This is a genomic window from Cronobacter sp. JZ38, from assembly GCF_008932145.1.
GTDB lineage: Bacteria > Pseudomonadota > Gammaproteobacteria > Enterobacterales > Enterobacteriaceae > Cronobacter > Cronobacter muytjensii.
In genome coordinates this window covers 3897275-3954945 of the sequence record NZ_CP017662.1, presented here as the reverse complement: position 1 = coordinate 3954945, position 57671 = coordinate 3897275, and the positions used below count along the sequence as shown (strand labels likewise).

Here is a 57671-nt window from a genome sequence, read left to right as displayed (position 1 = left end):
CGAATGTCGAGAACCATCGCGGCAAAGGCATTTTCTACTGGGAACCGGCCTGGATTGCCGTGCCCGGCAACACCTGGGCGACGCCGGCGGGCATGAAGTATATCCACGACGAATGGAAAACCGGCAACGCCCGCGAAAACCAGGCGTTTTTCGACTGCCACGGGCAGGTTCTGCCCTCGGTGAACGTCTTTAACTAATCCTTATTATTCCCTTTATACCCCGATGCATTGACCCGGCAGGCCATGACGCCTGCCGGGGGAAACCGGACGGGTATGCGGTATCAGGAAGCTTAACATGAACAAATTTGCGCCTTTAAGTCCGAAGGTCAGCGCCCTTTTGCACGGCGCGGACTACAACCCGGAGCAGTGGGAACACTATCCCGGCACCGTTGAGAGCGATATCGCCATGATGCAGCAGGCGAAATGCAACGTCATGTCGGTCGGCATTTTCAGCTGGGCGAAGCTTGAGCCGGAAGAGGGCGTGTTCCGCTTCGAGTGGCTCGATGAGATTATCGACAAGCTCTATCAGGGCGGCATTCACGTCTTCCTCGCCACGCCGAGCGGCGCGCGTCCTGCATGGATGTCGCAGAAATACCCGCAGGTGCTGCGCGTCGGGCGCGACCGCGTACCGGCGCTGCACGGCGGTCGCCATAACCACTGCATGAGCTCGCCGGTCTATCGGGAAAAAACCGCGACCATCAACCGACTGCTGGCGGAGCGTTACGCGCACCATCCCGCGGTGCTCGGCTGGCATATCTCTAACGAATATGGCGGCGAATGCCACTGCGGGTTGTGCCAGGAGAATTTCCGCGGCTGGCTGAAGGCGCGCTACGGCACGCTCGACAAACTCAACGAGGCCTGGTGGAGCACCTTCTGGAGCCACACCTTTACCGACTGGTCGCAGATTGAATCCCCGGCGCCGCAGGGCGAAAACTCCATTCACGGCCTGAATCTGGACTGGCGGCGCTTTAACACCGCGCAGGTGACCGATTTCTGCCGTCACGAACTGGCCCCGCTGAAGGCGGTGAACCCGGCGTTACCGGCGACCACTAACTTCATGGAGTATTTCTACGATTACGACTACTGGCAGCTTGCCGAACCGCTCGATTTTATCTCCTGGGACAGCTACCCAATGTGGCACCGCGATAAAGACGAAACCGAGCTCGCCTGCTACACGGCCATGTATCACGACCTGATGCGCACCTTAAAACACGGCAAACCGTTTGTGCTGATGGAGTCGACGCCGGGCACCACCAACTGGCAGCCCACCAGCAAGCTGAAAAAGCCGGGGATGCATATTCTCTCTTCACTCCAGGCGGTGGCGCACGGCGCGGATTCTGTGCAGTACTTCCAGTGGCGTAAAAGCCGCGGCTCGGTAGAGAAATTCCATGGCGCGGTGGTGGATCATGTCGGCCATATCGACACCCGCATCGGGCGCGAAGTGGCGCAGCTTGGCGATATCTTAAGCCAGCTCGACCCGGTGGTCGGCGCGCGGGTGGACGCGCAGGTGGCGGTGATTTTCGACTGGGAAAGCCGCTGGGCGATGGACGACGCGCAGGGCCCGCGCAACCTGGGGCTGGAGTATGAAAAGACGGTCGCAGAACACTACCGGCCTTTCTGGGAGCAGGGGATCGCGGTCGATATCATCAACGCCGACGCCGATCTCAGCCGCTATAAACTCGTTATCGCCCCGATGCTCTATATGGTGCGCGACGGGTTCGCGCAGCGCGTCGAGGCATTTGTCGAACAGGGCGGCCACTTTGTGACGACCTACTGGAGCGGCATCGTTAACGACACCGATCTCTGCCATCTGGGCGGGTTCCCCGGCCCGCTGCGTAAGCTGCTGGGCATCTGGGCCGAAGAGATAGACTGCCTTGCCGACGGCGAACGCAATCTGATTCAGGGGCTGGCGGGCAATGAAGCGGGGCTACAGGGGCCGTATCAGGTGCGCCATCTGTGCGATCTGATCCACACTGAAGGCGCGACGGCGCTCGCGACGTATCGCGATGATTTCTACGCCGGACGCGCGGCGGTGACCGTTAACGCGTTTGGCGCGGGCAAGGCCTGGTATGTGGCCTCGCGTAACGACCTCGCCTTCCAGCGCGATTTCTTCGCCAACATTATTAACGAGCTGTCGCTACCACGCGCGCTGGAGGCGGACTTCCCGCCAGGCGTCACCGCGCATGCCCGTCAGGATGGCGAATCGGCGTTTATTTTCGTTGAAAACTACACCGGCGCGCCGCAGTCGGTGACGCTGCCGGAGGGCTGCGCCGATATGCTGACCGGCGACGCCGTGAGCGGCAAGCTGCCGCTCGCCCCGTGGGGGTGCCGCATTCTGCGCCGCCGCCTCGCCTGACCCTCTCCCTGCGCGCCCGTTCACCCGAACGGGCGCTTTTTTATTTCTGCCTAACAAGGAGCCGCTATGGTTAGCCTGAAATCGTTTCTTCACCACGTTACCCGCCCGCAGCCCGCCAGCACGATTGCCTTAAGCGACGAGGAGCGAAAGCAAATCGCGCGCCTGGTGGCGGATTTCGGCGGACAGGACAATATCGACAGCGTTGACGCCTGTATGACGCGCCTGCGCGTAAAGGTAAAGGATTTAACCCGCGTCGATTCGCAGGCCTTACAGGACGAAGGGGCGCTGGGCGTGATTATTCTCGGTCAGGAGGTGCACGCGATTTTCGGCAAGCAGTCTGACGCGCTGCGAAAACTGCTGGATGAGCGCTTTACGGGCAGGTAAAAAAAGCGGGATAACCCTGCATAAAAGGTTATCCCGCAAAAGGCAACGAGGGTGCATCAGCGGCTTACGCCTTGATGGATGTGCCAGACTTCTCAGAGATACAACGCTTGTCCTGCATTACCGCAGTAAACAGCGCCTGGCGACGGCGGTTTCGGGCCGCTGCCGCCTGCGCTACCTGACGCGCGGTTAGCGTCAGGAGACAACGTCTTACCACCAGGCCTCCACCTGAACGCCGAAGTTCCAGGTATCGTCAGCTGTGCCGTCCTGCAACGATTTGCCGTTCTGCGAATCGTTCAGATAAGAGGCGAATACGCGCAGTTCCGGGCGCGACATGAAATCCGGGCCGTCGGCGAGACCCAGCGCGACCGTGTATTTTTCGCCGCTCTGTTTGAAATCCGTGCCGTTGTTGTAGGTCTCTTTCTGCCAGAATCCGCCCACTTCCCCGATCAGGCGCACGTACTGGGTAAACTGATACTGGCCGCGGCCCACCAGCGAGAAGAGACGGGATTTATCGGTCGTGGCGGTGGTGTCGTCCGCCGAGCCCCAGGTCAGAACATGGTTAAAGGAGAATTTGTCGGTGATCGGGATAAGGCCCGTGTTGATCACGCGATAGCCGCTGGCGTCGTTGACGTAGTTCCACATGTCATACCAGCCGCCGCCCTGAGACACCATATTCTGCGCAAGCCCTTTGTTGGCGTACTGCAACACCAGTTTGTTATAGCCGCCGAGAATGTCCTGGCTGATTTCGCCGGTCAGCATCACGCCGTTATCGGCTTCATAGAGACCGCCGTACTCTTTCTGTTTGTCGGTCGGGTTGGGCATCGCGTAATCAATACCGAACTCTGTCCAGGCGCCCGCCCATGGCTTCCAGCCCGCATAACGCAGATCGAGGTAGTTGATGTTGACGTCGTTATCGCCGTCCACGCGGTAGTCGAGATCGTTAGCGTCACCGCGGATCCAGGCGAATGAGACGGCACCCGGCCCGACGGTGTAGTTTTCAATCCCCGCGCCGGAGCCGGAGATGTTCCAGTATTTGGTATCGATGATGTGCAGATCGTGGCGCTGGTAGTAGCGTTTACCGCCCCAGATCACGGCGTTCGGATCGCCCGGGACAAGCCCTTTGATTTGCAGGTTTAACTGACGCAGGCCAAACTCGGCATCGTCATTCAGCGTGCTTTCATTATCGTTGGAGCCGTCAGACACCATGCTGACCATACTGTCGACATAGAAACTGACTTCGTCTTTTTTATACACTTCGGAGCCCAGCTCCACTTCGCCGTAGGTGTCGGTTTCGTTACCGAGACGCCCCAGCTTATTTTTCTGCCACTCTTCCTGGCCGCCGTCTTGCGAGACGCCCACGCCGCCACGCAAATAGCCATGAAAATCAATAGGTAGAGAGGATGAGGCTGCCATCAGGCAGGGTGAAGTCAGCGCGGCGGCTAACGCAACGGCCACTGTGCGTAGCGTAGTGTTCATAGTAACCTCTTTTATTGTTTTGTATTACGTTCACATAACCGCAGCCATAAAACGCCTTTACGAAATATCAGGCAAATTTGATCTTAATTAATTGTGACTCAGTGCAAAGAAATCAGGCTATTTTGTAACGAACGGTGATGTTTCTCACGAGTTTTATGTATTGTGAACGTAGTACTTATTACGGCGTAAGGATAACGAGGATTTGTGCAGAAAAGGTTTTTCCGGCTGGCCCCTGTTACAATCAGCCCAGCCCACGAAAAAGGAACCGGAAGATGAAGTCTAAAAGCGCCACACTGGAAGACGTCGCCCGCCATGCGGGGGTTTCCTACCAGACGGTGTCCCGTGTACTGAATAAGTCGGCGAATGTCTCTGAAGCCACGCGCCGCAAGGTCGAAGAGGCGATCGCTCATTTGCGTTACGTGCCAAACCGGCTGGCGCAGCAACTGGTCGGCAAGCAGAGTATGACGCTCGGGCTGGTAACCACGTCGCTGGCGCTGCATGCGCCTTCGCAGGTGGCTGCGGCGGTGAAACGTTACGCAAATCTGGATGGCTACCAGGTGTTGATCTCAATGATTGATGAGAACGTCAGCCAGGGAATTCAGGATTCCATAAACGAGCTCAAGTCACAGCTGGTGGATAAGGTTATCATTAACGTGCCGCTGGAGACCGAGGAAGCCGAGAAAATCGCCGCTGAGAACGACGACATTTTGTGCCTGTTCCTGGATGTGGACCCGTACAGCTCCGTGTTTAACGTCTCTTTTAATCCGGCTGATGGCACGCGCGCGAGCGTGAAGTATTTATACGAACTCGGGCATCGCGATATCGCGCTGCTGGCTGGCCCGGAGCGCTCGGTCTCCGCGCGCCTGCGTCTGAAAAGCTGGCTTGAAACGCTGGAAAGCTACGGCTTAAAACCGGTCACGGTGCTGCACGGCAACTGGGATGCCCGGAGTGGTTACGCGGGCGCGCTGCAAATGCTGCGCGAGGCGCCGCATTTTACCGCCGTGCTGGTGGCGAACGATCAGATGGCGCTCGGCGTGCTGAGCGCCTTTCACCAGCAGCAGCTCTCTATTCCAGGCCAGAAATCGGTGATTGGCTACGATGACACTTATGAAAGCTCGTTTTTCTACCCGGCGCTGACGACCGTATCGCTCGATCTCGATATGCAGGGCAAAGAGGCGGTGCGCCGTCTGCTGGAGGCGAGCGAAAGCGACGTCTCAAGGCTCTCATCGATCCTGCCCGCGCGGCTGGTTATCCGCCACTCGACGGGCCCGCGTGCGGACGACACGCCGGATATGCGTAAAATCGCCGATGAACTGCGGCTTATCGCAAGCCGTCTTAGCCAGTAACCCTGCCGGTTTTTCGGGCCGCCTGCCCCGCACGGCGGCCCGCGCGTTTCGCAATCCATGCCTTTTCCCCGCCCGTTTCTTGATACTTACCCTGATAAGTATTAATTTGCCCTCCCGCTGACTGAAGGGAGCCTCCGATGACTGAAGATGAACGCTTCGCCCGCCGTCCGATGGGCATGCGCATGGCGATGATTGTCCGCCAGTGGCGCGCGATTATCGACAATGCCATTACCGACACCGGCCTGACGCAATCGGGCTGGACGGTGCTGATGCAGCTTGATCAACAGGGGGATAACATTTCGGTCAGCGAACTGGCGCAGGTGCAGGGCATTGAGCTGCCGCCGTTGATGCGCACGCTGGCATGCCTTGAAAGTAAAGGCTATCTGGCGCGTAGCACGTCGCCGTACGACAAACGCATTCGCCTGTTGTCGCTCACCGAAGAAGGCAGGGCGGTGCTCGCCACGCTAAACGCGGTGATTGCGCGTTACCAGGCGCGCGTGTCGCAAAATATTCCCGCGCAGGATATGGACATCTTCAGCGAAACGTTAAATCACATCGCGCGTAATCTGCGAACGATCCGCGAAGAAGACCTCGATAACACACAATAATTATGATGACTCCGGAACAAAAATTTGCCCGCTGGGTAAGGGTAAGTATTGCCACTTTCCTGGCGATGTTTGTGTACTTTATCCTCGCCGATATCTGGATCCCGCTGACGCCGGATTCCACCGTGATGCGCGTCGTGACGCCGGTCTCCTCGCGTGTCTCGGGCTATGTGGCGGCAGTGCATGTCGCCAATAACAGCCACGTGAAGAAAGGCGATCTGCTGTTTGAACTCGACGCCTCGCCGTTCGCCAACCGCGTCGAGGCGGCGGAAATCGCTCTGCGTCAGGCGAAACTCGCCAACAGTCAGCTTGATGCGCAAATCGTCGCCGCCAGGGCGAACCTCAATACCGCCCGTCTGACGGCCCGCAACGATAAAGTCACCTTTGACCGCTATCAGCGCCTGAGCGCGCTGCAAAACGTCTCGCAGCAGGATCTCGACAAGGTGCGCACCACCTGGCAGACCAGCGAACAGGCGGTGGCGCAGCTTGAGGCGAAAATCAGCGAGCTGACCATCGAGCGCGGCGAGCGCGATGATGAGCGCAACGTCACGCTGCAAAAATACCGTAACGCGCTGCAGGACGCGCAGCTGAATCTCGGCTGGACGCAGATCCGCGCCGAGGCCGACGGCACCGTCAGTAACCTGCAGTTAAGCCCCGGCTGGTACGCCGCCGCCGGTACGCCCGCGCTGGCGCTGGTGAGCGAACAGGCTGACATCGTCGCTGACTTTCGTGAAAAAAGCCTGCGCCATACCCATGCCGGGACGGATGCCGCCGTGGTGTTCGACGCGCTGCCGGGGCAGGTGTTTCACGCTCATGTGACCAGCCATGACGCCGGGATACTGGCAGGGCAGGAGGCAGTCAATGGTCAACTGTCTCAGCCGGAGGAGTCGAACCGCTGGGTGCGTGACGCACGCCGTATGCGCATTCACGTGGCGCTCGACGAGCCGTTGCCGCAGCCGCTGCCGACCGGCGCACGCGCCACGGTACAGCTCTACAACAGCGAAGGCCCGTTCGCCCGTTTCTTCTCCGGGCTGCAAATTCACCTGATAAGCCTGCTGCATTATGTCTATTAATACGCTGGCGCGGGTTTTTACGCCGCACGGCAACATCGTCTACACGGCGAATGATTTTCGCCAGACGCTGCGCATCATGGCGGCGGGCGTCACGGCGCTCAGTATTTCAAGCTTTTACAACACCAGTTACGGCGTTTTTTTCGTTATCTACCCAATCATGCTGCTGTCGCTGGTGCCCGTTTTCAACCGCCACGTCGCGAAACAGTTTATCTTCAGCGCGGCCCTGAACTGCGTCGAAATGGTGATTATCGTCGGTTATCTTTCGCAATGGCCGGTGATTATGACGGCCGTGGTTTTTTTGCTTTACGTGATGCGTTTTCGCTTTATGAGCAAAGGGCCGCTGTTTCTTTTCGGCTCAATGGGCGTGGTCTGTCAGAGCGTAATGCTCAACTTTATGAGCTACCCGACCAGCGACTGGCACACGCTGCTGTTTTCCAACATGGAAGCGAGCGTGATGGCCGTGGGCTTAAGCGCGCTGATGCATTATCTGCTGCCGGACGTGGAGCCGCGTAAGCCGCCGCCGCTGATTGAAAAAGACGCCGCGCGGGTGCGCCATGAATATCTGCTCTCCGGCACGGTGGCGACGCTGAATTTTGTCGTGTTTCAGATGGCGGACCTGAGCGATTCGCTCTCGGCGCTGATGGCGGGCATTCTGATCCTGTTCCCCATGCACTATCGCGGCGCGGTGTTAAGCTCGCTGTGGCGCGTGGTGGGCGTGGTGATTGGCTGTCTTTACGTGCTGCTGGTCCAGCTGGTGCTTTACGATCACAGCAGCCATATGGTGCTGATGATGCCGCTTATCGCGCTCGGTTTTGCGTTCAGCGCCCGACTGCACGTGATGGAAAAGGTCGGCGCGGGCGTCGGCTTCGCCAGCATCACCACGCTCGGCATTATGTTCGGTCAGAATCTCCATCCCGATACCGATCTGGTCTTCAGCGATCTCTATCGCATCAGCTCCGTCACCGTGTCGCTGCTGATAACCCTCACGATGGTGTTTTTAGTCCACCTCATCTTAAACCGCTTCGCCGCCACCCGTTACGTGGTGAAAAGCGAGCCGTAAGGCGACCAGGTATTCCGCCGCGCGGGCGGCGGGTGCGGGTGCCGGTTATTTGTGGTCAGAGTAAGGCCCGTTGCCTACGGAATCGCGCAGGATAAGCTCAGAAACAAACAGGTTGTCGCGCGAGAGGTAGCCACCGTCGAGCATAGAAATCAGGCGATTTATCGTTTCGTGAACCATATCGGTTACCGGATCTTTCACGCTTGCGAGCGCCGGGCTTAAAAACGGCGCGGTCGGGCTGTTGTCGAAACCTATCAGCGACACCTGTCGCGGCACGTTAAGGCCCGCGTCGGTCAGCGCTTTCAGCGCGCCAACGGCCATATCGTCATTGCTGGCGACAACCGCGCTGAAGGCCACGCCCCGCTCCAGCAGGTTTTTTATTGCCGCAGCGCCGCTCGCGGGCGTCCATTTCCCTTCTGACACCAGCGACGGCGCAGGCGTGATGCCGTGCTGGCGCAGCGCCTCTTTGTAACCCGCCAGACGTTCCAGCGCAGTGGGGGAATCCGGTGAGCCAGTAATAAACGCGATATCGCGATGTCCGCGCGCAATCAGCGCGCTGGTGGCGTTAAGGCTGGCGCCTTTGTGGTCGCAGCAGACGCAGTGACTCTGGTGTTTACGCAGTTTGCGGTTCACCACCATCACCGGCTGGCGGGTCTGGCTGATGATGTCATCAATCTCATCGACGCCGAGAAAACGCGGGTAGAGGATAATGGCGTCGCAGCGCAGATCGAGCAGAAACTCAATGGCGTCGCGCTCTTCGCGGGCGCTGTGCTTACCATCCACCAGAATCAGCTGACGGCCATTTTCTTCGAGCTTTTTCGCCGCGCGGGAGAGGATTTCGCTAAAGTAGCTGCCGCTGTACAGCGTGTTGGTAACGACCATCCCGATGCACTGGGATTTGTTGGTGGCAAGGTTGCGCGCCAGCAGGTTTGGGCGGTAGCCGGTCGCTTCAATGGCGTCGAACACCTGTTTGCGCGTCTCTTCGCTCACATACCCTTTGCCAGACAGCACGCGAGAAACGGTGGCCTTTGACACGCCCGCTTTTTTAGCCACTTCCTGCATTGTCGACATCTTCTCCCTCCGGCTCGGCTTAAGTGCCGCACATTCTACACATTTCCCGCCAACGCGGCAGGACATGGCGCACGCTTGCGCCGGTTTCATGGCGATCTGCATCACAGATTTTAAAGCTCAATAAAATTTCAGTTGATCTGTTTTATTCATGCAACCACTCTAATGTGGAACCGGTTACCTATTACATCATCCTGCCAGCGCAACGCGGCGTTTAACGCCATATTGGCTGGCAAGTACCTGAATTTAAAATAATAAACGCGCAGGGGCGGGTGTTGCGCCACGGCGTGTGATAACAAGAGATTTCACCATCATGTCAAAGAATTATGTGGCGCTGGCGCGCTCGATAGTCGATGCGATTGGCGGTGGCGGTAACGTGGCGGCTGTCACGCACTGCATGACGCGCCTGCGTTTTGTGCTTAATGATGACAACGCGGTCGATACCGCGCGCCTGAAAACGATCCCCGGCGTGCTGGGCGTGGTACGTAACGATAACCAGTGTCAGGTCATCGTCGGCAATACCGTTTCCCAGGCGTATGCAGAAGTCCTGAAGCTGCTGCCGGAAGGCGCGCGGGTCGAGCGCGCGCTGCCGCGCAACGACAAAATCACGCTGCGGCGCATCGGCGCGGGCATTCTTGACGCGCTGATAGGCACCATGTCGCCGTTGATCCCGGCTATCATCGGCGGCTCAATGGTGAAACTGCTGGCGATGGTGCTGGAGATGTCGGGCGTGGTGGAGAAGGGCGCTCCGACGCTGACCATTCTTAACGTCATCGGCGACGGCGCGTTTTTCTTCCTGCCGATTATGGTGGCCGCCTCCGCCGCCGTGAAGTTCAAAACCAATATGTCGCTCGCTATCGCCATCGCGGGCGTGCTGGTGCATCCAAACTTCGTCGACCTGATGGCCAAAGCCGCGCAAGGCCAACCCGTCGATTTCATTGGCATTCCGGTCACGGCGGTAAAATATACCTATACCGTGATCCCGGCGCTCTGCATGACCTGGATACTCTCTTATATTGAACGTTGGGTGGACAAAATCACGCCAGCGGTGACCAAGAACTTCCTGAAGCCGATGCTGATCGTGCTTATCGCCTCGCCCATCGCCATTATGTTGATAGGCCCCATTGGGATCTGGATTGGCAGCGGCATTTCGTCGGTGGTGTACACCATCCATGACTATCTGGGCTGGCTGTCGGTGGCGATCATGGGCGCGCTCTGGCCGCTTCTGGTGATGACCGGCATGCACCGCGTGTTTACGCCGACCATCATCCAGACCATCGCGGAAACCGGCAAAGAGGGCATGGTAATGCCGTCGGAAATCGGGGCCAATCTGTCGCTCGGCGGCTCATCGCTGGCGGTGGCGTGGCGCACCCGCAACCCGGAACTGCGCCAGACGGCGCTTGCCGCGGCGGCCTCCGCGATTGTGGCGGGCATCTCCGAGCCTGCGCTTTATGGCGTGGCGGTGCGGCTGAAGCGTCCGCTGGTAGCGAGCCTTATCAGCGGCTTTATCTGTGGCGCGGTCGCCGGTCTTGCGGGGCTCGCCAGCCATTCAATGGCGGCGCCGGGGCTTTTTACCAGCGTGCAGTTCTTTGATCCGGCGAATCCGATGACGATTGTCTGGGTCTTCGGCGTGATGGCGCTGGCGGTGGTGCTGTCGTTCATCCTGACGCTGATGCTGGGCTTTGAGGATATTCCTGTCGAAGAGGCGCAGCCCGCCCGCGACAACGCGCAGCCTGCCGCATTCACCCCGCAGGCGCCCGCAGTAAAAACGAATTAAACAGAGGATGCGTATGGACAACAACACTTTTCCCGATGGATTTTTATGGGGCGGCGCCATTGCGGCAAACCAGGCCGAAGGCGCCTGGCGCGAAGGCGGCAAAGGGCCGACGACGGTAGATATGCTGCCGCATGGCCCGAATCGTCTGGCGGTGAAACTCGGGCAGGATAAGCGCTTTGAGTGGCGCGACGAGGAGTTTTATCCAGGCCACGAGGCGATCGATTTTTACCATCGCTATAAAGAAGATATCGCGCTGATGGCCGAGATGGGCTTCACGGTATTCCGTACTTCCATCGCCTGGAGCCGCCTCTACCCGAACGGCGACGAACAGACGCCGAACGAAGAGGGCATCGCCTTCTACCGCGCGCTGTTCAGCGAGTGCAAAAAGTACAACATTGAGCCGCTGGTGACGCTCTGCCACTTCGACGTGCCGATGCATCTGGTAAAAGAGTATGGCTCCTGGCGCAGCCGCAAGATGGTGGAGTTTTTCACCCGCTACGCGCGCACCTGCTTTGAAGCCTTTGACGGGCTGGTAAAGTACTGGCTCACCTTTAACGAGATTAACATCCTGCTGCACAGCCCGTTCTCAGGCGCGGGTCTGGTGTTTGAACCGGGCGAAAACCAGGAGCAGGTAAAATATCAGGCGGCGCACCATGAGCTTATCGCCAGCGCCATCGCTACCCGCATCGCCCATGAGGTGAACCCGCAAAACCAGGTCGGCTGCATGCTGGCGGGCGGTAATTTCTACCCTTACTCCTGCAAGCCGGAAGATGTCTGGGCGGCGCTGGAGAAAGACAGGGAAAACCTGTTTTTCATCGACGTGCAGGCGCGCGGGGCATACCCGGCGTACACGCAACGTCTGTTCCGCGAAAAAGGCATCGTGATTGAAAAAGCGCCGGAAGATGACGAGATCCTCAAAGATACCGTTGATTTCGTCTCTTTTAGCTATTACGCCTCACGCTGCGCCTCGGCGGATATGAACAGCCAGGTCACCAGCGCGGCGAATATCGTCAAGTCGCTGAAAAACCCTTATATCGAAGCCAGCGAATGGGGCTGGGGCATCGATCCGCTGGGGCTGCGCATCACCATGAACATGATGTACGACCGCTACCAGAAGCCGCTTTTCCTGGTGGAAAACGGCCTCGGCGCGAAAGACGCCTTTAACGAACACGGCGAAATCGAAGACGACTATCGCATCAGCTACCTGCGCGAGCATATCCTGGCGATGCGCGAAGCCATCGAAGACGGCATTCCGGTGATGGGCTACACCACCTGGGGCTGCATCGATCTGGTTTCTGCCTCCACGGGCGAGATGAGCAAGCGCTACGGTTTTGTCTGGGTGGATCGCGACGACCAGGGCCGCGGCACGCTGGAGCGCAAACGCAAGAAATCGTTCTGGTGGTACAAGAAAGTGATCGCCAGCAACGGCGCCGATCTCGACTGATCTTAAGCATCATCGCCACGCGCGGCGTCTTTCGGGGCGGCGCGCGTTTTTTTATCTCCCGCCCGTGGTGCAGGGCGCGACACTCTGCACAATTACGGGGCGTATGGCTCCCGTTTCCCGCCGCAATATGTGCATGCTGCACACCGTTTTGTAGCCGTTCTGCCCGACAATTTCTGGCACATAACTTGCTCAATCCCTGCGCAATCGCGTTTTTACTTTTTCGCAGAGGACACGTTATGTCAGCGAACACCGAATTCCCGTTAAGCGAGGCGCCCGCCGCCGGGCGCAAGGGCCTGCTTTCCATCTCAATGGTGCTGTTCAGCTTTACCTTTTTCACCGGCACGATGTTCGCAGGCGGCAAGCTGGGCGTCGCCTTTCCTGTCGTCGAGATGCTTTGGATAGCCGTTATCGGCAACCTCCTGCTGGCGCTCTACGCGGCAGCGCTCGGCTGTATAGCCGCCCGCAGCGGGCTTAACACCGTGCTGATGGGCCGCTTCTGCTTTGGCGAAATGGGCAGCAAACTCTCTGATTTCCTGCTCGGCTTCGCGGAGCTGGGGTGGTATGCCTGGGGCACCGCCACGGTCGCTATCACGCTGGTGAAACTGCTCGCGCTGCCGGAGTGGATCACGACGCCGCTGATGGTGTTTTTCGGCCTGGCTTTCTGCGTAACCGCGCTGGTGGGCTACCGCGGGCTGGATCTGCTTTCGCGCGTCTCGGTGCCGCTGATGTTTATTCTGCTGGTGGTCTCAATGTGGATGGCGACCCGCCACGCAGGCGGCTGGCAGGGGATGCAGAGCATCGCGCCGACCCAGACGCTGGGCTGGTCGGCGGCGATCACGATGGTCTTCGGCACCTTCGCAAGCGGTGCGACCCAGGCCACCAACTGGACGCGCCTGGCGCGCAGCAGTGGCACCGCCATTACCGGCAGCCTGATAAGCTTTCTGCTCGGCAATGGGCTGATGGTGGTGGCAGGCGCGTGGTGCGCGGTGGTTTATCAGCAGGCGGATATCGTGGCGGTGATGATATTACAGGGGCTGTCGGTGGCGGCGGTGATTATGCTGTGCCTCAACCTGTGGACCATCCAGGGGCCGACGATTTATAACGTTTCCGCCGCCGCCTGCCATCTGCTGCGCAGCGAGCGCCGCCGCACGCTGACCGTCGCCAGCGCGGGCATTGGCATTCTGCTCGCCATCGGCGGCATGTATGAAATGCTCATCCCGTTTCTGGTGCTGCTTGGCAGTATTATTCCGCCGGTCGGCGGGGTGATTATCGCTGACTACTGGTTCCACCGCCGCGGGCGCTACCCGGCGCTGCGCGAGGCTCACCTGCCGCGTTTCAACTACGCCGGGCTTGCCGCCTATGCGCTTGGCGCGCTGACGGCGTACTTTTCGCCGTGGATAGCGCCGCTGGTGGGCATCGCCGTCTCGGCGGCGAGTTATCTGGTGCTGGCGCGTCTCACACGTAAGGCAAATGCAGGCCGTGCGATGGCGGAGCCGCAGCCGTGAGCCTGACGGTGCGCGAGATCCTGGCGCTGGAGGGGCTTAACGCGTTGCGCCTGCGGGCGGGCGACGCGGGGCTGCATCGCCCGGTGCGCTGGTATTACGTGGCGGAGAATGAGGGCATCGCCGAATGGGTGATGGGCGGCGAGCTGGTGTTTATCACCGGCATCAACCACCCGCGCGATGAAGCAAACCTTCTGCGGCTGCTTGAAGAGGGAAAACAGAGCGGCATCGCGGGCATGGTTATCCTTACCGGCGAGGCGTTTATTCATACCATTCCGCCTGCGGTTATCGCGCTGGCGCAAACGCTCGGCATTGCGCTTATCGAACAGCCCTACCACCTGAAAATGGTGATTGTCACCGAGCTTATCGGCACCGCGCTGGTGCGCCGTGAAACAGAGCTGCGATCGCGACGGGATATTCTCCAGCAGCTCCTGACTGGCGATTACCCGGATCTCGCGCTGCTCGGCCAGCGCGCGCAGCACCAGCAGCTCGATATCGCGGCCAGCGTGCGGGTGGTGGCGCTACGGCTGCATGGCGCGCCCGCGCTGTTTCAGAAACTGCCTGCAGGCCAGGCCGAAGGCGCGCTGCAACAGGCCAGACGGCAGGCGCGCCAGCAGCTTGAGGCGGCCTTAAGCCAGCGTCGCAATCCCTGGCCGCTGCTGGAGGTGGGCGAGCGGCTGATCCTGCTGCTGCCGGACGGCGACGATTTCAGCGCGCAGCAGGCGTGGCTGAAGGAGTGGCTCGACGCGCGCCGGTTCCCCGCGCCGCTGGCGCTGCTGGGCGGTATCTCCGGCCCGGTATCCGCGCCGCAACAGTACGCACGGGCGCTGTCTCAGGCGCGCAAGGCGCTGGATATCGCCGAAAGCCTGCAACCCCGCCAGCGTCTGTGCGACTATCAACAGCTCGGGTTTATCCGGCTACTGTCGGCCATTAACGATCCCGGGTTGCTTAATGACTTTTTCCAGCAGACGCTCGGCGCGCTGGTGGAGCCGGGGCGCAAATCGCCGTCGCTGCTGCTTGAAACGCTCGATGCGGTGCTTCAGGAAAACAGTAATCTTATTAAAGCCGCCCGACGGCTGAATATTCATCGCAATACGCTGCACCAGCGCCTGCAACGGATTGAGAAACAGACCGGCTACCCGGTCGATAACCCCCAGTTCCGGCTGAACGCCTCGGCCGCGCTGGTTATCTGGCGCATGTCGCAGTCTCATTTACAGGAGCCGTTATGAATATCGTTAATGCCCGTTTACGCCGCCGCGAAGGCTGGTTCACGCTCGTGCTGGAGGGCGGCCTCATCAACGCCATCACGCCGCAGACGGCAATGCAGGCGCCCCGTGGGGGCGACCTCGACGCGCAGGGCGGGCTTGTTATTCCGCCCCTGGTGGAACCGCATATTCATCTGGACGCCACCCTGACGGCGGGCGAGCCGGAATGGAACATGAGCGGCACGCTGTTTGAAGGCATCGAGCGCTGGGGCCAGCGTAAGGCCACCATCACCCATGAAGACACCAAACGCCGCGCGCATACGACCATCGGTATGCTGCGCGACCACGGGATCCAGCATGTACGCACCCATGTGGATGTGACTGACCCGACGCTTGCCGCGCTGAAGGCGATGCTGGAGGTAAAAGAAGAGGCGCGCGCGCTGATTGATCTGCAAATCGTCGCGTTCCCGCAGGAGGGCATCGAGTCGTTTCCGCTGGGCCGGGCGCTGATGGAACAGGCCGTGGAGATGGGCGCGGACGTAATAGGCGGCATTCCGCATTTTGAAAATACCCGCGAGCAGGGCGTCAGCTCGGTGAAATTTCTGATGGATCTCGCCGAGCGTACCGGTTGCCTGGTGGATGTGCATTGCGATGAAACCGACGATGCGCAGTCGCGCTTTCTCGAAGTGCTGGCCGAAGAAACACGGGTGCGCGGCATGGGCGCGCGCGTGACGGCGAGCCACACGGTGGCGATGGGTTCTTACGACAACGCGTATTGCTCAAAACTCTTTCGCCTGCTGAAGCGCGCAGGGTTGAGCTTTGTCTCCTGCCCGACCGAAAGCATTCATTTGCAGGGGCGTTTTGATACCTGGCCGAAACGGCGCGGCGTGACGCGCGTGGCGGAGCTGGATCGCGCCGGCATGAACGTCTGTTTCGGCCAGGATTCGATTAAAGATCCGTGGTATCCGCTCGGCAACGGCAACATTCTGCGCGTGCTCGACGCCGGGCTGCATATTTGCCACATGATGGGCTATGAGGATTTGCAGCGCAGCCTGGATTTTGTCACTGACAACAGCGCGAGGGCGCTTAACCTCGGCGACAACTATGGCATCGGCGAAGGCCGTCCGGCGAATCTGGTGGTGCTGGATGCCCCGGATGATTACGAAGTGGTGCGCCGCCAGGCCAAAGCGCGCTATTCGGTGCGTCACGGCGAGGTTATTCTGCGCCGCGAGCCGGAGACGCTGCGCTATTCGTGACTCGCCCTGCGTGACGACGGTTATTTCACCAGCGCCTGCGGGCGCTTTTTTTATAGCTGGCCGGTGATACTCCGGGAAATAAACACACGCTGGTTATTTTTCGTGCGTTTTTGAGAAACATCCTAAAAGCGAAAAAATGCGCCATAGGCTTTTTTAATTTTTATTTATACATAATTGAGAAATACGTCGGAAATATTATGTCAGGGACTTTCCGGTTTTTATGTTTGCCACCCTGTATTATTATATTGCTTATAGTTTACTAATGGTAATCGATTAATATATCACTGTTTTTATTCGTGACGCGGAAATAAGCGAAGCGGTAAATTCCCTTTTACGCGACAACGTTATTATCTGCGCGCTGTTTTAACGCCATGAATCGACAGAATCGATAGAAAAATAATATGACGCAGGTCACTTTTTTAAATTTTCTGCGCTTTTTACGGGGCTGGCGAAAATAAATAAATTCTGCTTAACCTTTATATCCGCGACGGCCCCGGTGGCCGCGCGTCATACCTATGACTATAAGGGCTGGCACGTCTGGCCCCTTGCAAACTAACAATGGACGGTCTCTGGGATGATCAACAGAAGCAGAGCAGTGGAACCTGTTCAGGCGGGATATTCGCCTGCACGGGGCGGGCGTCGTATTCGCATGAGCGCGGTGGCGATAGCCTTAGGCCTGGCCGGTATCGGGCAGGCGGCGGCCAGTAATTATATCGAGCAGGGTAAAGCGGGCGACGCCGCGAGCTGGCGCAGCAGCGAATATAATGCCGAATGGGGCCTCGGCGCGATCCACGCTGATGAAGCTTACGCGGCGGGATATACCGGCAAAGGGATTAAGCTCGGTATTTTCGATCAGCCGGTATACGCGCTACACCCCGAATTCTCCGGCGCCAATAAAGTCATTAACCTGGTGACGGAAGGTATTCGTGAATATACCGACCCCTATATCCCGGTGAAAAAGGGCGATGCCTTCCGCTATGACGGCACGCCGTCTGTGGATTCCGACGGCGAACTGGGCGCGCACGGCACCCACGTCGGCGGCATCGCGGCAGGCAGCCGCGACGGCGGAGCGATGCATGGCGTGGCGTTTAACGCCCAGATAATCAGCGCCGAGAACGGCGACCCCGGCCCGGAAGACGGCATTATTCTCGGCAATGACGGCGCGGTGTACGAGGCGGGCTGGCATGCGCTGATGGACAGCGGCGCGCGCATCATCAACAACAGCTGGGGCATCGGTATTACCGAGAAATTCGATCAGGGCGGGAAAGATCCGGCCTATCCGCACTTCACCGTCGCTGACGCGCAGGCGCAGTTCGATCAGATAAAACAGATCCTCGGCACCAAACCAGGCGGCGCGTATCAGGGCGCCATCGACGCGGCCCGCAGCGGCATCGTCACCATTTTCGCCGCCGGTAACGACTACAACCTCAACAACCCCGATGCGATAGCAGGCCTGGCGTACTTCGTGCCGGATATTGCGCCGAACTGGCTGACGGTGGCGAGCGTGATGAAAGATCCGGCTTCCGCCAACAGCATTCCTTACACCCTCAGCACGTTCTCTTCGCGCTGCGGCTACACCGCGAGTTTCTGCGTCTCGGCGCCGGGCAGCCGTATCTACAGCTCGGTGATTGAAGGCACCAGCCCTGAGACGCTGACTACCGACTACGCCAACTACAGCGGCACCTCGATGGCCGCGCCGCATGTGGCGGGCAGCGTGGCGGTGCTGATGGAGCGCTTCCCATACATGACCGGCGAGCAAATCGCCCAGGTGCTGAAAACCACCACGGTGGATATGGGCGATCCGGGCATTGACGCGCTGTACGGCTGGGGGATGATCGATCTCAGCAAGGCGATTCATGGGCCGGGCATGTTTTATACCGTGGAAGATATTCCTGAAGAATTCCGCGTGCCGGATCCGGACGGCGTCGCCTACGGCTCGTCGCAGTTTATCGCCGATATCCCCGGCATCGGCGAAGAAGTCGAAGCGGGCACCAACCTGGCGCGCACCTGTAACGATATTCAGTGCGCGATGGATCTGTGGTCGAACGATATCTCCGGCCACGGCGGCCTGACCAAGCAGGGCGCGGGCGCGCTGTGGCTGACCGGCGCGAGCACATACACCGGCCCGACGCTGGTGAACGATGGCCTGCTGGTGGTCAATGGCTCCCTGACCTCTGACGTGACCGTACAGCAGCAGGGCGTGCTGGCGGGTAACGGGACGGTCGGCTCGCTGACGGCGGCGCGCGGCGGGACTGTCGCGCCGGGCAATTCCATCGGCACGCTGAACGTCAATGGCGATGTAACCTTCCAGCCGGGCTCGCTCTACGCGGTGGAAGTCTCGCCGGACGGGCGCAGCGACGTGATTAACGCCACTGGCGCTATTGCGCTGAACGGCGGCGAAGTGGCGGTCTCGCTTGAGAACAGCAGCAATCTGCTAAGCCAGGCGGAAGTGCGCAGCCTGCTGGGCCAGCAGTATAACATTTTGTCGGCAACCAACGGCGTGACCGGTCAGTTCGACAGCGTGGCACCGGATTATCTGTTCCTCGGCACCTCGCTGGGCTACGCGGGCGGGCAGGTGACGCTGGATGTGGCGCGTAACGACACCGCGTTTGCCAGCGTGGCAGATACGGCCAACGGCCGCGCTGTCGCCGGCGCGCTGGAAACGCTCGGCGCAGGCAATCCGGTGTACGAGAGCCTTCTCGCCACCGGTTCGGTCGCGCAGGCGCGTCAGGCGTTCCGCCAGCTCGGCGGGCAGATCCATGCGGATATCGCCTCGGCGCAAATTAATGACAGCCGCTATCTGCGCGATACGCTTAACGAGCGTCTGCGTCAGGCGGAAGGGCTGACCAGCGTCTCGCCGGTGGCGGCGGATGACGGCGGTGCGTGGGCGAAGCTGCTGGGCGCGTGGGATCACGCCTCCGGCGATGAGAACGCCACCGGGTATCAGGCTTCCACGTACGGCGTGCTGCTGGGGCTGGATTCCGCTTACGCCGACGACTGGCGCATGGGCGTCGCGACCGGCTATACCCGCACGTCGCTTGACGGCGGCTACGGCGCGGGCGCTGACAGCGATAACTACCATCTGGCGGTCTATGGCGGCAAGCAGCTTGGCGAACTGGCCCTGCGCGCAGGTGCGGGCTACACCTGGCACCGCTTCGACACCAGCCGCTCGGTGCGCTACGGCGCGCAGTCGGATCACGCCGACGCGAAATATAACGCGCGTACCGAGCAGTTCTTCGCGGAAGCGGGTTATCAGCTGGCGGCGGGCATGGTTAATGTCGAGCCATTCGCCAACGTCTCGTATGTGAATTTTGAAAACAACCGCATCCGCGAGCAGGGCGGGGCGACGGCGCTACATGGCGACAAGCAGCACACCGACGCGACGTTCTCCACGCTCGGCCTGCGTTCGGGCCTGGAGTGGGACGCCACCGCCGAAACGACCGTGGCGCTGCGCGGCGAAGTGGGCTGGCAGCACCAGTATGGCGAGCTCGATCGCGCCACCGGCCTTAAATTCCGGGGCAGCAGCACGCCGTTTGTGACCAACAGCGTGTCGGCATCGCGCGACGGCACCGTGCTGAAAGCGAGCGCCGACGTGGCGCTGAACCGCAACGCGCATCTGTCGCTCGGCTACAGCGGGTTGATTTCAGAGAACTATCAGGACAACAGCGTCAACGCGGGCTTTAGCTGGAACTTCTGATAAACCGGCATCTTTGCGGTAATGAATAAAGGCGCCCTCCGTGGCGCCTTTATTATTAACGGCGGGCAGCACTGGCCGCCGTTATTATTTCCGGGAATGTTTTCCGGTATATTGGCCGCTAACGATACGGTTGTTAAAGGAACAAAGAGATGAGCACGGAGAGTGACAAGATAAAAGCGCTGGTGAAGCAAGTCAGTAAATATTTCGTCGCGTTATTACCTTATTCAACCCTGTTGTCTGGCGCGATTATCTGGAGTTATCTGGTCAGTATCGGACGTCTCGATCTTCTGATGGGCGCGTTTTCCTTTAATATCGGCCTGATCTCGCTGCTGGTCTCCGCCGCCGCGTTTTCACTGGCGACAGCGCTTACGCTGGTGCTGCCCAGCGCGATTTTACTGGCGCATCGCGAAGTGAACCCCGGCGACCCTGAGCAGCCGTTTAATAAAAAGCTGCCCTGGATCTGCTTTGCCGTCTCGTTTGTTTACCTGACGCTGGTTTTCCTGCCGCATACCACGCTTGTGAAAAAACTGACCGGCCAATATGACTTTAGCGTTCAGAAAGTGCTTATCCTTACAGTTATCACCGCGACCTTACTGGTGATTTATTTTAATACCGGGTTTCTTTTGCGCACGCTGAAACCCGGCAAATGGCAGAAAGTCTGGTTGGTATTAATGTGGCTGGGATTAATCATCGCCAATACGCTTTTTATCCTGTTACCGGCTCTGTCTGTATCCATACCTGCGGGTTTTCTTATTCACTCCAGCCGCGGCGAAGGCTCCTGGGCTATGGTTTTCGCCTGGGTATTTATCAGCCTGTTCGCCTTTCTGGCGTTTTTGCCGGCCATTGTGCATTACTCGCATAAAGGCGGCGAGCACAAGAGCGGCGGGGCCATTAAAAAATTTTTAGTGACGGCTTGTGCAGCGGTGGTCTTTATCGTCCTGCTGTTTCCTACCGTCTGGAGCACATTGGTTTATGGCTCGCTGGTCTCCATTGGGTTGGTGGACCCACAACCGCACTACTACCGGGTCGATGACGAGAGATTTTCAACGGCGATGTTTCCCGAAGCGGTCTGGCACACACAGGAGATGCCGGGCCGTGATGAGAAAGCCTTCTTTATCCACGGAGTGAACCTGTTTTCGACTGGCAGCGTAGAGCTTATCTGCCCTGTTTATATCGTGAAGCTGCGCGCGCGTGCGACGGCGCGCGATTACGCAAATTTTGTGCCCGGCAATAATGAAGCCTCGGTACGCTATTTTCGCCAGATGATGAAAGGCTGCCTCACCTTTGAAACCGGCGAGATCCGCCGGTGGGATACGCTGTTTGACGCGAACGGTTCGATAAAAAAATAAATAAATGCTTTGTGAAACAGGCGATTTGCCTGTTTCACTCTTTTCGCTCCACTTTCGAGCAAACGGCTGACGCTTTGCACTTAAGCGCTATTTCGTGATGCTGAAGTCGGAAATTAAGCTGTGCTTAATTTGTTTTCCTCAAAGTCACAATATGACCTGCGTCACACACTGCGTATTTATGGTGCTTTCCCCACCAAAATTAGTACAAAAATCGGCCTTTTAGGGCGCTTATCTATATAAAGTTTTTGGGGGTAATGCCGAAACTCTCTCCATCTGTCGTATCGGGAAGAGAAACCATGTTAAACCGCATAAAAGTTGTAACCAGTTTGCTGTTTGTTCTGGCCCTGTTTGGCCTGCTGCAAATGGCTTCGGGTGGCCTGTTCTTTAACGCCATTAAAAGTGACAAGGAAAATTTTACGGTTCTGCAAACCATTCGCCAGCAGCAGTCCACGCTGAACGGCAGCTGGGTTGCGCTGATTCAGACCCGTAATACCTTAAACCGCGCCGGCATCCGCTACATGATGGACGCCAGCAACATGGGCAGCGGCGCGACGGTGCAGGATCTGATGCAGATAGCCAGCACCTCGCTGAAGCAGGCGGAAACGCACTGGGCGGATTATCAGGCCCTGCCGCGCGACCCGCGCCAGAGCGAAGAGTACGCGCAGGAAATTAAGCGTAACTACGACATCTACCACGGCGCACTGGCGGAGCTTATCCAGCTGCTCGGCGCCGGGAAAATCAACGAATTTTTCGACCAGCCGACCCAGAAATACCAGGACGGTTTCGAGAAAGCCTATACCACCTACATGGCGCAGAATGACCGCCTGTATGAGCTGGCAGTGGAAGACAGCAACAGCTCCTACAGCATGGCTATCTGGATCCTGGTTGGCGTGCTGGCCGTAGTGCTGGGCGTGATTGTCTGCGTCTGGTTCGGGATTCAGAACACGCTTATCACGCCGCTTAACCGTCTGATTGACAGTATTCGCCATATCGCGAGCGGCGATCTGGCGCGCCAGATTGAAGTGGACGGCACCAACGAAATGGGCCAGCTGGCCGCCAGCATTAAACATATGCAGGGCGAACTGGTGCGCACCGTGGGTGAAGTGCGTAACGGCGCGGACGCGATTTACAGCGGCGCCAGCGAAATCTCCGCCGGTAACAACGATCTCTCTTCCCGTACCGAAGAGCAGGCGGCGTCTCTGGAAGAGACCGCCGCCAGCATGGAAGAGCTGACCGCGACCGTGAAACAGAACGCCGAAAACGCCCGTCAGGCGAGCCAGCTGGCGTTAAGCGCGTCGGAAACCGCCCAGAAAGGCGGCAAAGTGGTGGACAACGTGGTGCAGACGATGCGCGATATCGCCGGCAGCTCCCAGAAGATTGCCGATATCACGAGCGTGATTGACGGCATCGCCTTCCAGACCAACATCCTGGCGCTGAACGCGGCGGTAGAAGCGGCGCGTGCCGGTGAACAGGGCCGCGGCTTCGCCGTAGTGGCCGGTGAAGTACGCAACCTGGCGCAGCGCAGCGCGCAGGCGGCAAAAGAGATTAAAGGGCTTATCGAAGACTCCGTAAGCAAAGTGGACGTGGGCTCGACGCTGGTGGAAAGCGCAGGTGAGACCATGGGCGAGATCGTGAGCGCCGTTACCCGCGTGACCGACATCATGGGTGAAATCGCTTCTGCTTCTGACGAGCAGAGCCGCGGTATCGACCAGGTGGGCCTGGCCGTCGCCGAGATGGACCGTGTAACCCAGCAGAACGCCTCGCTGGTAGAGCAGTCGGCCGCCGCCGCCGCCGCACTGGAAGAGCAGGCGAGCCGCCTGACGCAGTCTGTCGCGGTGTTCCGCATCAGCCAGGACGCGCGCGAAAAGCCGCGTGAGGTCAGCCCGGTGCTGGCAAGCGTCGCGCCGGTCGCGCCGCGTAAGCCGGTGGTCGCGCAGGGCAGCGATAACTGGGAAACGTTCTAAGCGTTTTCGGGTAACAGGCCCCCGTCGCTCTCGCGGCGGGGGCTTTTTTTATGGCGTCGATTTTTATCGGCGTCAGGCGCGTAGCCCTTTCGATTCATTTATATAAAGAATCGATTAACAGTCTCTATAATTTATCTGTTCAGACCGAGGATAAAACCGACGCGATCCTGGCAGTGCCCGCCGCGCGGTAACGACTGACATGCTTTACAACCAACAGGATCTTTTGTGCGCATCGCAACGATTACCAACTTTGCCTATGGCGCGACGGTCGCGCTGACTCTCGCCTCCGGCGTGGTGCTGATGATGGCTTCCGGCGCTGATAAGGAGGAGCGGGCGGCTGTGCGGCAAAGCGCGGTATTCGACAGGCTGACGGAAGAGATTGAAAAGGAAGTCTACTCCCTGACTGAGATTGCCCGCCTCTACGCGGTGACCCGCCAGCCGGAAGATCTACAGGCATGGAAAGATAAGCTGGCGACGGCGACCCGCGATGAAAATCAGCTGGCGTCATTGCAGGATGTCGGGGCCACGCTTGAAGAGATTGAGCATTTACGCCAGGGCCTGGCTCAGGCGCGCGAGCTGGAAGATGAGCAGCAGGAGGCAATGCAGGCTATCGCCAGTGGCGACAGTCAGCGCGGCATTCATCTGCTTTTCAGCGCAGACTATGAACATCAGCTCAATCAGGTCGATTTTCAGTTCGCGCATTTTCGAAGCCTTCTTGACCAGCGCACCCGCGCCACAATCCAGGCAGCCACCGACGCCTCAATGCGGCTGCGAACGCTCTCCGAAATCATGGTGGCGCTGACCGCATTGCTGTTCCTGTTTGTGCTGGGGTTTGTGCTCAAGCGCCGCATTCTGCAACCGGTGGTGAAGCTGAGCGATGTCGTGAACCGGCTGGCGACGCAGGACTACGCGGTGGAAGCGCCGCTGTTGCAGCAGGTGGATGAAATCGGCGACATGGCGCAGGCGGTGCATATCTTTCGGGAAAACGGCCTTGCGCGTCAGCGACTTGAGCAGGAGCGCGACGCGGACTGGGCCATCCGGCGGCTGCTGTCGCGCATGACCCAGCGATTACAGGGCAGCGAAACGCGCAACGATATTATCGAGCTGACGCGGCTGTTCGCGCCGCAAATCGCGCCGGGGCTGGCGGGCCGGTTGTATGTGCTCGACGCGCACGAAAGCCTGATGACCTGCGTCGCCCGCTGGCTTGACGTGTCCGGCGACGACGCGGCTTTTACGCCCGACGAGTGCTGGGCGCTGCGCCGCGGACAGATGCACAGTCCTGGCCGTGACCTGGTGGATATTCCCTGTAAACATCTCTCGACATTCGCCGCACCGAAGGCGATCTGCGTGCCGCTGATCGCCCAGAATGAAACCATCGGGCTGCTGTCGTTTGAGAAAATCAATGAAGAGATTGAACCGCCGTATGTCTATCTGGAGCTGATGGCCGAGACGCTGGCGCTGGCGCTGGCGAACCAGAAGCTGCGCGATGAACTGATCGAAAAAGCGATGTACGACTCGCTGACGGGCATGCGCAACCGCTATCACCTGGAAGATGCGCTGCACGCCTGCATCAGCCAGGCGGAGGCGTCCGGCTCGCCAGTGAGCTGTCTGATGATTGATATCGACCACTTTAAAACGCTTAACGACCAGTATGGTCATGACGCGGGCGATACGGCGCTCAAAGAAGTTGCCCGTGTTATTCGGGCCACGCTTAGCGACACGGCGCAGGCGTTTCGCTATGGCGGCGAAGAGTTTCTGGTGCTGCTGCCCGGCATGGGAGAAGCGCAGGCGCACGCACTGGCGACGCGCATTCTGACGCAGGTCAGCGGGCTGTCGCTGCGTTATAACGGCGCGGAGATTGGCACGGTGTCGGTATCCATTGGTCTCGCCACCTGGCCCGATCACGCGCGCCGTGACAATCTGGTGAAAAACGCCGATATCGCGCTCTATCTCGCCAAAGAGATGGGCCGCTCTCGTATCGTGGTGGCGAACCGGCTGAAACCGAACGCCTGACGACGCAGCCGTTGCCGCACCCGGGGCTTTCCTTCGGGGCGGCGCGCAAACCAGAGTTTTCCGTTTCGTAAACCCGCTGGTTTTCCGCCTATACTCCGTGGTTTGGCAGCATATATTTTCTGGCACACTGGCTTTCCAACAACAGAAGGGCGCTGCCATTGAGCGGAGGTAAACGATGAAATTTCCTGGTATTCCGGAGAACGAAGAAGAGCGACTGAAATCGCTGTATATGATGGATCTGCTCGATACCAGGGATGACGAGCGTTTCGAGCGCCTGACGCGCGTGGCGAAAAAACTCTTTCATGTGCCGGTGGCGCTGATAAGCCTGCTGGATCGCGACCGTCAGTGGCTGCTGGCCTGCCAGGGGCTGAACACGCGCGAGACCACGCGTGACGTGTCATTTTGCGGGCATGCGATTTTGCAGGAGGGGCCGTTTATCGTGAACGACGCCCGCCTTGACGAGCGCTTTCACGACAACCCACTGGTGACCGGCGAGCCGTTTATCCGGTTTTACGCGGGCTACCCGGTGCGTCTGCCGGATGGCGCGGTGGTCGGCACGCTCTGTCTTATCGACGCCACGCCGCGCGATTTTAGCGATGACGATATCGCAAGCCTTAAAGATCTGGCGTTTATCGTAGAGGATGAGTTTCACGTGATCAGTATGGCGATGACAGACAGCCTGACCGGCATTCCCAATCGCCGCGGCTTTTACCGCAGTGGTGAAAAGCGCTTTACCCTGCTGAAAGATAATCCCGAGCCGTTCAGCATCCTCTATTTTGATCTCGATAAGTTTAAGCCTATTAACGATCTGTGGGGCCACGCCGAAGGCGATGAGGTACTGAAAGTGTTCTCAGCGCAGCTGCGCCAGCATCTGGGCCCGAAAGATATCGCCGGACGGTTGGGGGGCGATGAGTTCGCCGTGTTGCTAACCCGCAAGAGCGATGTCCAGCCGTTCCTTGAAAAGCTGCGCGCAAGCCTTGACGCGCATAACCAGCATGCCGGCAAGCCTTATAACATCAACTACTCCTATGGAATGCTCAACCGGGATGAAGGCAGGTTTGAGTCGCTGCTGGAGATGATCAAAGAGAGCGACAACGTGATGTATTCCGAGAAGCGCAGAAAGCGGCTCGGGTAACGAGCGGGATCACCCGCTCGCGTTAACCACCTTAATCGACACCATGCCGATGCCGAGACGGCGCGGCGAATGGCCGAGGATGTTCCCTTCGTTGGTGGACTGCGGATCCGGCGGCACAATGACCAGCGTATTGCTGCGCGTCGGATTGTCGAAATGCAGCGTGGTCGTCGATACTTCGTTGCCGAGCGTCAGCGTTTGCTGGCTGTCGCCCACTTTCACCGGCACCGGTTTTCCCGCGTTCGGGCCATAGGCTTTGGCGGTGATGACCAGAGCGAATTTCTCTGGCAGAGGCTTGCGATATTCGATTTTCACCTCCTCGCCAAGCTGCGCGTTGGACCAGCGCCCCCAGGACTCCGGGCGTGAAATGCCAGAGAACTGTTTGACCTCTTCCGGCGCGCCCGCCACGTTGAAGATAAAGCTGTCGGCCTGATAGCGGATGTCGTTATCCATCACTTTGAGCGTCTCCACGTTGCGCTGGTAGCGCGCAGTGTCGATGACCGTATCGCGAAACGCCGCTTTACCCTGCCATGTCGCTTTATCGACCCGCTGTACGCGCTGCTCGCCGCCAAGCTGGCCCTGCGAGACGCAGTAGTCGGTAGAGAGCGCCAGTTCCGGTGCCCACAGTCGCGCCATTTTGTAGCAGTTATCCACCCACAGGAAGTTATCGCGCGGGGCGAAGTCCGCCAGCTGAAAGCGCAATGGGGCGGAATATTCGCTCTCCGGTAGCGGCTCGATGCGCTTATCGGCCACACGCAGCAGCAGCGGCAGACGGAAATGGCTGCCGGAGAACGCGATAGTCTGTTTTTGCGTATCGACAGTGAAATCGTTTATCGCCGACGGGAATTTCCACAGGCTGATGATATCGGGCTTCCACGCGAGCACTTTCGATTTCATGTTCAGGAAGACCGTCGAGAGCGACTGGCCGGAAAGGCTGCTGCGCCCGAGTCCGAGATAGTTATCGCCGCCAAGAATATCCAGCACCGTGGCGCCGTTATCCATTGTGTTACGCTTCACCGCGACCAGATCCTGCTGCGGCTGGTCGCCACGCAGAATAAAGAACAGATTATTGCGGTCCTGCTTGCTGAGATATTTATACGCGGTGTTGTTCATCGCCAGATGATCGGACGAGACCACGATGACGGTATTTTTAAAATAAGGCGAGGCTTTGATTTTATTAATCAGCGCCGCGATGTGCTCCTGGCTGCAACTTACCGCGCTAAAGGACTGGTTCGGTTTACCGTCGAACGAATAGCTCTTGCGCTTGCAGGTGCGCGACACGAAACCGTCCGGGTGGTGCGTATCCACGGTGAGCGTAAAGAGCGAAAAGCGTTTGCCCGCTTTCGAGAGCGCTTCGTACTTTTTCCAGACCTCGTCCAGCACCGTATCGTCGTAAAAGCCCCAGTCGTTGCGGTAGGCCGGGTCCGCCACCACGCTTTTCAGCTCTTCAGCCCCGTAGAGATGATCGAAGCCGTGAGATTTCAGAAACACGTCTTTACCGGCGAAGCGCAGATTGGCGCCCTGAATAAAGTAGTTTTCATAGCCGGAGTTTTTCAGGATATCGCCCAGGCAGAGGTTCTGCGGGAAGAAGCTCGACATCGACGCGGAGGCGTTGCCCTCGAACGGCGCGAACAGCGGAATGCCGCACTGGGACGCGACCATGCCCGCGATGGTGTAGTCGGTGCCGGGAAGCTGTGCGGTATGGCTGAAATCAATACCTTCGTTTTTCAGCGCCCCAAGCTCCGGCGTCAGGTCCGCAAACGCCTGGTCGTCAAAATAGGTGCGCTCCAGGCTTTCGCCGTAGATATAGACCAGATTGAGCTGCGGATTATCGATACGCTTTTGCGGCTCTTTATAGTACGCCGCGAAATCCGGATCGCCCTCGGCGGTCTGGGATTTCACCAGCTCGGTTATCTGGCGAAACGCCGGACTGGCATCCACCGAGGCAAGCGCCAGCAGCAGCGCCGCAAAGCTATAGCCGAAGTGATACGGCAAGTGACGACGGCGGCGCAGGATCCAGGTGAGCAGCCCGAAGACCGCCAGCAGCGCCGCGACAAGCCCGAGGCCCGGCAGAATGTATTTACTGACGCCCGCGCCGGTGAGGCTGTTGGTCAGCGTATAAAGCACCGCGTCGTTGATGCCGTCGCCGGTAAAATAGTTACTGGCGAGCAGCGTCAGGTTCAGAATAACGAACAGGCCTAACACCACCAGCGTCGCGATGAACCACCAGGTGTTACGGCCAGCCTTGAAGGCGTATATCGCCACCGAGGCGATAAATAACAGTACGGAAAGCCACTCTGACAACACCACATCCTCGCAGCGAAGGCGCCAGGCCCGTTGGGGTTAAACCGGTTTTTTTACGGTGAAATATAACTTTGCTGTCACATTCCTACAATTTTAGCGTCATCTTTCTGTGGATCAGTTCAGATAAGGTTTAGAAACGCGGTTTTTTGAACCCGGTCTCATCCCCTGTGGCGGGTCATGGCGTAACGCGCAGCGTAAAAAGAGGTGTTTATTTATGGACCGCTAGCGGAAGGGGTGAAAAGCAGCTTCTTTTATGAAAATTTTATTACAGAGCAGATTCAACCAGAAAAAGGCGCAATAAAAGCGAGACGGGAGGAGGGAGACCGGGGCGCTGCGCATATGCCCCGGTTGACGCGTTTAGTATTCTTTACCGGTGACACGGCTGCGGTAGCTGTCCCAGTTGAAATTCACCCACAGGCTGTTGCCAAGCCGCATGCGATCCATAACGCGCTCGCCCAACAGCTTGGTCATTTCATCCATGTTCTGGTTGGTCAGCATTCCGGTCGGCCGTTTCGATGACGAGCGGCGATCCACCAGCTGGTTGATGATCACTTTTTCGTAGCGCGATTCGCTCTGCATGCCGATCTCATCGATCACCAGCAGATCGACGCTGCTGAGATCTTTTAGCAACTGCTCTTCACTGGTTTCCCGGCTGCTGAACGTGTCTTTCATGGCGGACATGATATCGGCCACGGTAATGATCATCACCGATTTTCCGCGCAGCAGCAGTTCATTGCAGATGGCGGCGGCAAGGTGGTTTTTACCGGTGCCAGGTTTGCCGGCGAAGACAAAACTCGCGATATTGCCGTCGAATGCCTCGACATACTGTCGCGCTTTGTTAACGGCGTTCATCTGCCCGTCGTTTTCCACGCGGTAGTTATCAAAAGAACAGTTCTGGTGCAGCGGGCGAATGCCGGAGCGGTTAAACGTGCGCTGCATTTTCATCGCCCGGTTCTCGCGCTCGATAGCCTCCGAGCGAAGACGCCCCTGCTCCTGTTGCCAGGCGAGAAGCTCTTCGCCGGTTTTAAAGGCGGGCTTTACATCAGGCGGCATCAGCCGCTTCAGGCGCATCATCAGGTCAGTGACGTTTTTCATCGTTACCCCCGGAATCCGTCAGGAATCTGGTCGTCCGGCTGCGGGATAGCGTTCACGTCGCGCCGCGCGGAAGACGTAAAAGTGGCGCGGTTCATCTGAATGCTGCGCGCCAGCTTTTGCTGCCACTGGATATGGTGAAAGACTTTGCCTTCCGCCTGCCAGTAGGCGACGAATGAGGCCAGCTCTTCGCTGGTGACCGGCTGCGACAGTGGAATGCCCCACAGCGCGGCCATTCGCTGGAACTCCGGATCGGGCTGCCAGTCCGGATACATGGCGAATTTACCCATCGGCACCGGTATGGGCTGGGCGACATCGTTCCCTTCGTCAAATAACTGCGCTTCCAGCGCGACATCGGAGCGGGGCGCGGCCAGCTGTTTTTCCAGGGCCAGCAGTTCCGCCATGCGCGCCGGCGTGACGGCATAAAATGCGGGCGCATTGTTATCAAACACCGCCACGGCCCCACGTTCGGCATGCGCCAGCGCGCCGCCGGGATTGCGCCGGAAGGCGTCAATATCAACGACATCAGGGGTCAGGATTCTGGAAGACATAAAACGTTCTCAATCAAAGCGTTATCAGACACTGGCGAATAAATGGCCAGCAGAGGCGATAATTCCTTCATAGTAGCATAACCCGGGGCGAGGTTTGAGCTTATTGGCGCGCGGACGGACGGGTAAAAAAAGAGCGCGCCATGACATCTGGCGCGCTCCGGGTCCCCTGGTGAGGGCAGTTTCGTTTTTTATTTTAAGCTTCCCCGTTGGCGGGGATAGCGTCAGGCAATAATGTTCAGCGTTACGTCGATGTTGCCGCGAGTCGCGTTAGAGTACGGGCAGACGATATGCGCCGCATCGACCAGTTTCTGCGCTTCTGCCGCGTCCATCCCCGGCAGGTGAATATTCAGTTTCGCTTCGATGCCAAAACCGGTCGGCAGCGGGCCGATCCCTACTTCGCCTTCGATAAATGCGTCTTTCGGCATGGTGATTTTGTCGCGAGCGGAGACAAATTTCATCGCGCCCAGGAAGCAGGCGGAGTAGCCTGCGGCAAAGAGCTGTTCCGGGTTAGTGACGTCGCCGCCCATGCCGCCCATCTCTTTCGGTACGCCCAGTTTCACGTCAAGCACGCCGTCAGAAGAGGTGGCGCGGCCGTCACGGCCTCCGGTGGCTTTTGCTTTGGCGCGGTAGATAACATTTTCTAAAGACATGCAATATTCCTTTTTGAGTTTTAGACGATTTAATCGTGCGCTACTTATATTTTGCATAAACACCGTTTAAGAGCGGCGCTTATGGCTGATGCAGGTTATCGCGTAAATTTTCCAGCTGCGCTTTAAGGCTCATCAGGGTTTCTCTGTCGCACGCGGTAGCGCAGAGCACTGACCCCGGAATGCCGTGGGCCTCGGCCTTTAACGCCCGGCCTGCGTCGGTGAGGGTGACGATCACTTGTCTCTCATCCTGACGCGAGCGCTGACGCATCAGCAGACCTGCGGTTTCCATCCGCTTTAACAGCGGCGTGAGCGTGGCGGAATCGAGATACAACCGCTCGCCGATTTCAGACACGGTTATGTCGTCTTGCTGCCACAGCACCATCATCACCAGATACTGCGGGTAAGTCAGGCCGAGCGGCGTCAGCAACTGGCGATAAATTTTATGCAGCGCCAGGTTTGCCGAGTAGAGCGCGAAGCAGAGCTGGTTATCTAAACTCAGCGAGAGGCCCGTGCTTTGTTGTTCTTTTGTTTTCATGTTTTCAATATAAATAGTGCACGATTTAATTGCAAGTGAACTTCTGGCTGTTGCTGCGATAGCTGTCCCCTTACACCCGGGGCCGTTTACGATAAAGCCACAGTCCCGGCAGCGACAGCCCAATCGACAGCGCGCCGACGGTAGACGCCGCCTTGAGAAAATGCGTCACCAGCGAGACCATTAACGGATCGCTGTAGCCGAAATGGCTGATTTTCACTGCCGAGATCATCGCCGAATAGGCGGAGATGCCGGGAAACATGGGGATCACCGCCGCGACGGTAAAGACTTTCGGGTGCGCGAGATACCAGCGCGACCACTGGATACCGATGCAGCCCACCAGCATCGCGGCGAGAAATGTTCCCCACTCGATATTCAACCCAAGCATTGTCATTACGGTACGCGAGCCGTGACCGACCGCGCCCAGCAGCGCGCACCAGAGCAGCGCGCGGCGCGGGACGTTAAAGACCATTGCAAAGCCCGCCGCCGGAATCGCCGAGAGCAGCATATCTTCCAGAAGCAGCGTAATAATACGAATTACATCCATCCCCGCAGCCCCCATAACGCCATGGCCATAATCACGCCGATGCAGGTCGCGAGCGTCAACAGGCTCGCCATCGCCCAGCGGGCGAGGCCGGTATTCACATGGCCTTTAAACATGTCCGCCACGGCATTGATAAGCGGAAACCCCGGCACCAACAGCAGGACGCTGGCGGCCATCGCCACGGCGGAAGTGCTGGCGAACGGCGGCAATGCAAGCAGCAGACCGGAGACTGTCGTTGCCATAAATGCGGTCAGGCAGAAGTTAATTTGTGGATGCAGATGGCGCTGCGTCAGCGTCTGGCGGACATACATCGCGAGCGTGCTGGCGATAAACGTCACCAGCGCGCCGTCCCAGCCGCCTTTATTCATTTTGCAAAAACAGGCGCAGGAGAGCCCCACCATTAACACCACCTGCCAGCGCGGATAACGCAGGGGCTTGAGTTGCGAGAAGCGTTTTTCGACATCGTCGCGACCGAGCAGCTTATGCTCGGCCATGATGACGATATGCTGCACTTCGGTCACCATATGCATATTGATGCCGCGATCGATGTTTTTTCGCGTGGTGGTAAGGCAGTGGTGATCTTTAATCGTGGTCAGCACAATCGCGTTGGCGGAAATCGAGCTTTCCACGCTGTCCATGCCCAGCGCGACGCCAAGCCGTGACGTCAGCTCATCTATCAGCGCGCTTTCCGCGCCGTGCTGCAATAAGTAAAGCCCGCACTGAATACACAAACGGGTGACGTCCCGCTGCGCTAAAGCATCCGCTTCCATATACATTCCTGGTGAAAGAGGGCGTCGACGCGCCAGAAGTGTCCATTATTAACATGCGTCGTGAAACGCAGCCGTGGGGACAGATCAAGCTTGCTGCATTTTTCATTGCGCTTAAGCGCTGTGCGCCGTCGCGTGCTGCACGCGGCGACGCAGCGGCGTCGTATTAATTATCCATATATAGATAAATAAAAAAGACGTCGCGCGGTGCGATAAAGCTTATTTATTATGTAAAGCCGTAATGTCTATAAATAGACATTTTTTATCTTTTTACGATGAGAATATCCTTTAATTTTGCGCGGCGTATTTTTCGCTTTTTTTGTCGTTGACAGTAAAATAAAGGGTTCATAGAATGCCGACGTTTACCCGGACAGGAAATTCTTTCTGTCTATTTATATACATCATCTGCTTTTGCTGTCTGCGCTATTGTTTTTTCTTTTTAAGTTTTTTAATGGTTTTTTACATTATTCCATAAGTGAGTTTTAAAAAATATGTTTGGCCGGAAGGATATAACCGGAGGAAATATGTTACCAGGACGTTGCAAACAAGGCATTATCATTAGCCAAATCCCTGTCATGCATACCGGGCTGGAGGTCATTATGCGCCGCCATTTCCCGGAGACGGAACTGTACCATTATAAAAGCAGCGCCGAGATGTCGCTGCCGCTGCTGAATCCGGTCGATATGGTGCTGGCGGAGCTGCCCTGCGCGCCCGATGACGCGCGCCGCGAGTGCGAGGCGTACTATTCGCTGGTGGCACAGGCACCTGGCGTGCACTGGATTTTTCTCGTTCCCGCTGCCACGTTCAGCCTGGCGGTGCAGTTACTGATGCGCCCGGAAACTACGCTGCTGTCTACGGCGGAGTCGGTGAATGGCGTCGTCAACGCAGTGCGGCTTGGCCGCGAAAAAGCCGAGCGCGTCAGCCAGATGTTAGTTACGCCGCGCCAGCCGCAGGAGAGCGAGCCTGCCTCAACGGTCATGCTGACCTCGTCAGAGAGACAGGTATTACGCCTGCTCGGCAAAGGCTGGGGAATAAATCAAATCGCCCAGATGCTGAAAAAAAGCAATAAGACGATCAGTGCGCAGAAAAACAGCGCCATGCGGCGCTTATCGTTGCGCGGAAATGCAGAAATGTATGCATGGATCAGCAGCCTGCAGGGATTAAAAGAATTAAATTTGATTTCATTACATAAGGAACAGGCCGAATGGAACACGGAGTCGAAAAACGAAGCATTGCGCTAATTGAAAAATGCGTAATGAGCGGTGAAGGAATACGTTCGCTGTTGAAGGGCCATCATTCGATATCATGCCGTCTGGAAATATTTGTCGATCACCATGCCTTTATTCAGACGCTGGGAAACCGGCATTTTTCTGTCGTTATCTTCTCACTTGATGGTACGCGTGAGCACCGGCGTGATTGTCTGCAATTCGTCAGCGAAATGGCGAAAGCCTTTCCGCGTATGAAACGCATCGTGATGGTGAATAACGTCAATGAGGCGAAACTGATAAGCCAGCTCTCACCGACGCCGTTGCAGGGAATTATCGATAAATCGGAAACGCTGGCGCGCTTTACCGATGAGCTGATGTCTGCGATGAATGATTCGGCCCGCGTCAGTGAGTCGCCAAATAAAGTCTGGTACGCAAGCCAGGGATCGCGGCTGCTGAGCCCGACCGAGCGGATTATTCTGCGTTACCTGACGGATGGTTATTCGGTGTCGCAAATTGCCTGCCATCTCGAGCGCAACATTAAAACCATTCGTGCGCATAAGTTTAACGCGATGCTGAAGCTCGGGGTGCATACGGATGCCGGCTTGCTGAACGCGGCGGATATTCTCAGACACCGGGCAGGCTTGTTCTGAGCCTGCGGCGGCGGCGCGTTTGGGGAGGTAACGTAACGACGTAGCACGCGCGCCAGGCCGTTACGCTAAGGGCTTACAGGCAGACATCCACCCATTGCGCCTGCGTCAGTTCCGCCAGACGACTCGGCGAAATACGTACCGCGCTGTGAATGGCGCCTGCGGCAGGGAGCACTTCGTCATACTGGCGCAGCGAAACGTCACAATAGACCGCCAGCGCATTTTCCAGCCCAAACGGGCAGACGCCGCCGACCGGATGACCGGTCCAGGTCACCACTTCGTCGCTGCTAAGCATGCGCGCTTTGGCGCCGAACGTGGTTTTCAGCTTTTTGTTATCAAGACGCGCGTCGCCCTTAGCGACAACCAGAATCACCTGATCTTTCACTTTTAGCGAAAGCGTTTTGGCTATCTGACCGGGCTCAACCTGATGAGCGGCGGCAGCCAGAGCGACGGTAGCGGTGCTTTGGTTCAGTTCGATGATTTCAATATCGGGGGCGTTTTCGACAAAAAATTGCCGCACGGATTCCAGACTCATTTATTTCTCCTGAAAATAGCTGTCCTAATCTGGCATACAGGGCCATGTTTTGTAAATTATCTGAAAAGGGCTTTCCGGCGGCTATCCGGTGTTTTCTGGATCTCCTTCACAATCAAAGAAACCGGTTACTGTAACCGGTTGCAGAGCCTCTCAGGCGGATTAATACTGGTTACGTAACCTCCCTCTGTAACCAATAATAAGAGCCGTCTATGAAACCTTATTTTCTCAGTTACGCCGCTGGCAAGGCGGTAAGCCACCGTTGCAGCCCGGATGATTTCACTGCGCAGGAAGCAGAGCGACATACCCGGTTACGGTTTTCAGTTCAATGGATTATGGGATGATGCGCGACGGCCACTCGCCGCGTATTCACGTTGATTGCCTGACAGGAGAACCGCCATGTCTGCCAACCATGCTGCATTTAATGTGATTTTTCGCTTTGTTGAAAATTATGTCAGCCCGATAGCTTCCCGCATTTCCGCGCAACGTCACGTGATGGCGATCCGCGACGGTTTTATCTCTGCCATGCCGTTTATGATTGTCGGCTCTTTTTTGCTGGTGTTCGCCTATCCGCCGTTTTCGCCGGATACCACGCTCGGCTTTGCCCGCGCGTGGCTGGATATGGCAAAACAGTTCGAAGGGCAGATCCTCACCCCGTTTGATATGACGATGGGGATTATGTCGATTTATATCTGCGCCGCCATCGCCTATAACCTCGGCAAACATTATGTGAAGTCGCATCAGCTGGACCCGTTCATGTGCGCCATGCTGTCGCTGATGGCGTTTCTGCTGGTGGCTGCGCCGAAAACTAAAGGCACGCTGCCGGTAGACAGCCTGGGAGGCACCGGTATTTTCACGGCGATTCTGGTGGCGATTTACTGCGTGGAGATGATGCGTTTTCTGAAGGCGCATAACATCGGCATCCGTTTGCCGGACCAGGTGCCGCCGATGATTAAAAACTCGTTCGATCTGTTAATCCCGGTGCTGGTAGTGGTGCTCACTCTCTATCCACTGAGCCTGCTGATTCAGTCGCAATTCGACATGCTGATCCCGCAGGCGATTATGTCAGTTTTCAAGCCGCTGGTGTCCGCTGCGGATTCGCTACCGGCGATTCTGCTGGCTGTGCTGATTGGCCATCTGCTCTGGTTTGCGGGCATTCATGGCGCGGCGATTGTTTCAGGAATGCTGCAGATGTTCTGGCTGACGAATCTTGGGCTTAACCAGACCGCGCTGGCGCAAAGCGCGCCGCTGCCGCACATCTTTATGGAAGCATTCTGGACGTTCTTTATTGTTATCGGCGGCTCCGGCGCGACGATGGGGCTGGTGTTCTGCTATCTGCGCAGCCGTTCTGCGCATCTGCGCTCGATAGGCCGCCTGAGCGTAGTGCCAAGCCTTTTTAACATCAACGAGCCGGTGATTTTCGGCACGCCTATCGTAATGAACCCGGTGTTCTTTATTCCGTTCCTGCTGGCCCCGATGGTGAATGCGGTGCTCGCCTGGGCGGCGATGAAGTTCGATTTGATTGGACGCGTAATTTCCGTTGTGCCGTGGACTGCGCCGGCGCCGGTTGGCGCCGCCTGGGCGCTGGGCTGGGATTTCCGGGCCGCGCTGTTGGTCATTGTGCTGGCGGTCGTCTCGGCCATCATTTACTTCCCGTTCTTTAAAGTCTACGAGAAGCAACTGCTGGCTCAGGAAGCGGAAGAGGCGCTGAAAGAGGGGCAGGGGGCTGGCGAACAGGCCGCCTGATAACAAAACGGCGGGGAAACCCGCCGTTCACTATTTCAGGGTGCAGTCGCCACATTGCTGCACCTCGGGCAGCCTGTAGCGCTGACAGCAAGTGCGGCGCACCAGCAATCCTTCACGCAGAACAACGGTGCGGAACAGCGGATTTTCCTGGCCGTTCAGCAATGTTTTTTCGAAAAAGCAGCTCTGGCGCAGCGCGCTCACGGTCTCTTCGCCGAGCCAGTCGCGCCATTCGCCGAAGCACCAGTTAATTAAATAACCGGTGTTGCTCCAGATAAGCTTGCCGTTGATATCACCAGAGGCTTCCAGCGCTTCGACGACCGGCGTCATCACGTCCACTAACAGCTTCTCTAGCCGCTCGCGCGCTGAAAGGGCGCTGGCGCGGCAGTCTTCTTCCACCGTCACATAGAAGCAGGCCGCGCGGCCCGTTTCATGAAATTCCACTGCGATATTGTCATCGCTGATATCCAGCGCCTGTGGTTGCGTCAGCAGCGCCAGCATCAGCGGCGGCACGAGCAGGCCGAGATACCACTGCGCCCAGAGCGATTTCAGCGGTTTATTTTCACGCGCGGCAGAAGGAGCGTTGCGATAGATGTGATCGGAATAGAGCGCCATTAACGAGGCGAGCGCAGCAGGCTGCGACCATTCGCTGAAGGTCAGCGCCGTGGCGGGCGGGGTGTCGTCCAGCTTCATGATGTCGTGAAAATGCGCGCGGTGCGTCGTAAACGCTTCACGCAGGCGAACCGCGAGCATCGAAGGCGGACGATGCAGCGGAGCGCGCCAGATAAGTTCATCAACAGAATGAAGAGAGCGATAAGCCATAGCGTAGTCTGAACAGCAAATCTAAATGATAATGATTGCCAATCCTAACTATAGGCGGAAACGATAGCAAGCGGTTTGACCATAAAACCGACGCGTCTGGCGTGGCGGCATAAATCTCAGGCGGCGCGCCGGGCCTCATAATACAGAATGTGGTTACGGCCTTTGTTTTTCGCGGCGTAGAGCGCCTCATCGGCGCAGCGCAGCGCGTCGTCAATATTACCCCTTTCCAGCGGGGCGATGCCGATGGAAAGCGTCACGTTAGTCGCCACGCTTTCATTGAAAATATGCGGAATACGCAGATCGAAAACCCGCTGGCGAATACGCTCGGCTGTCATTCGCGCGCTTTGTTCATCGGCGTGGGTCAACAACACCATAAACTCTTCGCCACCGTAGCGGGTGACTATATCCCGCGAACGTACACAATCACGGATCGCCGCCGACACGCGTGTCAGCGCCTGATCGCCCATCATATGGCCGTAGTGATCGTTATAAGCTTTAAAATGGTCGATATCCATCAGCAGCACAAACTGCTGCCCCGCGTCCGGCGGCAGGTTAGCCAGGCGGTTCTGAAAACCGCGGCGGTTACAGAGACCGGTAAGCGGGTCCATCATGCTCAGGTCGGTTAATGTGGCTTTTTCTTCTATTAGCCGCTGCATCATCTGACGCGCAAAAATATCGCTGCGTCGGGCGATCAGATGCTGCATAACCAGCCCAATTAACGGTAGCGTCAGCGTGTACCCAAATAGCGCTGGATGCTGGCCTTTATCCAGCAACAGGATCGTGGCGGTAATGGGCAGACAAAAACGGCTGAATGCGGCAAGCATATTTATAAATGAAAGCGTGGCGATAAACAGCGCGCCGAGCAGAGTAATAAGCAGACAGGTGCCGTCGTGAAAAACGCACCACGGGCTTTTCAACGCGATATTCCACGACCAGAGCGCGCCTGCCAGGAGCGCCGTCAGGTTGATGGCTTTCAGGCTGAAGGCGCGGAACTGCGCGCGCAACAGCAGCGCGCCGCTTAGCGCAATCACGCTTAACGCAGGCCAGGGAATATGCGGATAGTCATAAAGCGGATCCACGAGATTAAACAACGCGGAAAACAGATTAAGAAACAGAAAGAGTTTCAGGGAGAGCTGATATTTTTCTTCCGTCAGGGCTCGCCAGTTATTTGCAGTCATATCCGTTGGTGACTTATTTAGCGCTATCAGGCTTTTATAAAAGCCAGATAAAGGATGGGCTCATTGTGCCTTGTTACTGAGAATGAGAATTTTCTTAAGCATGGCGGACAATTTATCACCTTCACCCCGTTATGTCATTACCTCTTAACTAAAGTAAAGCGCCGCTAAATTGATTTTCGCTGACAAATAAGAATTTATATCATATGATATTGGTTATCATTATCGATACGAGAGGCGAAACGATGTTGTACAGACGACTGGAAAGTGGTTGGGCCGTCCTTTTGCCGGGCGCGCTGGTAGCGATGCTGGCGTGGAGTGAGCTGAGCTGGGCGCAGTGGCGGGTCATCATTGTGCTGGCGCTGCTGACGACGGTCGGTATGCTTTACCATCCCCGTCTGCGGCATTTTGTTCTGCTGCCGTCATGCATCGCTTTCGCCAGCGGTTTAATGCTGATCGTATCGCATCTGCACATGGCGCTGAATTAACGCAAGAGGGCGGCACTGGATACAGAAAACAGGGGAATAAAAGATAAGACAGGAAACACCGAAGAATAAGAAGCGATAAAAGAAGTGGTGCGAGGGGGGGGACTTGAACCCCCACGTCCGAAGGACACTAACACCTGAAGCTAGCGCGTCTACCAATTCCGCCACCTTCGCACTGTCTCTTTTATCGTATCGCCATCGCATTGGTGCGAGGGGGGGACTTGAACCCCCACGTCCGAAGGACACTAACACCTGAAGCTAGCGCGTCTACCAATTCCGCCACCTTCGCGCAGTGCGAGCGATACTTTCTTGCGTGGTTTTTGGTGCGAGGGGGGGACTTGAACCCCCACGTCCGAAGGACACTAACACCTGAAGCTAGCGCGTCTACCAATTCCGCCACCTTCGCATACCAGCAATACCGGGAAGTATTGCAACCACGGAGGCGCATTCTAGATGTTTTCTGGACTTCGTCAATACTTAATTGCATGCCGCTTTTCTGAATGGTGCAAAAAGCGGCATTTCGCGCATGAATACCGTTAACGCTTCGCGTTGCGGCCCATCACGGCGCGGTAGACTTTGAAGCGTCCGGTCTGCGCCAGAACTTCATGGTTGCCGAAGGTTTCATCCAGCACATTCGGATACGGCAGGAACGCGTTCGCCACGATCCGCAGCTCGCCGCCGATGTTCAGGTGGCGCACGGCGCTGCGGATCAGCGTCTGCGCGGCTTCAAAATTAGTCTCCATTCCGTCATGGAACGGCGGGTTAGAGATAATCATGTCGAAGCGGCCTGTGATTTCCGAGAATACGTTACTGGCGACCACTTCGCCTTCAAAGCCGTTCGCGGCAAGCGTCGCGCGGCTCGCTTCCACCGCTGGCGCGCTCACATCGCACAGGGTCAGACGCACTTTCGGCGAGTGGCTCGCCAGCACGGCCGCCAGCACGCCTGCGCCGCAGCCGACATCCAGCACTTTGCCTTTGGTATGCGGCGAGAGGGTGGAGAGCAGCAGATCGCTGCCGACATCCAGCCCGTCGCGGCTGAAAACGCCTGGCAGCGTTTTGATTGTCAGCCCGTCAACGTCATATTCGTTCCACCAGCCGTCAGGATTGAACGCGGGTTGTTTTTCGAGACGACCATGATAGAGGCCGCAGCGGCGCGCGCTGTCGATTTTGTTCAGCGGGCAGTACTCTGCGAGCATCGCTTCGGCGCTGCGCACGCCGCTGCGGTTTTCGCCCACCACGAAAATATCGGTGCCCACTGGCAGCAGCGACAGCAGGTTCATCAGCTGGAACTGCGCTTCGGGTTTGTTTTTGGGCCAGTAGTAGATAAGCGTATCGCTGTCCGCCACGATCTCGGCGTCGGCCACCAGACCGTAGCGCGCGTTATCGCCCATCGGCTTGCTCAGCACCTGCCAGTGGTGGAACTGCTGCGTATGCGCGCGGCTTTGCGCGGTGTCAAAACGCGCAGGCAGGTCATCCTGCATATCGCCGGCAAACAGAACGCGGCTTTCGGTAAAATCATCACTGTGGCGCAGCAGAACTTCGCTTGCCGGGGAAAAACCAGACATGAAACACTCCTTCGGAAACTTGAGGGGCGATTATAGTGGTTTGTTGGCGCATGTTCGACGGATTTGCTATATTTGCGCCCCTTCGGCACTGATTCAGGCATCCCTATGACATCCCGACGAGACTGGCGATTACAGCAACTGGGCATTACCCAGTGGGTATTGCGTCGCCCCGCCGCGCTGCTGGGTGAGATAGCCATCGTGCTGCCTTCTCATATCCGCCTGGTGATGGTGGCCGCCGAGCCGCCGCCGCTCAGCCTGCCGTTCATTCAGGATGTGCTGCGCGCGCTGGCGCTCGACGCCGATCAGGTGATGCAGTTAACCCCCGACCGCGTGGCGATGCTACACGATGCCCACTGCAATAGCTGGTGTCTGGGCGTGGACGCGGCGCCTGAGCTGCCCGGTGCCCGGCTGGTAACGCCGGGCCTGGAAACGCTACAGCGCAGCGGCGCGGCGCGCGCCGATCTCTGGCAACAAATTTGCGAGCATGAAGATGATTTCCTTACTCCAGCCCGCTGATCTGGCGGCGGCTTTCGCCATTGAACAGCGCGCTCACGCCTTTCCGTGGAGCGAGAAGACGTTCGCCAGCAATCAGGGCGAGCGCTATCTGAACCTGCGGCTCGACGTGGACGGCGCGATGGCGGCGTTCGCGATAACGCAGGTCGTGCTGGATGAAGCCACGCTGTTTAATATCGCGGTCGACCCGGCGTTTCAGCGTCGTGGTCTGGGCCGGGCGTTGCTGGAGCATCTTATCGAGGCGCTTGAAGCGCGCGACGTGCTGACGCTCTGGCTGGAGGTTCGCGCGTCTAACCACGCGGCGCGCGCGTTATATGAAAGTCTGGGCTTTAACGAGGCGACGATTCGCCGCAACTATTATCCGACGCCCGACGGACGCGAAGACGCCATCATCATGGCGTTGCCGCTGGGTTAATTATCAATAAAGGTGACGTAATGAAGTGGGACTGGATTCTTTTTGACGCTGACGAAACGCTGTTTACTTTCGACGCCTTTGGCGGCCTGCGGCGCATGTTCCTGGACTACAGCGTGACCTTTACCGAGCAGGATTACCACGACTACCAGGCGGTCAATAAACCGCTGTGGGTCGACTACCAGAACGGCGCCATCAGCGCGCTGCAGCTCCAGCATCAGCGTTTTCAGGGATGGTCTGAACGTCTGAGCGTGCCGGCAGGCGATCTGAACAGCGCTTTTTTAAACGCGATGGCAGAGATCTGCGCGCCGTTGCCGGGGGCGGCCTCTTTGCTGGCGTTCCTGAAAGGCAAAGTGAAGCTTGGCATCATCACTAACGGCTTTACGGCGCTCCAGCAGATCCGTCTTGAGCGCACCGGATTTCGGGACTATTTTGATTTACTGGTTATCTCAGAGCAGGTCGGCGTCGCGAAACCCGCGCCGGAAATCTTCGACTACGCCCTCGCGAAAATGGGTAATCCCGACCGCTCGCGCGTGTTGATGGTAGGCGATACCGCGGAATCCGATATTCTCGGCGGCATCAATGCGGGACTGGCGACCTGTTGGCTGAACAGCCACGGCCGCACGCTGCCGGAAGATATCGCCCCGACCTGGCAGGTCACCTCGTTAAGCGAACTGGAGCAATTGCTGTGTAAACAATGATTGTCTGACCCTTTCGGATGGGTAAAATAGCCGCATTTTTCGCTCACTCGCCGCGTGGCGCCTGCCCGCGCGCTTACACAGAAGATTTTGATTATGACGTTGTCTCCTTATTTGCAAGAGGTGGCTAAGCGCCGCACCTTCGCGATCATCTCGCACCCGGACGCCGGTAAAACGACGATCACCGAAAAGGTGCTGCTGTTCGGACAGGCGATTCAGGTCGCCGGGACGGTAAAAGGCCGCGGTTCCAGCCAGCACGCGAAATCGGACTGGATGGAGATGGAAAAGCAGCGTGGTATTTCTATTACCACCTCCGTGATGCAGTTCCCTTACCATGATTGTCTCGTCAACCTGCTGGACACCCCCGGCCACGAAGACTTCTCGGAAGATACCTACCGTACGCTGACGGCGGTGGACTGCTGCCTGATGGTTATCGACGCCGCGAAAGGCGTTGAGGATCGCACGCGTAAGCTGATGGAAGTCACCCGTCTGCGCGACACGCCGATCCTGACCTTTATGAACAAACTCGACCGCGACATCCGTGATCCGATGGAGTTGCTGGATGAAGTGGAAAGCGAGCTGCGGATCGCCTGCGCGCCGATCACCTGGCCGATTGGCTGCGGCAAACTGTTCAAAGGCGTTTATCACCTTTATAACGACGAAACCTACCTCTATCAGACCGGTCAGGGCCACACCATTCAGGAAGTGCGCATTGTTAAAGGTCTGGACAACCCGGAGCTGGATCAGGCGGTGGGTGAGGAGCTGGCCGCGCAGCTGCGTGACGAGCTGGAGCTGGTGAAAGGCGCGTCGCACGAATTCGACAAAGAACTGTTCCTGAACGGCGAACTGACGCCGGTGTTCTTCGGGACCGCGCTCGGCAACTTCGGCGTCGATCATATGCTGGATGGTCTGGTGGAGTGGGCGCCTGCGCCGATGCCCCGTCAGACCGACGGCCGCGTGGTCGAGGCGAGCGAAGAGAAATTCTCCGGCTTCGTGTTTAAGATCCAGGCCAATATGGACCCGAAACACCGTGACCGCGTGGCGTTTATGCGCGTGGTGTCCGGTAAATATGAAAAGGGTATGAAGCTGCGCCAGGTGCGTACCGGGAAAGATGTCGTCATCTCCGACGCGCTGACCTTTATGGCGGGCGACCGCTCGCATGTCGAAGAGGCGTATCCGGGCGACATCATCGGCCTGCATAACCACGGCACTATTCAGATTGGCGACACCTTTACCCAGGGTGAATCCATGAAGTTTACGGGTATCCCGAACTTTGCCCCGGAACTGTTCCGCCGCATCCGCCTGAAAGACCCGCTCAAGCAGAAACAACTGCTCAAAGGGCTGGTGCAGCTCTCGGAAGAGGGCGCGGTGCAGGTGTTCCGCCCGCTCTCCAACAACGATCTGATCGTGGGCGCGGTGGGTGTGCTCCAGTTTGACGTGGTCATGTCGCGTCTGAAGACCGAGTACAGCGTTGAGGCGATTTACGAATCGGTTAACGTATCAACGGCCCGCTGGGTAGAGTGCGACGACGTGAAGAAATTCGAAGAGTTCAAGCGTAAGAACGAGATCCAGCTGGCGCTGGACGGCGGCGATAACCTTACCTACATCGCGCCGACCATGGTCAACCTCAATCTGACGCAAGAGCGTTACCCGGATGTGACCTTCCGGAAAACGCGCGAGCACTAATCCCTTTCAGGACGCGGCAAAGCCGCGTCCTGCCTCGCTTTCCCGCCTTTTCTCCGCGATGCGGAATGTTCTTAAATTCCTGCTTTCCCTGCTGTTTTGGCGTTTTTTCCCGCCGCTGCCCAGGCGTTTTTGCGAACGTGATCTATATTTAACAATGTGATGACGCTGTCGTCGGGATGAAATGCCGTTAAGTGCTTCCAACCCGGTGATTCATCATCATAAACGTTATTATTGCCATATTAATAACTGAGTTTTCGCAACGTAACGGCTGAGTGTCTGACTAACCCTCTGAACATGCCTTGCCGGTACGGCGCGACTAACTCATCAGCAGCGCGAAAGCCTGCTGTTAGGAAAAGCCGCTGATGTGGCGGCTTGCGGCTCAAATTCTGAGCAAACCACAGGAACGAATCGATGAACAAGACTAAGATTTCAAAAACTCTGCTGGCTGTTGTGTTGGGTTCTGTCATGGCGTCCTCTTCTGCGTTCGCAGAAAACTCCGCCGTTGAAAGCACCAAATCCACCGCGGATAGTGCAGGGCAAAAAATCGATAGCTCTATGAATAAAGTCGGTAACTTCATGGACGACAGCGCCATCACCGCCAAAGTGAAAGCCGCGCTGGTAGATGACGAACAGATTAAGAGCACCGACATCTCTGTGAAAACCGAGAAAAGCGTAGTGACGCTGAGCGGCTTTGTTGAAAGCCAGGCCCAGGCCGAGGAAGCGGTGAAAATCGCCAAAGGCATTGAGGGCGTCGCTTCCGTAAGCGACAAGCTGCACGTACGCGACGGTAAAGATCAGTCGGTGAAAGGTTATGCGGGCGACGCGGCCACCACCAGCGAAATCAAAGCGAAACTGCTGGCGGATGACATCGTGCCTTCGCGTAACGTGAAAGTCGAAACCACCGACGGTGTGGTGCAGCTTTCCGGTACCGTCGAGTCTGAAAAACAGTCTCAGCGCGCCGAAAGCATCGCAAAAGCGGTTGATGGCGTGAAAAGCGTCAAAAACGATTTAAAAGTGAAGTCGTAACAGGCAAACCGCTCTCCCGGCTACGGCCGGGAGGAATGGTAAGCAACAACAGCTGGATAACACCGCCAGTGGACGCTGCGTTCATTAAGAAGCGGTATAAAGATTAACTATGGTAAAGGAGAGTCTTATGTTTCGTTGGGGCATTATCTTTCTGGTTATCGCGTTGATTGCGGCCGCTCTGGGCTTTGGTGGCCTGGCAGGTACCGCAGCAGGCGCAGCGAAAATCGTATTCGTCGTTGGTATTATTCTGTTCCTGGTTAGCCTTTTTATGGGCCGTCGACGCCCGTAGTGTGATAAAAAGATAACTGACAGACGGCAAAGCCAGTCCCTGTGACTGGCTTTGCTCGTTTAGGGCATCGGACACGTTCGCGCGGCGCGCGACGAATTAAAACAGGAAAGCAGGGTGGGGCAACGTATTCCCGTAACGCCAGGCAACATAGCGCCTCTGGCGGTGAAACCGTTTCGTCCCGGCAAGCTGGCAATTGTCTGCGAAGGGGGCGGCCAGCGCGGGATCTTTACAGCTGGCGTGCTGGATGAATTCATGCGTGCGCAGTTCAACCCGTTCGATTTCTTCCTCGGTACGTCAGCCGGGGCGCAGAACCTCTCGGCTTATGTCTGTAACCAGCCCGGTTATGCCCGGCGCGTCATCACCCGCTTTACTACCTCACGTGATTTCTTCGACCCGGTGCGCTTCGTGCGCGGCGGCAACCTTATCGATCTCGACTGGCTGACCGAAGCCACCTCTGCCCGCATGCCGCTTGAAATGGGCAACGCGATGCGGCTCTTTGACGCCGGCAAGGCATTCTATATGTGCGCCTGCCGCCGCGATGACTACTCGCCGGGCTATTTCGCGCCGCAGGAACATAACTGGCTCGATATTATTCGTGCGTCCAGCGCTATACCAGGTTTTTACCGCCCAGGCGTGGATCTCGACGGCATCAACTATTTTGACGGCGGCGTCAGCGACGCCATCCCGGTGCGGGAGGCGGCGCGCCTCGGCGCCACGACGCTGGTGGTTATCCGCACCGTGCCGTCGCAGATGTATTACACCCCACAATGGTTCAAACGCATGGAGCGCTGGCTCACCGACAGCAGTCTTCAGCCGCTGCTGAACCTGGTGCAGCATCATGAGACGACCTATCGCGCGATTCAGGAATTTATCGAAAAGCCGCCCGGCAAGCTGCGCATTTTTGAGATCTCTCCGCCTCGCGCATTGACCAGTATGGCGCTCGGCAGCCGCCTGCCTGCGCTGATGGGAGATTACAAGCTGGGCCGCCTGTGCGGGCGCTATTTCCTGGCCACCGTCGGCAGGCTGCTGGTGAGTCAGCCGCCGCTGCGCCGCTACCGCACGCCGCCTGTGGTGCCGGTCGCCGTACCGACCAAGACGACGGCCGCTGCGCCTGCTGAAATCCTGGTGCCTGTCGCGCCGGAGGCAACGATTGTCGTGCCGCCTGCGACCGTCGCGAATGACGCGCTCGACGCCCCGCTGGTCAAAACCGAACAGGCCAACGACGCGACGTTTAACGATGAGGATCTGGCATGACGCGACGCTTTATCGATACCCACTGCCATTTCGATTTCCCACCCTTTACCGGCGCAGAAGCGGCGAGTCTCGCGCAGGCCGCCGGGGCGGGTGTCGAACAGATCATCGTGCCCGCGATTGAAGCCGCGCGTTTTGCGACCGTGCTTGAGCTGGCTGCGCGCTACCCGGCGCTGTGGGCAGCGATCGGCCTGCATCCGATTGTTATCGGCAACCATAACGACGCGAGCCTGGCGTTGCTTGAGCATCATCTGCAACAGCAGGCGGATAAACTGGTGGCGATAGGCGAAATCGGGCTCGATCTCTATATGGACAACCCGCTTTTCGAACGCCAGGAGGCGATCCTCGACGCCCAGTTACGGCTCGCGAAGCGCTATGAACTGCCGGTTATCCTGCATTCACGCCGCACCCACGATAAACTCGCGATGCATTTAAAGCGCCACGCGCTGCCCTGTACCGGCGTGGTACACGGCTTCGCGGGCAGTCTGCAACAGGCGCAGCGCTTTATCGATCTCGGCTATCGCATCGGCGTGGGCGGCACCATCACCTATCCACGCGCGCAGAAAACCCGCGACGTCATGGCGAAACTGCCGCTTTCCTCACTCCTTCTGGAAACTGACGCGCCAGATATGCCGCTGAACGGCTGGCAAGGGCAGCCAAACCGGCCTGAGCGCGTTAACGGCGTGTTTGATGTTCTGTGCGAGCTGCGCCCCGAGCCGCCTGATGTTATCGCCCATGCCATCCTTGAAAACACCCGCACGCTCTTCCCGCGCCTCAAAATGTGACCGCCGGTCCACGGTTGTTTAAAAAAGCGTAAAACGTCTGGATTTACGTGGATTCTCTGTCGTTAAATCGCCCCGCCTGCGCGCGCGGGACAATCATAATTCACTCATTACACAGGGATACTGTATGCAAATACTGATGGGGCTGGTGGGGATGCTGGCGCTGCTGGCGATAGCAGTCGCGCTTTCCAGTAACCGTAAAGCGATAAATCTGCGCACCGTGGTGGGGGCCTGGCTGATTCAGGTCGCCATCGGTGCGCTGGTGCTCTATGTACCGGCGGGCCGCCGGGTACTGCTGGCGATGTCCGAAGGCGTGGCGAACGTAATCGCTTACGGCAATAACGGCATCTCGTTTTTATTTGGCGGCCTGGTGTCAGACAAAATGTTCGAGGTGTTCGGCGGCGGCGGGTTTATCTTCGCGCTGCGCGTGCTGCCGGTCATTGTCTTTTTCTCCTCGCTGATCGCGGTGCTCTACTATCTCGGCATTATGCAACTGGTGATCCGCCTGCTGGGCGGCGCGCTGCGTAAAGTGCTGAAAACCTCCCGTACCGAATCGCTTTCGGCCACTGCCAATATTTTCGTCGGCCAGACCGAAGCGCCGCTGGTGGTGCGTCCTTATATCGCCACCATGACCCGTTCTGAGCTTTTCGCGGTGATGTGCGGCGGGCTGGCGTCAGTGGCGGGCTCGGTGCTGGCAGGTTACGCGCAGATGGGCGTGCCGCTGGAATACCTTATCGCCGCCTCCTTTATGGCGGCGCCCGGCGGTCTGCTGTTTGCGAAAATCATTATTCCGGAAACCGAAAAGCCCAACGACGCGCCGCATCTGGAAAGCGCGCAACACGATCCGGATCGTCCGTCGAACGTGCTGGATGCCGCGGCGTCTGGCGCATCCGCCGGGATGCAGCTGGCGCTGAACGTCGGCGCGATGCTGCTGGCGTTTGTGGCGCTGATTGCGCTGCTGAACGGTATGCTCTCCGGCATTGGCGGCTGGTTTAACCATCCGGAACTGTCGTTGCAGCTTATCCTGGGCTGGGTATTCTCGCCGGTGGCGTGGCTGATTGGCGTACCGTGGGACGAGGCGATGGTGGCGGGGTCCTTTATCGGCCAGAAGCTTATCATCAACGAATTCGTGGCCTACATGAACTTCGGCGAATACCTGAAAGAGGATGCAACCGTGGCGGCTGCCGGTCTTCAGGTACTCTCGGCGCACACCAAAGCGATTATCTCTTTCGCGCTCTGCGGATTTGCTAACCTTTCTTCTATCGCCATCCTGATTGGCGGGCTGGGCAGCATGGCGCCGAGTCGTCGCCATGACGTCGCGCAGCTCGGGCTGAAGGCCGTCGCCGCCGGTACGCTCTCGAATCTGATGAGCGCGACTATCGCTGGTGTGTTTCTGGCGCTGTAACCCGGTGTGAAAATGTTATAATTTTCACATTTTTTGTGACCTTCAGGCTGGCAGAGCGCCAGCCTTTTTTGTTTCCGGGGCGGGCATCAGGCTGTCATAATGTTGTGTTAATCACATATAATGGCTGAAAGTATGCAACCATTACTTTGTAATTTGTGAAACAAGACACAAAACCATCCCGCCTGGGAGTGTTAGAATTTTAACATTGATGGCAATGATGTGCGGTGAGACGGATCTCAGCGTGACGGCGGTCGACGCCGCTCTTCTTCATGGACCACGACCGCTCCAACGTGTTGAGTTTCTCATCCGAGATGCATTTTTTTGTTGGAGAAAGTTATGACCGATTTAACCAAAAGCAGCCTGCGTGCGCTGCAACTGATGGACCTCACCACCCTGAATGACGACGACACCAATGAGAAAGTCATCGCATTGTGTCATCAGGCGAAAACCCCGGTGGGCAACACCGCCGCAATCTGTATTTATCCGCGCTTCATCCCGATTGCCCGCAAAACGCTGAACGCGCAGGGCACGCCGGATATCCGTATCGCCACGGTCACCAACTTCCCGCATGGCAACGATGATATCGACATCGCGCTTGCGGAAACCCGCGCGGCTATCGCCTACGGCGCAGATGAAGTGGACGTCGTTTTCCCGTATCGCGCGCTGATGGCGGGCAACGAGCAGGTCGGTTTTGATCTGGTGAAAGCCTGTAAAGACGCCTGCGCGGCGGCTAACGTGCTGCTGAAAGTCATCATCGAAACCGGCGAACTGAAAGAAGAAGCGCTGATTCGCAAAACCTCTGAAATCTCTATCAAAGCCGGCGCAGACTTTATCAAAACCTCTACCGGTAAAGTGCCGGTTAACGCGACCCCTGAAAGCGCGCGCATTATGCTGGAAGTGATCCGCGATATGGGTGTGGCGAAAACCGTTGGCTTTAAACCGGCAGGCGGCGTACGCACCGCGGAAGACGCGGCGAAATACCTGGCGGTTGCCGACGAACTGCTGGGCGCTGACTGGGCCGATGCGCGTCACTACCGCTTCGGCGCTTCAAGCCTGCTGGCAAGCCTCTTACAGGCGCTCGGCCACGGCGACGGCAAAAGCGCCAGCAGCTATTAATCCGCCTTGTGCCTGATAGTGCTTTGCTATCCGGACTCAGGATTGTAATGCGGGCGGCTCTCACGCTGCCCGCCATTATTCACCCTAATTCACGGGGGTTACCGTGTTCCTCGCTCAGGAAATTATTCGTAAAAAACGCGACGGCCACGCGCTTAGCGACGACGAGATCCGCTTTTTTATTAACGGCATTCGCGATAACACCGTTTCCGAAGGACAGATCGCCGCGCTGGCGATGACCATTTTCTTTCACGACATGACCATGCCGGAGCGGGTATCGCTGACGATGGCGATGCGCGATTCCGGCACCGTGCTGGACTGGAAAAGCCTCAACCTGAACGGCCCGGTCGTGGACAAACACTCCACCGGCGGCGTGGGCGACGTCACGTCGCTGATGCTCGGCCCGATGGTGGCGGCATGCGGCGGCTACATCCCGATGATTTCCGGGCGCGGACTGGGCCATACCGGCGGTACGCTCGATAAACTCGAAGCTATTCCAGGGTTTGATATTTTCCCGGACGACCATCGTTTTCGCGACATTATTAAAAACGTCGGCGTCGCCATTATCGGCCAGACCAACTCGCTGGCGCCGGCGGATAAACGCTTTTACGCCACGCGCGACATTACCGCGACGGTGGATTCCATTCCGCTCATCACCGCCTCGATCCTCGCGAAAAAGCTCGCCGAAGGGCTGGATGCGCTGGTGATGGACGTGAAAGTGGGCAGCGGGGCGTTTATGCCGACTTACGCGCTTTCTGAAGCGCTGGCGCAGGCGATTGTCGGCGTGGCCAACGGCGCGGGCGTGCGCACCACGGCGCTGCTGACGGATATGAACGAAGTGCTCGCCTCCAGCGCAGGCAACGCGGTGGAAGTGCGCGAAGCGGTGCGGTTCCTGACCGGCGATTATCGCAATCCGCGCCTGCTGGAAGTAACCATGGCGCTGTGCGTCGAGATGCTGCTCTCCGGCGGGCTTGCGAAAGATGACGCCGACGCGCGCGCGAAGCTGCAAACCGTGCTGGATAACGGCCGTGCGGCGGAGATTTTTGGCCGTATGGTGGCCGCGCAAAACGGCCCCGCAGACTTTGTCGAAAACTACGATCGCTATCTGCCAGCCGCCACGCTCAGCAAAGCCGTTTATGCCGACCGTACCGGTTTTATCACCGAGATGGACACCCGCGCGCTCGGCATGGCGGTGGTGTCGATGGGCGGCGGTCGTCGCCAGGCGTCCGACAGCATCGATTACAGCGTCGGTTTAACCGATATGGCGCGTCTCGGCGAGAAGGTGGATGGCGAACGGCCACTCGCCATCATCCACGCGAAGAGCGAAGCAAGCTGGCAGGAAGCGGCGGCAGCAGTCAAAGCGGCCATTAAGGTTGACGATACGGCGGCGAAAGCGTCACCGGTTGTCTATCGCAGAATTAGCCAATAAGTGGCATACTGATCTGATCACTTTTTTACAGCGCAAAAGGTACGGAGAAAATATGAAACGTGCATTTATTATGGTGCTGGACTCCTTTGGTATTGGCGCGACGGAAGATGCGGAACGCTTCGGCGACGCGGGTTCTGACACGCTCGGCCACATCGCCGAGGCCTGCGCCAAAGGTGAGGCGGATATCGGTCGTAAAGGCCCGCTGCATCTGCCGAATCTGACGAGGCTGGGCCTTGCGAAAGCGCATGAAGGCGCCACGGGCTTTATTCCTGCCGGCATGGACGGCAATGCGGAAATCACCGGAGCGTACGCCTGGGCGCACGAACTCTCTTCCGGTAAAGATACGCCGTCAGGTCACTGGGAAATCGCTGGCGTGCCGGTTCTGTTCGACTGGGGCTACTTCACCGACGAGAAAAACAGCTTCCCGCAGGAGCTGCTCGACAAGCTGGTGGCGCGCGCAAACCTGCCGGGCTATCTCGGCAACTGCCACTCTTCCGGTACGGTGATTCTGGATGAACTGGGCGAAGAGCATATGAAAACCGGCAAGCCGATTTTCTACACCTCTGCTGACTCTGTGTTCCAGATTGCCTGCCACGAAGAGACGTTCGGCCTGGACCGCCTCTATGAGCTGTGCGAAATCGCGCGTGAAGAGCTGACCGAAGGCGGCTACAACATCGGCCGCGTTATCGCGCGTCCGTTTATCGGCGACAAAGCGGGCAACTTCCAGCGTACCGGCAACCGTCACGACCTGGCGGTCGAGCCGCCGTCACCGGTCGTGCTCAAAAAGCTGGTGGACGAGAAGGGCGGCCACGTCGTTTCCGTCGGTAAAATCGCGGATATCTACGCCAATATGGGCATCACCAAAAAAGTGAAAGCCACCGGGCTGGATGCGCTGTTCGACGCCACCATCAAAGAGATGAAAGAAGCGGGCGACAACACGATTGTGTTCACCAACTTCGTGGATTTCGACTCCTCGTGGGGGCATCGCCGCGATGTCGCAGGCTATGCGGGCGGCCTTGAGCTGTTCGACCGTCGCATGCCGGAGCTGCTGGAACTGGTGGGCGAAGATGACATCATCATCTTTACCGCTGACCACGGCTGCGACCCGACCTGGAAAGGCACCGACCACACCCGTGAGCATATCCCGGTGTTGATTTACGGCCCGAAAGTGAAACCGGGTTCGCTCGGTCATCGCGAGACGTTCGCCGATATCGGCCAGACCGTCGCCAAATATTTTGGCCTGTCTGACATGGAATATGGCAAAGCGATGTTCTGATCCCTGTTCTTTTTCGCGTGGCCGCGTGTTGGCTGCGCGATCCATACGGGATTTTTATAACAAGTTGTAGGCCGGGCAAGGCGCAGCCGCCGCCCGGCGAGATAAGAGATTAAAAAGGAAAATAAGATGGCAACCCCACATATTAACGCCGAGATGGGTGATTTCGCAGACGTCGTGCTGATGCCGGGCGACCCGCTGCGCGCTAAACACATTGCAGAAACTTTCCTGGAAGACGTGCGCGAAGTAAACAACGTGCGCGGCATGCTGGGTTTCACCGGCACCTACAAAGGCCGCAAAATTTCCGTGATGGGCCATGGCATGGGCATCCCGTCCTGCTCCATCTACACTAAAGAGCTGATCACCGACTTCGGCGTGAAGAAAATCATTCGCGTAGGCTCCTGCGGCGCGGTGCGTGCAGATGTGAAACTGCGTGATGTGGTTATCGGCATGGGCGCGTGCACCGACTCCAAAGTGAACCGTCTGCGTTTTAAAGATCACGACTTTGCGGCCATCGCGGATTTCGACATGGTGCGTAACGCGGTTGACGCGGCCAAAGCGCTGGGCGTTGACGCGCGCGTCGGCAACATTTTCTCCGCTGACCTGTTCTATACGCCAGACCCGTCGATGTTCGACGTAATGGAAAAATACGGCATTCTCGGCGTGGAGATGGAAGCGGCGGGCATCTACGGCGTGGCAGCGGAATTTGGCGCGAAAGCGCTGACCATCTGCACCGTGTCCGACCATATTCGTACCCACGAGCAGACCACCGCAGCAGAGCGTCAGACCACGTTTAACGACATGATCAAAATCGCGCTGGAGTCCGTGCTGCTGGGCGATAAAGAGTAAGTTTTCACTGACATAAAGTGAAAAGAAAAGGGCGCCGCGGCGCCCTTTTTATTGGGCCTGGTCAGTTATGTCAAAAGGCAAACGAAACGGTGGATAGCGTTGCGCTTACCCGCCTTATCTGTAAAAAGTGTTGTGGTTTCGACGGGCGGGTAAACGACGCGCACCCGCCGGAGTTTTTTAGCCCCACTCTGACAGGGTGGCAGGGCGAGGATAAAAATTTAACGCACCGCCTGCGCCATCCACGCGCCCACTTCGCGAAGCTCTGCCGCCTGCGCCGGGAATTCTGCGGCTAACGCCTCGCACGTTTGCTGTAGCGCGTCGGCCTGATATACGCAGCCCTGCAACCGGCTCGCCAGCGCCTCAAGCGGCGCGGGGTTGAGGCTGTCCGTAAAAAGCTGTGTGCGGGTGATATGTCCTTTTTCCACGTCGAAATGCAACTCCACGCCGCCCCAGACAAAACGCTCGTCGAGCTGATGTGTAAACGCGGGGGCCTGGCCGAAATTCCACTCCCAGCTGCTCTGACGGGCGAAGGTTTCCGCAAAACCCGGCAAATCCGGAAACGCGTCGGGTGAAATCACCTCGGCGGGGACATGCTCGCCGTAATACGCGAAAAACGCGTCCATTACCGCCTCGCACACCTGGGCATGCGTAATGCCTGGTTTCAGATCGTTGAGATTCGCGACGCGCCCGCGCACCGACGTTATTCCTTTCGCCTGGAGCTTTTTCTTATCCGGGTTAAGGTAATTCGCCAGCCGGCTTAAATCGGCGTTCAGCAGCAGCGTGCCGTGATGAAAGCCGCGATCCATTGTCTCGCGGTAGGCGGAACCCGATATTTTGCGCGGCCCTTCGGCGGTCTCTACCACTAAATCGTTGCGCCCGGATGCCGACGCCTGAATGCCAAGCTGCGCCAGCGCATTAATCACAATCGTCGTGGAGACGCTTTTGTCATATTCCGGCTTGCCCGCCATAAAGGTAAAACAGGTGTTGCCGAGATCGTGGAACACCGCGCCGCCGCCGCTGCTGCGCCGGGCCAGGCGCACGTTATCTTCATCCATACGGCGGGTATTGCACTCTTTCCACGGGTTCTGCGCCCGGCCAATGACAACGGTATCGGCGTTGCGCCAGAGGAACAGAACGCGCTGGGTGGCGGGCATCTGGCGGAAGATGCACTCTTCCACTGCCAGGTTAAACCAGGGATCGTAAGAATCGGAAATAAGCAGGCGTAGAGAGGACACGGGCGTTTCCCTTAAGCAATAAAGAACGCCCATTATATCACGCGATGTCAGGCGCGTTTGTCGTCCGCAGGCGCGTCGGGCTCGCTCTCTTCTTCGGGCACCGATTTGCTGGCGGTCAGCAGGAACGGCGACTGCTGCCAGCGGGTGCGTTTGCCCTGCAAAAGCGTACGCGTCAGCACAATGCCGATGGCGAGCGACAACAGCATCATCAGGCGCAAAATATTGGTGGTGTTGTCCACCTGGCGCGCTTCGGTGGGCAGACTGTGGGTGTCGAGCGTGAGCCGCAGGTAGCCGATGGGCCCGCTTTTATCCTGCACCGGCTGGACAATCTGCTCGTTAAAGTAGCTGCCCGCTTTTTTTCCGTCGAGCGCCAGCCGGTCGCGCACGTTGACGCTTTCACCGGCGCGCGCGATTAGCTCGCCCTGTTGATCATAAACGCTGGCGTCCAGAATACGGCTCTCTTCCGTCAGCTGGCGCAGGAGGGCGCCTACGCGCTTTTCATCCGGGTTTTCACCTTTAATCAGCGGCACCAGACTGTAGCTCACCTGGCGGGCCAGCGTGCGGGCGAGATCTTCCATCTGAATATTGCGGGACTGCTGATGGCTCTGGCTGAACCACGACGCGCCCTGCATCAGCGCCACCAGCAACGCCAGACAGATAAGTACAATCACTGCGCGATGCAGCCGAAATTTGAGTTTTGCCCGGGCCATAAAGTACCTGCTTAAATTTTGAAGCTTAATGTTGCCAGAAGCGCCGCAGACAAGGTAGCCTCATGCGTTGTTTTGTCCCGCCCCGATACTATTTACAGGAGCCTGAATGCCGAACAGTCTTACCTGGTGCGACCTGCCGAACGAGGTTTCTCTCTGGCCTGGATTGCCCCTTTCTTTGAGCGGTGACGAAGTGATGCCGCTGGATTATCACGCCGGTCAGAGCGGCTGGCTTCTGTACGGACGGGGTTTAAATAAGCAAAGTCTGACCCAATATCAGCATAAGCTCGGCGCGGCGATGGTTATCGTCAATGCATGGTGCGTGGAAGATTATCAGGTGATCCGCCTCGCGGGCTCGCTGACGCCGCGCGCGACGCGTCTGGCGCATGATTCCGGCCTCGATGTCGCGCCGCTCGGCAAAATCCCGCATCTGAAAACGCCCGGCCTGCTGGTGATGGATATGGATTCCACCGCGATCCAGATCGAATGCATTGATGAAATCGCGAAGCTTGCCGGTACGGGCGACGAAGTGGCGGAAGTGACCGAGCGCGCCATGCGCGGCGAGCTGGATTTCACGGCCAGCCTGAAAGCGCGCGTCGGCACGCTTTCAGGCGCGGATGCCGACATTCTGCGCCAGGTACGTGACGTGCTGCCGCTGATGCCGGGCCTGACCTCGCTGGTGCTGAAACTGCACGCGCTGGGCTGGAAAGTGGCTATCGCCTCTGGCGGTTTCACCTATTTCGCGCAATATCTGCAGGACAAACTCCACCTGGATGATGTGGTCGCCAATGAACTGGCGGTGGAAAACGGCCGGCTGACCGGCGAGGTTACCGGGCAGATCGTCGACGCCCAGTTCAAGGCGCAAACCTTACAGCGCCTGGCTGAAAAATATACGATCCCGACAGGCCAGACCGTGGCGATTGGCGACGGCGCTAACGACCTGCCGATGATCCAGACGGCGGGGCTGGGCATTGCCTACCACGCCAAACCGAAAGTGAATGAAAAGACGGAAATCACTATCCGTCACGCTGACCTGATGGGGGTGTTCTGTATCCTCTCCGGCAGCCTGAACCCGAAATAAAGAGGTAAAAGGTGGCGAAAGCTCCAAAACGCGCATTTGTCTGTAACGAGTGTGGTGCGGATTATCCGCGCTGGCAGGGGCAGTGCAGCGCCTGTCATGCCTGGAATACCATCACCGAGGTGCGTCTCGCCGCCTCGCCGCAAGCGGCGCGCAATGAACGACTCTCCGGCTACGCAGGTAGCGCGGGCGTCTCTAAAGTGCAAAAGCTTTCTGAGATTAGCCTTGAGGCGCTGCCGCGTTTCTCGACCGGTTTTAAAGAGTTTGACCGCGTGCTTGGCGGCGGCGTGGTGCCGGGCAGCGCCATTCTGATTGGCGGCAACCCGGGCGCCGGAAAATCGACGCTGCTGCTGCAAACGCTCTGCAAGCTTGGCGAGCAGATGAAAACGCTCTACGTCACCGGCGAGGAGTCGCTGCAACAGGTGGCGATGCGCGCGCATCGTCTGGGCCTGCCGACGACGAATCTCAACATGCTCTCGGAAACCAGCATCGAACAGATCTGCCTTATCGCCGAAGAAGAGCAGCCGAAGCTGATGGTGATCGACTCCATTCAGGTAATGCATATGGCGGACGTGCAGTCGTCGCCGGGCAGCGTCGCGCAGGTG

52 protein-coding genes and 3 tRNA genes (2 of these 55 running past the window's edge) are annotated in these 57671 nt (G+C 57.9%); 36 read left to right on the top strand and 19 right to left on the bottom strand.

What is annotated here, in order from left to right:
• The 3 genes from BJP61_RS18615 to BJP61_RS18605 all read left to right on the top strand — a co-directional run.
• Positions 1 to 197, top strand: the end of a protein-coding gene (locus BJP61_RS18615) for an arabinogalactan endo-beta-1,4-galactanase (protein ID WP_038865230.1). Its footprint begins 1003 nt before the window's first position; the window shows 197 of its 1200 coding nt (coding positions 1004-1200); its start codon lies off the left edge, out of view; the stop codon is at positions 195 to 197.
• 97 nt (positions 198 to 294) lie between these two features.
• The gene (locus BJP61_RS18610; protein WP_171998998.1) at positions 295 to 2355 is read left to right on the top strand and encodes a beta-galactosidase; all 2061 of its coding nucleotides are present in this window, start codon (positions 295 to 297) and stop codon (positions 2353 to 2355) included.
• Positions 2356 to 2421: 66 nt separating this feature from the next.
• Positions 2422 to 2739: a glucose PTS transporter subunit EIIB gene (locus BJP61_RS18605; protein ID WP_038865220.1), complete on the top strand. Its 318-nt coding sequence runs from the start codon at positions 2422 to 2424 to the stop codon at positions 2737 to 2739.
• Positions 2740 to 2803: 64 nt separating this feature from the next.
• On the opposite strand, the gene BJP61_RS18600 is transcribed toward BJP61_RS18605, so the two are convergent.
• Both BJP61_RS18600 and BJP61_RS18595 read right to left on the bottom strand, forming a co-directional pair.
• Positions 2804 to 2953, bottom strand: coding sequence for a hypothetical protein (locus tag BJP61_RS18600; protein ID WP_161580864.1), 150 nt, complete (start codon positions 2951 to 2953; stop codon positions 2804 to 2806).
• Positions 2947 to 4215, bottom strand: coding sequence for a maltoporin (locus BJP61_RS18595; protein WP_171998996.1), 1269 nt, complete (start codon positions 4213 to 4215; stop codon positions 2947 to 2949). Before BJP61_RS18595 ends, BJP61_RS18600 begins: the two co-directional genes overlap by 7 nt.
• Before the next feature lie 272 nt (positions 4216 to 4487).
• Here BJP61_RS18595 and BJP61_RS18590 point away from each other — a divergent pair, with 272 nt between their 5' ends.
• From BJP61_RS18590 to BJP61_RS18575, 4 genes are all read left to right on the top strand, one after another.
• Positions 4488 to 5561, top strand: a complete 1074-nt coding sequence (locus tag BJP61_RS18590; RefSeq protein WP_075193515.1) for a LacI family DNA-binding transcriptional regulator — start codon at positions 4488 to 4490, stop codon at positions 5559 to 5561.
• Positions 5562 to 5698: 137 nt separating this feature from the next.
• Positions 5699 to 6169 (top strand): MarR family transcriptional regulator, encoded by a 471-nt coding sequence (locus BJP61_RS18585; protein ID WP_038865214.1) that lies wholly within the window; start codon positions 5699 to 5701, stop codon positions 6167 to 6169.
• Between the two features lie 2 nt (positions 6170 to 6171).
• The gene (locus BJP61_RS18580; RefSeq protein WP_171998994.1) at positions 6172 to 7239 is read left to right on the top strand and encodes an HlyD family secretion protein; all 1068 of its coding nucleotides are present in this window, start codon (positions 6172 to 6174) and stop codon (positions 7237 to 7239) included.
• Positions 7229 to 8299: a DUF2955 domain-containing protein gene (locus BJP61_RS18575; protein ID WP_038865210.1), complete on the top strand. Its 1071-nt coding sequence runs from the start codon at positions 7229 to 7231 to the stop codon at positions 8297 to 8299. The genes BJP61_RS18580 and BJP61_RS18575 overlap by 11 nt, the downstream gene beginning before the upstream one ends.
• Before the next feature lie 45 nt (positions 8300 to 8344).
• Here BJP61_RS18575 and BJP61_RS18570 read toward each other — a convergent pair whose 3' ends face one another.
• Entirely contained in the window at positions 8345 to 9367 is a 1023-nt protein-coding gene (locus BJP61_RS18570; RefSeq protein ID WP_038865208.1) for a LacI family DNA-binding transcriptional regulator, read from the bottom strand.
• A gap of 310 nt (positions 9368 to 9677) precedes the next feature.
• Here BJP61_RS18570 and ascF point away from each other — a divergent pair, with 310 nt between their 5' ends.
• From ascF to BJP61_RS18520, 10 genes are all read left to right on the top strand, one after another.
• Positions 9678 to 11141 (top strand): PTS cellobiose/arbutin/salicin transporter subunit IIBC, encoded by a 1464-nt coding sequence (gene ascF, locus BJP61_RS18565; RefSeq protein WP_038865206.1) that lies wholly within the window; start codon positions 9678 to 9680, stop codon positions 11139 to 11141.
• A gap of 13 nt (positions 11142 to 11154) precedes the next feature.
• Positions 11155 to 12585: a 6-phospho-beta-glucosidase gene (locus BJP61_RS18560; protein WP_161578999.1), complete on the top strand. Its 1431-nt coding sequence runs from the start codon at positions 11155 to 11157 to the stop codon at positions 12583 to 12585.
• Positions 12586 to 12821: 236 nt separating this feature from the next.
• Entirely contained in the window at positions 12822 to 14090 is a 1269-nt protein-coding gene (codB, locus tag BJP61_RS18555) for a cytosine permease (protein WP_038865202.1), read from the top strand.
• Positions 14087 to 15316: a PucR family transcriptional regulator gene (locus BJP61_RS18550; protein WP_038865200.1), complete on the top strand. Its 1230-nt coding sequence runs from the start codon at positions 14087 to 14089 to the stop codon at positions 15314 to 15316. The genes codB and BJP61_RS18550 overlap by 4 nt, the downstream gene beginning before the upstream one ends.
• On the top strand, positions 15313 to 16548 hold the full coding sequence (gene codA, locus BJP61_RS18545) for a cytosine deaminase (protein WP_171998992.1): 1236 nt from the start codon (positions 15313 to 15315) through the stop codon (positions 16546 to 16548). The genes BJP61_RS18550 and codA overlap by 4 nt, the downstream gene beginning before the upstream one ends.
• A gap of 649 nt (positions 16549 to 17197) precedes the next feature.
• Positions 17198 to 20245, top strand: a complete 3048-nt coding sequence (locus BJP61_RS18540; protein WP_171999370.1) for an autotransporter serine protease — start codon at positions 17198 to 17200, stop codon at positions 20243 to 20245.
• Between the two features lie 149 nt (positions 20246 to 20394).
• A complete protein-coding gene (locus tag BJP61_RS18535) occupies positions 20395 to 21594 on the top strand; it encodes a hypothetical protein (RefSeq protein ID WP_171998990.1) in 1200 nt (399 codons plus the stop codon).
• Positions 21595 to 21890: 296 nt separating this feature from the next.
• Entirely contained in the window at positions 21891 to 23558 is a 1668-nt protein-coding gene (gene tsr / locus BJP61_RS18530) for a methyl-accepting chemotaxis protein (RefSeq protein WP_038865192.1), read from the top strand.
• Positions 23559 to 23783: 225 nt separating this feature from the next.
• Positions 23784 to 25571 (top strand): sensor domain-containing diguanylate cyclase, encoded by a 1788-nt coding sequence (locus BJP61_RS18525; protein WP_161580870.1) that lies wholly within the window; start codon positions 23784 to 23786, stop codon positions 25569 to 25571.
• Positions 25572 to 25746: 175 nt separating this feature from the next.
• Complete coding sequence (locus BJP61_RS18520; protein WP_075193507.1) at positions 25747 to 26706, top strand: sensor domain-containing diguanylate cyclase; 960 nt, start codon at positions 25747 to 25749, stop codon at positions 26704 to 26706.
• Between the two features lie 9 nt (positions 26707 to 26715).
• Here the strand turns inward: BJP61_RS18520 and opgB are convergent, their stop codons facing one another.
• The 7 genes from opgB to BJP61_RS18485 all read right to left on the bottom strand — a co-directional run bounded on the left by opgB (position 26716) and on the right by BJP61_RS18485 (position 33146).
• Positions 26716 to 29007 carry a phosphatidylglycerol--membrane-oligosaccharide glycerophosphotransferase gene (gene opgB / locus BJP61_RS18515; protein WP_171998988.1) on the bottom strand — a complete coding sequence of 764 codons (2292 nt, stop codon included), beginning with the start codon at positions 29005 to 29007 and terminating at the stop codon, positions 26716 to 26718.
• A gap of 357 nt (positions 29008 to 29364) precedes the next feature.
• Positions 29365 to 30102, bottom strand: a complete 738-nt coding sequence (dnaC, locus tag BJP61_RS18510) for a DNA replication protein DnaC (protein WP_038865184.1) — start codon at positions 30100 to 30102, stop codon at positions 29365 to 29367.
• Positions 30103 to 30104: 2 nt separating this feature from the next.
• The gene (gene dnaT, locus BJP61_RS18505; protein WP_171998986.1) at positions 30105 to 30650 is read right to left on the bottom strand and encodes a primosomal protein DnaT; all 546 of its coding nucleotides are present in this window, start codon (positions 30648 to 30650) and stop codon (positions 30105 to 30107) included.
• Positions 30651 to 30871: 221 nt separating this feature from the next.
• Positions 30872 to 31300 (bottom strand): organic hydroperoxide resistance protein, encoded by a 429-nt coding sequence (locus BJP61_RS18500; RefSeq protein WP_038865181.1) that lies wholly within the window; start codon positions 31298 to 31300, stop codon positions 30872 to 30874.
• A gap of 79 nt (positions 31301 to 31379) precedes the next feature.
• The gene (locus BJP61_RS18495; RefSeq protein ID WP_038865172.1) at positions 31380 to 31835 is read right to left on the bottom strand and encodes a MarR family transcriptional regulator; all 456 of its coding nucleotides are present in this window, start codon (positions 31833 to 31835) and stop codon (positions 31380 to 31382) included.
• A gap of 70 nt (positions 31836 to 31905) precedes the next feature.
• Positions 31906 to 32379 (bottom strand): threonine/serine exporter, encoded by a 474-nt coding sequence (locus tag BJP61_RS18490; RefSeq protein WP_171998984.1) that lies wholly within the window; start codon positions 32377 to 32379, stop codon positions 31906 to 31908.
• A complete protein-coding gene (locus BJP61_RS18485; protein WP_038865165.1) occupies positions 32370 to 33146 on the bottom strand; it encodes a threonine/serine exporter ThrE family protein in 777 nt (258 codons plus the stop codon). The genes BJP61_RS18490 and BJP61_RS18485 overlap by 10 nt, the downstream gene beginning before the upstream one ends.
• A 521-nt stretch (positions 33147 to 33667) precedes the next feature.
• Here BJP61_RS18485 and BJP61_RS18480 point away from each other — a divergent pair.
• Positions 33668 to 34384, top strand: a complete 717-nt coding sequence (locus tag BJP61_RS18480; protein WP_201764742.1) for a LuxR C-terminal-related transcriptional regulator — start codon at positions 33668 to 33670, stop codon at positions 34382 to 34384.
• Entirely contained in the window at positions 34348 to 35001 is a 654-nt protein-coding gene (gene bglJ, locus BJP61_RS18475) for a DNA-binding transcriptional activator BglJ (RefSeq protein WP_038865163.1), read from the top strand. Before BJP61_RS18480 ends, bglJ begins: the two co-directional genes overlap by 37 nt.
• 73 nt (positions 35002 to 35074) lie before the next feature.
• Here the strand turns inward: bglJ and BJP61_RS18470 are convergent, their stop codons facing one another.
• Entirely contained in the window at positions 35075 to 35533 is a 459-nt protein-coding gene (locus BJP61_RS18470; protein WP_038865153.1) for a YbaK/EbsC family protein, read from the bottom strand.
• Positions 35534 to 35929: 396 nt separating this feature from the next.
• Between BJP61_RS18470 and BJP61_RS18465 the strand changes: the two genes are divergently transcribed.
• Positions 35930 to 37276, top strand: a complete 1347-nt coding sequence (locus BJP61_RS18465; protein WP_075193505.1) for a PTS sugar transporter subunit IIC — start codon at positions 35930 to 35932, stop codon at positions 37274 to 37276.
• Positions 37277 to 37306: 30 nt separating this feature from the next.
• Here BJP61_RS18465 and fhuF read toward each other — a convergent pair whose 3' ends face one another.
• Positions 37307 to 38095 carry a siderophore-iron reductase FhuF gene (fhuF, locus tag BJP61_RS18460; RefSeq protein ID WP_171998982.1) on the bottom strand — a complete coding sequence of 263 codons (789 nt, stop codon included), beginning with the start codon at positions 38093 to 38095 and terminating at the stop codon, positions 37307 to 37309.
• Positions 38096 to 38211: 116 nt separating this feature from the next.
• Positions 38212 to 39273, bottom strand: a complete 1062-nt coding sequence (locus BJP61_RS18455) for a GGDEF domain-containing protein (RefSeq protein WP_171998980.1) — start codon at positions 39271 to 39273, stop codon at positions 38212 to 38214.
• 203 nt (positions 39274 to 39476) lie between these two features.
• Here BJP61_RS18455 and BJP61_RS18450 point away from each other — a divergent pair, with 203 nt between their 5' ends.
• Positions 39477 to 39758, top strand: coding sequence for a DUF1435 domain-containing protein (locus BJP61_RS18450; protein ID WP_075193502.1), 282 nt, complete (start codon positions 39477 to 39479; stop codon positions 39756 to 39758).
• An 85-nt stretch (positions 39759 to 39843) separates the two neighbouring features.
• Here BJP61_RS18450 and BJP61_RS18445 read toward each other — a convergent pair.
• From BJP61_RS18445 to rsmC, 4 genes are all read right to left on the bottom strand, one after another.
• A tRNA-Leu gene (locus BJP61_RS18445) sits at positions 39844 to 39929 on the bottom strand.
• Between the two features lie 30 nt (positions 39930 to 39959).
• Positions 39960 to 40044 (bottom strand) — tRNA-Leu (locus BJP61_RS18440).
• Positions 40045 to 40076: 32 nt separating this feature from the next.
• Positions 40077 to 40161: transfer RNA gene (locus tag BJP61_RS18435), tRNA-Leu, on the bottom strand.
• A gap of 130 nt (positions 40162 to 40291) precedes the next feature.
• Positions 40292 to 41320, bottom strand: coding sequence for a 16S rRNA (guanine(1207)-N(2))-methyltransferase RsmC (gene rsmC, locus BJP61_RS18430; RefSeq protein WP_038865138.1), 1029 nt, complete (start codon positions 41318 to 41320; stop codon positions 40292 to 40294).
• Between the two features lie 105 nt (positions 41321 to 41425).
• Between rsmC and BJP61_RS18425 the strand changes: the two genes are divergently transcribed.
• From BJP61_RS18425 to deoD, 13 genes are all read left to right on the top strand, one after another.
• Positions 41426 to 41836: a DNA polymerase III subunit psi gene (locus BJP61_RS18425; RefSeq protein WP_075193500.1), complete on the top strand. Its 411-nt coding sequence runs from the start codon at positions 41426 to 41428 to the stop codon at positions 41834 to 41836.
• Complete coding sequence (gene rimI, locus BJP61_RS18420) at positions 41805 to 42248, top strand: ribosomal protein S18-alanine N-acetyltransferase (protein ID WP_075193499.1); 444 nt, start codon at positions 41805 to 41807, stop codon at positions 42246 to 42248. The genes BJP61_RS18425 and rimI overlap by 32 nt, the downstream gene beginning before the upstream one ends.
• A 20-nt stretch (positions 42249 to 42268) precedes the next feature.
• Complete coding sequence (yjjG, locus tag BJP61_RS18415; protein ID WP_171998978.1) at positions 42269 to 42946, top strand: pyrimidine 5'-nucleotidase; 678 nt, start codon at positions 42269 to 42271, stop codon at positions 42944 to 42946.
• 93 nt (positions 42947 to 43039) lie between these two features.
• Complete coding sequence (gene prfC / locus BJP61_RS18410) at positions 43040 to 44629, top strand: peptide chain release factor 3 (protein WP_038865126.1); 1590 nt, start codon at positions 43040 to 43042, stop codon at positions 44627 to 44629.
• 411 nt (positions 44630 to 45040) lie between these two features.
• Positions 45041 to 45655 carry a molecular chaperone OsmY gene (gene osmY / locus BJP61_RS18405; protein ID WP_075193498.1) on the top strand — a complete coding sequence of 205 codons (615 nt, stop codon included), beginning with the start codon at positions 45041 to 45043 and terminating at the stop codon, positions 45653 to 45655.
• A gap of 127 nt (positions 45656 to 45782) precedes the next feature.
• Positions 45783 to 45944, top strand: coding sequence for a DUF1328 family protein (locus tag BJP61_RS18400; RefSeq protein WP_002437547.1), 162 nt, complete (start codon positions 45783 to 45785; stop codon positions 45942 to 45944).
• Positions 45945 to 46058: 114 nt separating this feature from the next.
• Complete coding sequence (locus BJP61_RS18395; RefSeq protein WP_171998976.1) at positions 46059 to 47198, top strand: patatin family protein; 1140 nt, start codon at positions 46059 to 46061, stop codon at positions 47196 to 47198.
• Positions 47195 to 47980: a TatD family hydrolase gene (locus BJP61_RS18390; protein WP_171998974.1), complete on the top strand. Its 786-nt coding sequence runs from the start codon at positions 47195 to 47197 to the stop codon at positions 47978 to 47980. Before BJP61_RS18395 ends, BJP61_RS18390 begins: the two co-directional genes overlap by 4 nt.
• A 124-nt stretch (positions 47981 to 48104) precedes the next feature.
• Entirely contained in the window at positions 48105 to 49382 is a 1278-nt protein-coding gene (locus tag BJP61_RS18385; protein WP_038865115.1) for a NupC/NupG family nucleoside CNT transporter, read from the top strand.
• Between the two features lie 336 nt (positions 49383 to 49718).
• A complete protein-coding gene (gene deoC / locus BJP61_RS18380) occupies positions 49719 to 50498 on the top strand; it encodes a deoxyribose-phosphate aldolase (RefSeq protein ID WP_171998971.1) in 780 nt (259 codons plus the stop codon).
• Between the two features lie 103 nt (positions 50499 to 50601).
• Entirely contained in the window at positions 50602 to 51924 is a 1323-nt protein-coding gene (gene deoA / locus BJP61_RS18375; RefSeq protein ID WP_171998969.1) for a thymidine phosphorylase, read from the top strand.
• 52 nt (positions 51925 to 51976) lie between these two features.
• Positions 51977 to 53200, top strand: a complete 1224-nt coding sequence (gene deoB / locus BJP61_RS18370) for a phosphopentomutase (protein WP_171998967.1) — start codon at positions 51977 to 51979, stop codon at positions 53198 to 53200.
• A 126-nt stretch (positions 53201 to 53326) separates the two neighbouring features.
• On the top strand, positions 53327 to 54046 hold the full coding sequence (gene deoD / locus BJP61_RS18365; protein ID WP_007767260.1) for a purine-nucleoside phosphorylase: 720 nt from the start codon (positions 53327 to 53329) through the stop codon (positions 54044 to 54046).
• A gap of 218 nt (positions 54047 to 54264) precedes the next feature.
• Here the strand turns inward: deoD and lplA are convergent, their stop codons facing one another.
• Positions 54265 to 55281, bottom strand: a complete 1017-nt coding sequence (gene lplA / locus BJP61_RS18360; protein ID WP_171998965.1) for a lipoate--protein ligase LplA — start codon at positions 55279 to 55281, stop codon at positions 54265 to 54267.
• A gap of 47 nt (positions 55282 to 55328) precedes the next feature.
• Positions 55329 to 55991 carry a YtjB family periplasmic protein gene (locus BJP61_RS18355; protein WP_038865105.1) on the bottom strand — a complete coding sequence of 221 codons (663 nt, stop codon included), beginning with the start codon at positions 55989 to 55991 and terminating at the stop codon, positions 55329 to 55331.
• Between the two features lie 106 nt (positions 55992 to 56097).
• Between BJP61_RS18355 and serB the strand changes: the two genes are divergently transcribed.
• Together serB and radA are read left to right on the top strand one after the other, a co-directional pair.
• Positions 56098 to 57069, top strand: a complete 972-nt coding sequence (serB, locus tag BJP61_RS18350) for a phosphoserine phosphatase (RefSeq protein ID WP_171998963.1) — start codon at positions 56098 to 56100, stop codon at positions 57067 to 57069.
• Between the two features lie 11 nt (positions 57070 to 57080).
• Positions 57081 to 57671, top strand: the beginning of a protein-coding gene (radA, locus tag BJP61_RS18345; RefSeq protein ID WP_171998962.1) for a DNA repair protein RadA. It continues 792 nt past the right edge of the window; 591 of the gene's 1383 nt are visible here — the first part of the coding sequence; the start codon lies at positions 57081 to 57083; its stop codon lies off the right edge, out of view.

What these genes read in the sequence shown, in the direction of transcription:
- BJP61_RS18570 (WP_038865208.1), bottom strand. Translation starts at nt 9,367, where the DNA reads ATGTCGACAATGCAGGAAGTGGCTAAAAAAGCGGGCGTGTCAAAGGCC.
- bglJ (WP_038865163.1), top strand. Translation starts at nt 34,348, where the DNA reads ATGGAACACGGAGTCGAAAAACGAAGCATTGCGCTAATTGAAAAATGC.
- osmY (WP_075193498.1), top strand. Translation starts at nt 45,041, where the DNA reads ATGAACAAGACTAAGATTTCAAAAACTCTGCTGGCTGTTGTGTTGGGT.
- BJP61_RS18520 (WP_075193507.1), top strand. Translation starts at nt 25,747, where the DNA reads ATGAAATTTCCTGGTATTCCGGAGAACGAAGAAGAGCGACTGAAATCG.
- BJP61_RS18495 (WP_038865172.1), bottom strand. Translation starts at nt 31,835, where the DNA reads ATGAAAACAAAAGAACAACAAAGCACGGGCCTCTCGCTGAGTTTAGAT.
- rsmC (WP_038865138.1), bottom strand. Translation starts at nt 41,320, where the DNA reads ATGTCTGGTTTTTCCCCGGCAAGCGAAGTTCTGCTGCGCCACAGTGAT.
- BJP61_RS18455 (WP_171998980.1), bottom strand. Translation starts at nt 39,273, where the DNA reads ATGACTGCAAATAACTGGCGAGCCCTGACGGAAGAAAAATATCAGCTC.
- BJP61_RS18450 (WP_075193502.1), top strand. Translation starts at nt 39,477, where the DNA reads ATGATATTGGTTATCATTATCGATACGAGAGGCGAAACGATGTTGTAC.
- dnaC (WP_038865184.1), bottom strand. Translation starts at nt 30,102, where the DNA reads ATGAAAAACGTCACTGACCTGATGATGCGCCTGAAGCGGCTGATGCCG.
- tsr (WP_038865192.1), top strand. Translation starts at nt 21,891, where the DNA reads ATGTTAAACCGCATAAAAGTTGTAACCAGTTTGCTGTTTGTTCTGGCC.
- codA (WP_171998992.1), top strand. Translation starts at nt 15,313, where the DNA reads ATGAATATCGTTAATGCCCGTTTACGCCGCCGCGAAGGCTGGTTCACG.
- prfC (WP_038865126.1), top strand. Translation starts at nt 43,040, where the DNA reads ATGACGTTGTCTCCTTATTTGCAAGAGGTGGCTAAGCGCCGCACCTTC.
- BJP61_RS18585 (WP_038865214.1), top strand. Translation starts at nt 5,699, where the DNA reads ATGACTGAAGATGAACGCTTCGCCCGCCGTCCGATGGGCATGCGCATG.
- deoC (WP_171998971.1), top strand. Translation starts at nt 49,719, where the DNA reads ATGACCGATTTAACCAAAAGCAGCCTGCGTGCGCTGCAACTGATGGAC.
- BJP61_RS18400 (WP_002437547.1), top strand. Translation starts at nt 45,783, where the DNA reads ATGTTTCGTTGGGGCATTATCTTTCTGGTTATCGCGTTGATTGCGGCC.
- BJP61_RS18470 (WP_038865153.1), bottom strand. Translation starts at nt 35,533, where the DNA reads ATGAGTCTGGAATCCGTGCGGCAATTTTTTGTCGAAAACGCCCCCGAT.
- BJP61_RS18560 (WP_161578999.1), top strand. Translation starts at nt 11,155, where the DNA reads ATGGACAACAACACTTTTCCCGATGGATTTTTATGGGGCGGCGCCATT.
- BJP61_RS18385 (WP_038865115.1), top strand. Translation starts at nt 48,105, where the DNA reads ATGCAAATACTGATGGGGCTGGTGGGGATGCTGGCGCTGCTGGCGATA.
- BJP61_RS18465 (WP_075193505.1), top strand. Translation starts at nt 35,930, where the DNA reads ATGTCTGCCAACCATGCTGCATTTAATGTGATTTTTCGCTTTGTTGAA.
- BJP61_RS18425 (WP_075193500.1), top strand. Translation starts at nt 41,426, where the DNA reads ATGACATCCCGACGAGACTGGCGATTACAGCAACTGGGCATTACCCAG.
- BJP61_RS18605 (WP_038865220.1), top strand. Translation starts at nt 2,422, where the DNA reads ATGGTTAGCCTGAAATCGTTTCTTCACCACGTTACCCGCCCGCAGCCC.
- BJP61_RS18540 (WP_171999370.1), top strand. Translation starts at nt 17,198, where the DNA reads ATGAGCGCGGTGGCGATAGCCTTAGGCCTGGCCGGTATCGGGCAGGCG.
- BJP61_RS18580 (WP_171998994.1), top strand. Translation starts at nt 6,172, where the DNA reads ATGATGACTCCGGAACAAAAATTTGCCCGCTGGGTAAGGGTAAGTATT.
- BJP61_RS18390 (WP_171998974.1), top strand. Translation starts at nt 47,195, where the DNA reads ATGACGCGACGCTTTATCGATACCCACTGCCATTTCGATTTCCCACCC.
- BJP61_RS18490 (WP_171998984.1), bottom strand. Translation starts at nt 32,379, where the DNA reads ATGGATGTAATTCGTATTATTACGCTGCTTCTGGAAGATATGCTGCTC.
- serB (WP_171998963.1), top strand. Translation starts at nt 56,098, where the DNA reads ATGCCGAACAGTCTTACCTGGTGCGACCTGCCGAACGAGGTTTCTCTC.
- deoD (WP_007767260.1), top strand. Translation starts at nt 53,327, where the DNA reads ATGGCAACCCCACATATTAACGCCGAGATGGGTGATTTCGCAGACGTC.
- yjjG (WP_171998978.1), top strand. Translation starts at nt 42,269, where the DNA reads ATGAAGTGGGACTGGATTCTTTTTGACGCTGACGAAACGCTGTTTACT.
- BJP61_RS18610 (WP_171998998.1), top strand. Translation starts at nt 295, where the DNA reads ATGAACAAATTTGCGCCTTTAAGTCCGAAGGTCAGCGCCCTTTTGCAC.
- dnaT (WP_171998986.1), bottom strand. Translation starts at nt 30,650, where the DNA reads ATGTCTTCCAGAATCCTGACCCCTGATGTCGTTGATATTGACGCCTTC.
- BJP61_RS18595 (WP_171998996.1), bottom strand. Translation starts at nt 4,215, where the DNA reads ATGAACACTACGCTACGCACAGTGGCCGTTGCGTTAGCCGCCGCGCTG.
- BJP61_RS18355 (WP_038865105.1), bottom strand. Translation starts at nt 55,991, where the DNA reads ATGGCCCGGGCAAAACTCAAATTTCGGCTGCATCGCGCAGTGATTGTA.
- ascF (WP_038865206.1), top strand. Translation starts at nt 9,678, where the DNA reads ATGTCAAAGAATTATGTGGCGCTGGCGCGCTCGATAGTCGATGCGATT.
- fhuF (WP_171998982.1), bottom strand. Translation starts at nt 38,095, where the DNA reads ATGGCTTATCGCTCTCTTCATTCTGTTGATGAACTTATCTGGCGCGCT.
- codB (WP_038865202.1), top strand. Translation starts at nt 12,822, where the DNA reads ATGTCAGCGAACACCGAATTCCCGTTAAGCGAGGCGCCCGCCGCCGGG.
- BJP61_RS18500 (WP_038865181.1), bottom strand. Translation starts at nt 31,300, where the DNA reads ATGTCTTTAGAAAATGTTATCTACCGCGCCAAAGCAAAAGCCACCGGA.
- rimI (WP_075193499.1), top strand. Translation starts at nt 41,805, where the DNA reads ATGAAGATGATTTCCTTACTCCAGCCCGCTGATCTGGCGGCGGCTTTC.
- deoB (WP_171998967.1), top strand. Translation starts at nt 51,977, where the DNA reads ATGAAACGTGCATTTATTATGGTGCTGGACTCCTTTGGTATTGGCGCG.
- BJP61_RS18575 (WP_038865210.1), top strand. Translation starts at nt 7,229, where the DNA reads ATGTCTATTAATACGCTGGCGCGGGTTTTTACGCCGCACGGCAACATC.
- BJP61_RS18485 (WP_038865165.1), bottom strand. Translation starts at nt 33,146, where the DNA reads ATGGAAGCGGATGCTTTAGCGCAGCGGGACGTCACCCGTTTGTGTATT.
- BJP61_RS18535 (WP_171998990.1), top strand. Translation starts at nt 20,395, where the DNA reads ATGAGCACGGAGAGTGACAAGATAAAAGCGCTGGTGAAGCAAGTCAGT.
- BJP61_RS18590 (WP_075193515.1), top strand. Translation starts at nt 4,488, where the DNA reads ATGAAGTCTAAAAGCGCCACACTGGAAGACGTCGCCCGCCATGCGGGG.
- BJP61_RS18480 (WP_201764742.1), top strand. Translation starts at nt 33,668, where the DNA reads ATGTTACCAGGACGTTGCAAACAAGGCATTATCATTAGCCAAATCCCT.